Annotated in this window: 47 protein-coding genes, 1 tRNA gene and 1 riboswitch (1 of these 49 only partly in view); of the genes, 18 read left to right on the top strand and 30 right to left on the bottom strand. The window is 62.7% G+C overall.

Annotated elements, in window-relative coordinates; translation table 11 throughout:
- The 6 genes from GGR30_RS12310 to wecB form a co-directional block, all read right to left on the bottom strand.
- Window positions 1-246 carry the start of a hypothetical protein gene (locus GGR30_RS12310; protein ID WP_183486661.1) on the bottom strand. Its footprint begins 291 nt before the window's first position, so the window shows 246 of its 537 coding nt (coding positions 1-246); the start codon lies at window positions 244-246; the stop codon falls past the left edge of the window.
- Between the two features lie 272 nt (window positions 247-518).
- Complete coding sequence (locus GGR30_RS12305; protein ID WP_210288023.1) at window positions 519-1,400, bottom strand: alpha-amylase family protein; 882 nt, start codon at window positions 1,398-1,400, stop codon at window positions 519-521.
- A complete protein-coding gene (locus tag GGR30_RS12300; protein ID WP_183486660.1) occupies window positions 1,397-4,261 on the bottom strand; it encodes an NfrA family protein in 2,865 nt (954 codons plus the stop codon). The genes GGR30_RS12305 and GGR30_RS12300 overlap by 4 nt, the downstream gene beginning before the upstream one ends.
- Window positions 4,258-6,441, bottom strand: coding sequence for a glycosyl transferase family protein (locus GGR30_RS12295; RefSeq protein ID WP_183486659.1), 2,184 nt, complete (start codon window positions 6,439-6,441; stop codon window positions 4,258-4,260). The genes GGR30_RS12300 and GGR30_RS12295 overlap by 4 nt, the downstream gene beginning before the upstream one ends.
- A 17-nt stretch (window positions 6,442-6,458) precedes the next feature.
- Entirely contained in the window at window positions 6,459-8,705 is a 2,247-nt protein-coding gene (locus tag GGR30_RS12290; RefSeq protein ID WP_183486658.1) for a hypothetical protein, read from the bottom strand.
- Window positions 8,706-8,744: 39 nt separating this feature from the next.
- Complete coding sequence (gene wecB, locus GGR30_RS12285; RefSeq protein WP_183486657.1) at window positions 8,745-9,890, bottom strand: non-hydrolyzing UDP-N-acetylglucosamine 2-epimerase; 1,146 nt, start codon at window positions 9,888-9,890, stop codon at window positions 8,745-8,747.
- A 389-nt stretch (window positions 9,891-10,279) separates the two neighbouring features.
- On the opposite strand from wecB, the gene GGR30_RS12280 reads away from it, so the two are divergent.
- From GGR30_RS12280 to GGR30_RS12275, 3 genes are all read left to right on the top strand, one after another.
- The gene (locus GGR30_RS12280; protein ID WP_183486656.1) at window positions 10,280-11,059 is read left to right on the top strand and encodes a phosphatase PAP2 family protein; all 780 of its coding nucleotides are present in this window, start codon (window positions 10,280-10,282) and stop codon (window positions 11,057-11,059) included.
- Between the two features lie 26 nt (window positions 11,060-11,085).
- Window positions 11,086-11,208 carry a hypothetical protein gene (locus tag GGR30_RS23580; RefSeq protein WP_281378121.1) on the top strand — a complete coding sequence of 41 codons (123 nt, stop codon included), beginning with the start codon at window positions 11,086-11,088 and terminating at the stop codon, window positions 11,206-11,208.
- 116 nt (window positions 11,209-11,324) lie between these two features.
- Window positions 11,325-12,356: an aspartate-semialdehyde dehydrogenase gene (locus tag GGR30_RS12275; protein ID WP_183486654.1), complete on the top strand. Its 1,032-nt coding sequence runs from the start codon at window positions 11,325-11,327 to the stop codon at window positions 12,354-12,356.
- A 75-nt stretch (window positions 12,357-12,431) separates the two neighbouring features.
- Here the strand turns inward: GGR30_RS12275 and GGR30_RS12270 are convergent, their stop codons facing one another.
- The 5 genes from GGR30_RS12270 to GGR30_RS12250 all read right to left on the bottom strand — a co-directional run bounded on the left by GGR30_RS12270 (window position 12,432) and on the right by GGR30_RS12250 (window position 17,207).
- The gene (locus tag GGR30_RS12270; RefSeq protein ID WP_183486644.1) at window positions 12,432-13,466 is read right to left on the bottom strand and encodes an Ldh family oxidoreductase; all 1,035 of its coding nucleotides are present in this window, start codon (window positions 13,464-13,466) and stop codon (window positions 12,432-12,434) included.
- 39 nt (window positions 13,467-13,505) lie between these two features.
- Window positions 13,506-14,501, bottom strand: a complete 996-nt coding sequence (locus GGR30_RS12265) for a 4-hydroxyproline epimerase (RefSeq protein WP_183486642.1) — start codon at window positions 14,499-14,501, stop codon at window positions 13,506-13,508.
- Window positions 14,502-14,539: 38 nt separating this feature from the next.
- Entirely contained in the window at window positions 14,540-15,451 is a 912-nt protein-coding gene (locus GGR30_RS12260; protein WP_183486640.1) for a dihydrodipicolinate synthase family protein, read from the bottom strand.
- Between the two features lie 83 nt (window positions 15,452-15,534).
- Window positions 15,535-16,785 carry an NAD(P)/FAD-dependent oxidoreductase gene (locus GGR30_RS12255; protein WP_183486638.1) on the bottom strand — a complete coding sequence of 417 codons (1,251 nt, stop codon included), beginning with the start codon at window positions 16,783-16,785 and terminating at the stop codon, window positions 15,535-15,537.
- Entirely contained in the window at window positions 16,782-17,207 is a 426-nt protein-coding gene (locus tag GGR30_RS12250) for a hypothetical protein (protein ID WP_183486636.1), read from the bottom strand. The genes GGR30_RS12255 and GGR30_RS12250 overlap by 4 nt, the downstream gene beginning before the upstream one ends.
- A 32-nt stretch (window positions 17,208-17,239) precedes the next feature.
- On the opposite strand from GGR30_RS12250, the gene GGR30_RS12245 reads away from it, so the two are divergent.
- Window positions 17,240-17,767 (top strand): RNHCP domain-containing protein, encoded by a 528-nt coding sequence (locus GGR30_RS12245; protein WP_183486634.1) that lies wholly within the window; start codon window positions 17,240-17,242, stop codon window positions 17,765-17,767.
- 125 nt (window positions 17,768-17,892) lie between these two features.
- On the opposite strand, the gene GGR30_RS12240 is transcribed toward GGR30_RS12245, so the two are convergent.
- Window positions 17,893-17,969, bottom strand: a tRNA-Met gene (locus GGR30_RS12240).
- Between the two features lie 341 nt (window positions 17,970-18,310).
- Between GGR30_RS12240 and GGR30_RS12235 the strand changes: the two genes are divergently transcribed.
- A complete protein-coding gene (locus tag GGR30_RS12235; protein WP_183486632.1) occupies window positions 18,311-18,751 on the top strand; it encodes a metallopeptidase family protein in 441 nt (146 codons plus the stop codon).
- Window positions 18,752-18,835: 84 nt separating this feature from the next.
- Here GGR30_RS12235 and GGR30_RS12230 read toward each other — a convergent pair whose 3' ends face one another.
- Together GGR30_RS12230 and pdxY are read right to left on the bottom strand one after the other, a co-directional pair.
- Window positions 18,836-19,474 carry a carbonic anhydrase gene (locus tag GGR30_RS12230; RefSeq protein ID WP_183486630.1) on the bottom strand — a complete coding sequence of 213 codons (639 nt, stop codon included), beginning with the start codon at window positions 19,472-19,474 and terminating at the stop codon, window positions 18,836-18,838.
- Between the two features lie 37 nt (window positions 19,475-19,511).
- Window positions 19,512-20,387, bottom strand: a complete 876-nt coding sequence (pdxY, locus tag GGR30_RS12225) for a pyridoxal kinase PdxY (RefSeq protein WP_183486628.1) — start codon at window positions 20,385-20,387, stop codon at window positions 19,512-19,514.
- A gap of 212 nt (window positions 20,388-20,599) precedes the next feature.
- Between pdxY and GGR30_RS12220 the strand changes: the two genes are divergently transcribed.
- Entirely contained in the window at window positions 20,600-25,387 is a 4,788-nt protein-coding gene (locus tag GGR30_RS12220) for an NAD-glutamate dehydrogenase (RefSeq protein ID WP_183486626.1), read from the top strand.
- Between the two features lie 117 nt (window positions 25,388-25,504).
- Window positions 25,505-26,857 carry an MFS transporter gene (locus GGR30_RS12215; RefSeq protein WP_183486706.1) on the top strand — a complete coding sequence of 451 codons (1,353 nt, stop codon included), beginning with the start codon at window positions 25,505-25,507 and terminating at the stop codon, window positions 26,855-26,857.
- 28 nt (window positions 26,858-26,885) lie between these two features.
- On the opposite strand, the gene purH is transcribed toward GGR30_RS12215, so the two are convergent.
- The 4 genes from purH to htpX form a co-directional block, all read right to left on the bottom strand.
- Window positions 26,886-28,502 (bottom strand): bifunctional phosphoribosylaminoimidazolecarboxamide formyltransferase/IMP cyclohydrolase, encoded by a 1,617-nt coding sequence (purH, locus tag GGR30_RS12210; RefSeq protein WP_183486624.1) that lies wholly within the window; start codon window positions 28,500-28,502, stop codon window positions 26,886-26,888.
- 130 nt (window positions 28,503-28,632) lie between these two features.
- Entirely contained in the window at window positions 28,633-30,324 is a 1,692-nt protein-coding gene (locus tag GGR30_RS12205; RefSeq protein ID WP_183486621.1) for a heparinase II/III family protein, read from the bottom strand.
- Between the two features lie 168 nt (window positions 30,325-30,492).
- Window positions 30,493-31,869 carry an RsmB/NOP family class I SAM-dependent RNA methyltransferase gene (locus GGR30_RS12200; RefSeq protein WP_183486619.1) on the bottom strand — a complete coding sequence of 459 codons (1,377 nt, stop codon included), beginning with the start codon at window positions 31,867-31,869 and terminating at the stop codon, window positions 30,493-30,495.
- On the bottom strand, window positions 31,866-32,825 hold the full coding sequence (gene htpX / locus GGR30_RS12195; protein ID WP_183486617.1) for a zinc metalloprotease HtpX: 960 nt from the start codon (window positions 32,823-32,825) through the stop codon (window positions 31,866-31,868). Before htpX ends, GGR30_RS12200 begins: the two co-directional genes overlap by 4 nt.
- A 242-nt stretch (window positions 32,826-33,067) precedes the next feature.
- On the opposite strand from htpX, the gene GGR30_RS12190 reads away from it, so the two are divergent.
- The 3 genes from GGR30_RS12190 to GGR30_RS12180 all read left to right on the top strand — a co-directional run bounded on the left by GGR30_RS12190 (window position 33,068) and on the right by GGR30_RS12180 (window position 34,538).
- On the top strand, window positions 33,068-33,280 hold the full coding sequence (locus tag GGR30_RS12190) for a DUF1674 domain-containing protein (protein WP_246413812.1): 213 nt from the start codon (window positions 33,068-33,070) through the stop codon (window positions 33,278-33,280).
- A 115-nt stretch (window positions 33,281-33,395) separates the two neighbouring features.
- Window positions 33,396-33,854 carry a thermonuclease family protein gene (locus GGR30_RS12185; protein ID WP_183486613.1) on the top strand — a complete coding sequence of 153 codons (459 nt, stop codon included), beginning with the start codon at window positions 33,396-33,398 and terminating at the stop codon, window positions 33,852-33,854.
- A gap of 48 nt (window positions 33,855-33,902) precedes the next feature.
- Window positions 33,903-34,538, top strand: coding sequence for a phosphoribosyltransferase family protein (locus tag GGR30_RS12180; RefSeq protein ID WP_183486611.1), 636 nt, complete (start codon window positions 33,903-33,905; stop codon window positions 34,536-34,538).
- A 61-nt stretch (window positions 34,539-34,599) separates the two neighbouring features.
- Here GGR30_RS12180 and GGR30_RS12175 read toward each other — a convergent pair whose 3' ends face one another.
- The 4 genes from GGR30_RS12175 to GGR30_RS12160 all read right to left on the bottom strand — a co-directional run bounded on the left by GGR30_RS12175 (window position 34,600) and on the right by GGR30_RS12160 (window position 38,310).
- Window positions 34,600-35,883: a TRAP transporter large permease gene (locus tag GGR30_RS12175; RefSeq protein ID WP_183486609.1), complete on the bottom strand. Its 1,284-nt coding sequence runs from the start codon at window positions 35,881-35,883 to the stop codon at window positions 34,600-34,602.
- Between the two features lie 5 nt (window positions 35,884-35,888).
- Window positions 35,889-36,416 (bottom strand): TRAP transporter small permease, encoded by a 528-nt coding sequence (locus GGR30_RS12170; protein WP_183486607.1) that lies wholly within the window; start codon window positions 36,414-36,416, stop codon window positions 35,889-35,891.
- A 179-nt stretch (window positions 36,417-36,595) separates the two neighbouring features.
- Window positions 36,596-37,579: a C4-dicarboxylate TRAP transporter substrate-binding protein gene (locus GGR30_RS12165; RefSeq protein WP_183486605.1), complete on the bottom strand. Its 984-nt coding sequence runs from the start codon at window positions 37,577-37,579 to the stop codon at window positions 36,596-36,598.
- 35 nt (window positions 37,580-37,614) lie between these two features.
- Window positions 37,615-38,310 carry a GntR family transcriptional regulator gene (locus tag GGR30_RS12160; protein WP_183486603.1) on the bottom strand — a complete coding sequence of 232 codons (696 nt, stop codon included), beginning with the start codon at window positions 38,308-38,310 and terminating at the stop codon, window positions 37,615-37,617.
- Window positions 38,311-38,454: 144 nt separating this feature from the next.
- On the opposite strand from GGR30_RS12160, the gene uxuA reads away from it, so the two are divergent.
- The gene (uxuA, locus tag GGR30_RS12155; RefSeq protein WP_183486601.1) at window positions 38,455-39,651 is read left to right on the top strand and encodes a mannonate dehydratase; all 1,197 of its coding nucleotides are present in this window, start codon (window positions 38,455-38,457) and stop codon (window positions 39,649-39,651) included.
- Here the strand turns inward: uxuA and GGR30_RS12150 are convergent.
- Window positions 39,641-40,120 carry a MarR family winged helix-turn-helix transcriptional regulator gene (locus GGR30_RS12150; protein WP_210288022.1) on the bottom strand — a complete coding sequence of 160 codons (480 nt, stop codon included), beginning with the start codon at window positions 40,118-40,120 and terminating at the stop codon, window positions 39,641-39,643. The genes uxuA and GGR30_RS12150 overlap by 11 nt on opposite strands.
- A 64-nt stretch (window positions 40,121-40,184) precedes the next feature.
- Between GGR30_RS12150 and GGR30_RS12145 the strand changes: the two genes are divergently transcribed.
- The 4 genes from GGR30_RS12145 to ribH all read left to right on the top strand — a co-directional run bounded on the left by GGR30_RS12145 (window position 40,185) and on the right by ribH (window position 43,610).
- Window positions 40,185-40,559 (top strand): DUF1428 domain-containing protein, encoded by a 375-nt coding sequence (locus tag GGR30_RS12145; RefSeq protein WP_183486597.1) that lies wholly within the window; start codon window positions 40,185-40,187, stop codon window positions 40,557-40,559.
- A gap of 79 nt (window positions 40,560-40,638) precedes the next feature.
- Window positions 40,639-40,802, top strand: a riboswitch (FMN riboswitch).
- 103 nt (window positions 40,803-40,905) lie between these two features.
- The gene (ribD, locus tag GGR30_RS12140; protein WP_183486595.1) at window positions 40,906-41,937 is read left to right on the top strand and encodes a bifunctional diaminohydroxyphosphoribosylaminopyrimidine deaminase/5-amino-6-(5-phosphoribosylamino)uracil reductase RibD; all 1,032 of its coding nucleotides are present in this window, start codon (window positions 40,906-40,908) and stop codon (window positions 41,935-41,937) included.
- Complete coding sequence (gene ribB, locus GGR30_RS12135) at window positions 41,934-43,151, top strand: 3,4-dihydroxy-2-butanone-4-phosphate synthase (protein WP_246413798.1); 1,218 nt, start codon at window positions 41,934-41,936, stop codon at window positions 43,149-43,151. The genes ribD and ribB overlap by 4 nt, the downstream gene beginning before the upstream one ends.
- A gap of 27 nt (window positions 43,152-43,178) precedes the next feature.
- Window positions 43,179-43,610, top strand: coding sequence for a 6,7-dimethyl-8-ribityllumazine synthase (gene ribH, locus GGR30_RS12130; protein WP_183486593.1), 432 nt, complete (start codon window positions 43,179-43,181; stop codon window positions 43,608-43,610).
- A 75-nt stretch (window positions 43,611-43,685) separates the two neighbouring features.
- On the opposite strand, the gene GGR30_RS12125 is transcribed toward ribH, so the two are convergent.
- From GGR30_RS12125 to GGR30_RS12110, 4 genes are all read right to left on the bottom strand, one after another.
- Window positions 43,686-45,920, bottom strand: coding sequence for a putative bifunctional diguanylate cyclase/phosphodiesterase (locus GGR30_RS12125; protein ID WP_183486591.1), 2,235 nt, complete (start codon window positions 45,918-45,920; stop codon window positions 43,686-43,688).
- Between the two features lie 233 nt (window positions 45,921-46,153).
- On the bottom strand, window positions 46,154-49,477 hold the full coding sequence (locus tag GGR30_RS12120) for an error-prone DNA polymerase (protein WP_183486589.1): 3,324 nt from the start codon (window positions 49,475-49,477) through the stop codon (window positions 46,154-46,156).
- 9 nt (window positions 49,478-49,486) lie between these two features.
- Window positions 49,487-50,956, bottom strand: a complete 1,470-nt coding sequence (locus GGR30_RS12115) for a Y-family DNA polymerase (protein WP_183486587.1) — start codon at window positions 50,954-50,956, stop codon at window positions 49,487-49,489.
- On the bottom strand, window positions 50,883-51,464 hold the full coding sequence (locus GGR30_RS12110) for an ImuA family protein (protein ID WP_183486585.1): 582 nt from the start codon (window positions 51,462-51,464) through the stop codon (window positions 50,883-50,885). The genes GGR30_RS12115 and GGR30_RS12110 overlap by 74 nt, the downstream gene beginning before the upstream one ends.
- A gap of 181 nt (window positions 51,465-51,645) precedes the next feature.
- Between GGR30_RS12110 and GGR30_RS12105 the strand changes: the two genes are divergently transcribed.
- Window positions 51,646-52,206: a bifunctional transcriptional activator/DNA repair enzyme AdaA gene (locus GGR30_RS12105; protein ID WP_183486583.1), complete on the top strand. Its 561-nt coding sequence runs from the start codon at window positions 51,646-51,648 to the stop codon at window positions 52,204-52,206.
- Window positions 52,203-52,718 carry a methylated-DNA--[protein]-cysteine S-methyltransferase gene (locus GGR30_RS12100; protein ID WP_183486581.1) on the top strand — a complete coding sequence of 172 codons (516 nt, stop codon included), beginning with the start codon at window positions 52,203-52,205 and terminating at the stop codon, window positions 52,716-52,718. Before GGR30_RS12105 ends, GGR30_RS12100 begins: the two co-directional genes overlap by 4 nt.
- Here the strand turns inward: GGR30_RS12100 and GGR30_RS12095 are convergent.
- The gene (locus tag GGR30_RS12095; protein ID WP_246413796.1) at window positions 52,694-53,734 is read right to left on the bottom strand and encodes a helix-turn-helix domain-containing protein; all 1,041 of its coding nucleotides are present in this window, start codon (window positions 53,732-53,734) and stop codon (window positions 52,694-52,696) included. The two genes, GGR30_RS12100 and GGR30_RS12095, sit on opposite strands and share 25 nt — an antisense overlap.
- Before the next feature lie 131 nt (window positions 53,735-53,865).
- On the opposite strand from GGR30_RS12095, the gene GGR30_RS12090 reads away from it, so the two are divergent.
- Window positions 53,866-54,885, top strand: coding sequence for an alpha/beta hydrolase family protein (locus GGR30_RS12090; protein WP_183486577.1), 1,020 nt, complete (start codon window positions 53,866-53,868; stop codon window positions 54,883-54,885).
- 30 nt (window positions 54,886-54,915) lie between these two features.
- On the opposite strand, the gene GGR30_RS12085 is transcribed toward GGR30_RS12090, so the two are convergent.
- Together GGR30_RS12085 and GGR30_RS12080 are read right to left on the bottom strand one after the other, a co-directional pair.
- Window positions 54,916-55,743 carry an ABC transporter permease gene (locus GGR30_RS12085; protein WP_183486575.1) on the bottom strand — a complete coding sequence of 276 codons (828 nt, stop codon included), beginning with the start codon at window positions 55,741-55,743 and terminating at the stop codon, window positions 54,916-54,918.
- Window positions 55,740-56,450 carry an ABC transporter permease gene (locus GGR30_RS12080; RefSeq protein ID WP_183486573.1) on the bottom strand — a complete coding sequence of 237 codons (711 nt, stop codon included), beginning with the start codon at window positions 56,448-56,450 and terminating at the stop codon, window positions 55,740-55,742. Before GGR30_RS12080 ends, GGR30_RS12085 begins: the two co-directional genes overlap by 4 nt.
- Window positions 56,451-56,706: the final 256 nt, after the last annotated feature.

Here is a 56,706-nt window from a genome sequence, read left to right as displayed (position 1 = left end):
AAAGCCGAACTTCGTCTGTTCATACGGGTTAGCGGCCAGCAACTCGTAGCGAGCCGGCGATGACGAGATCTGTTCGCGCGTAACCTTGCCATCAGGTATGTAGAGCGCCAACTCGGGATTGTCCGCAACGCCCATGACAATGAAGGCAACGGTCTCCTCGGCGGTTGGCAGTTGTGCGGAAAGACTTGTGCTGCTGCCGAGTGCGAATGTCATTGCCGTTGCCAGGACGCTGAATGCAAACCTCATCAAATCCCCCTTTGCTTCACGTGATTCTGCATGAAATAAGAGCTTTGTTCAGGGGAGAATGCAATGGTTCTGTTGAATTTCGCTGTTATTGCTCGCTGCTTGGCATGAAACTACTAAGAGTTGTTTCAGATTTTTTCAAGGCGAACATCCGCGGGCCTGCGAAAAATTGCAGGTCATCACGCAATTGAAGAACCGGACTTCAGTTAATTCTGTGCGCTTGTGCGGTTTACTTGAAGCGGAGGGCTCTTTGCCTGGAAGAAACGTCTTTCAGCTCACTCCTCTTCCGCAAAGCTTCTGGAGAGTGCCTTCACGAGTGCGTCGTTGAGGTAGTGCGGCCCGTCGAAGAGATAGATGTCGTAGCCTCGCAGAGCACGGATCTGCGGCTCGATCTCCGCTGCCGTGGCCGCCCGGAAACCGCCGCCTTTGAGGGGGCGGAAGGCTTCCGTGATGACACGCAGGCGGTCCTTGCCGAAACGGGCGGCAAGCGCGTCGGCATAATCGCGCGCCGTCTGCGCCGACCGTGCATCCACGCCGACGCCATCCTGAAAGAAGATGCCGACATCCTCCGGCAGCCAGGTCGAAAGCCAGTCGGCAAGCGCCGCGCCACCCATATCGCTGTTGTCGTAGACGCTGATCCAGAGGGGGCGCGGAAGAAGGGAAAGAGCCTCCGGCATCACCTTTGCCGCCTCCTGCCAGGTCGGGTCCACTTCAACCGGAAAATAATAGCCCTCGATGTCAAGCGGCAGTTGCTTCCCGGCGATCGCGGCCGATGCCCTGGCAAGTTGCAGGACATCGGCCCGGGCCTTCTTCTCCGCAAAATCACCGGCAAGGCCGAGGGTGACGTGCCGGGCCCATGGTTCGGCGCCGATGCGCTGCCAGTCCGGCAAGCGCGTGGGCCGTTTCTTGCCCAGGCCTCGCGCAAAGCCGATGTCATCGACCACGATCCACTGGATGAGTAGGTGGTCAGCGCCGAGGCGTTGCCAGTTGCCTTCAGGACGCGCCGTCGCGTCATCGACCTGCCAGACAATGCCTGTGACAGGGCCTTCGGCGGGCACCTCGCTATTGTCGGGCGGCAGGACGAGAAAACGGCCGAGAAGCCCTGCGGCGACCAATAGCACGATCGCCGGCAGAACCATGAGAAAGCGGCGGATCATATCATCAGGTTGAGGGAAGCGAACCATCCGCGTGCCCTGTCATCGCCGCCGAGCCGCGCCCGGTACTGGCCGTTGAAATCAAGATGTGACATCGGCGCTTCATATTTCGTTTCGCGGAACCAGTATCGCAGGTTGATCCCGGGCCCCGCGCCCAGCGCGAATTCCGTCGCGTAGGTATTGTTGTAGTCCGCCGAAATGCCGATGAACGGGGTGACGATGAAATTCCCGTCATCGCCCAGGCTGAAGCTGCGGCCGAGGCTCGCATTCACCAGGGCGAAATCCTCGTCGCTCTCGACATAGCGACCCGCCTCGCCAAAATACTGGCCTGTCCACCATGCGCTGGACCCGGGCATCAGATCGGTATTGAACCCGTCCGAGATCGCCGCCCTGAGAAGATAGTCGTCCCGGCTGTAGCGTCCGATCTTGAAGTATCGCGCGGCTTCCAGCGTGAGGTTGAGATTGGTGAACGGCTTGAGGCGCAGGCCGGCGGCCCCTTGCGTGGTCGGCGCGCCGACCGGGCCGCCGAGCGAATCATAGACCGTGGTAAACTGGCGGGCAAAGAGATCGACCGTACGCCCGTCGCGGTAGCCGATGACAGGCGGGCGCCAGTAAGCTTCCGCGCCGAGCTGCATGCTGCGCCCGGCAGAAGCCGGCGGCGTTATGTAGGCGTCGGAAATGCCGCTGCTGCCGTAGAAGAGGCCGATATTGGCGCCCCAGCGCCGTGAAATATCGGATACCTCGCGCCGCAGGCCGAAAAGCCCTTCAGGCGAAAGGGAGAGCCTGCCTGCATCCACCTCGTCGATAGCGCGTTTCAGCCAGAACAGGGCATCGTCATTGTGAATGTCCCGCCGGGCGGCATAGGCTGCGTCGATAAGCTGGCTGCCTTCGAGCTCGCCAGCAGCATAGGCCTCGCTGAAGGCGTCATAGGCAAGTGCGCGGTCGCCAAGGCGTGCGGCGAGATAGGCCATTTCCGTTGCGCCGAGAGGCGCAAGAACGCCGTCTTCGGCGGCAATGCGCAAGGCGGAACGGGCGCGACGTCCGTCGCCTTCTGCCATGATGAGGTCCAACCCGGCAATAGCGATATCCGCCCGTTGCCGCTCGCTTGTCGCAAGCATCTCCGCCTGCTCAAGGGCGGTTGCGGCGGCAGTGAGGCTTTCCATGGCCGTCAGCGCCTTTGCCCGCGCCAGCCATACGGCTGTATCATTGCTGTCTCCCAGCGGAACCAGCGCCTGATAGGCGGTCTCGGGCGCGTCCGTTGCCATTGCCGCGGCTGCAAGATTGAGTCTGAGCGCGGTTTCCTCCTCGGCCGGGCCGGGCAGCGCGAGCGCCGCCTCGAAATCTGCCACCGCGCCTGCCTGGTCGCCCATTGCCTGTCTGATGACGCCGCGTTGGGCGAGCAGGGTGCGGTCCGCGCCGAACCGGGCGATCGCCTCGTCGGCGACGCGAAACGCTTCCTCGCGCATCGCATTGCGGTTGAGAACGTCGACCAGCAGAACCTGATAGGCACGGTTGCCGGGCGCATTGCGCGCCGCCTGCCAGGCATCGCGCAGCGCGGCTTCCGGATCATTGCGTCTCAGCGCTGCATAGGCCTCCTCGGCTGCCCTTGCGGCGGGCGGGGCGGCGGCTGTTCTGGCATTGGCCTGCGCAAGCGCCGTTTCGACGTTTTCGAGAAGCGCGCGATAATCGCTATTGGCCGGGGCAAGCCGGACGGCTTCGCCGGCATCGGAAACCGCTTTCTCATAGTCACCGCGCTCGTAAGCGCGATAGGCTGCATCGGCGGCTTTGTAGGCCGGGTCCTCGGTCGCGGGAACGGGCGCTGCCGGGGTCTCCAGGGCTTCTGTCACGGCGACGTCTTCACCTTCAGTGCCGGCGTTGCGTTCCTCTCTTATTTCAGCTGCTCTTTCGGAAAGCCGCCGAATGGCTCCGGCGTCCAAACCGCTCTCCGTCGCAGGCTCGGAGGGGCTGGTTGCGGCCTCCTCCTCCGCCTTCACGGCGGTGGACCGCTGCTTCGCCTCGGCAAGAGCGGTCCGGGCATTGTCGAGGAGTTTCTGATAGTCGGCATGGCCCGGCGCAAGCTTGACGGCCTCCTCCGCTCTGGAGGCCGCATCTGCATAGTCGCCACGCTCATAGGCGCGATAGGCCGCATCGGCGGCCTTGTAGGCGGGATCATCGGTGGAAAGGGGCGCGGCGCCCGCGGCATCTTCGGGACCTGCCGCGATATCGGCGGCCGTCTCGGCTTCCTGAGCTTGCGCGCGTTCTTGCCTGATGGCAGCGGCCCGCTCGGAAAGCCGGCGAATGGCTTCGGCATCGATAGCGGGTTCGCCCGGCGGCAGGGGGGGTGTCTCGCCGCCATTATCCGCCGCCCCGGCTGCTGTGGCCGGCTTGTCTTTCGCTTTCGGCTGCATCGCCGGCATCTTCCCGGGACTTGCAGGACCCTCGACGGTTTTCCTTTTTGCGACGGCTTCGTTTTCCTCAGCGCCTATAGCAGCGGCCTGAGCCGCAAGCTGACGGCGGGCGACAGCGTCAAGGCGCAGGTCTTCAGCGGCCGAAAGCGCAGCCTGGCGGGCCTCATCGCCGCGCCCGGCCGCCTGAAGCGCCGTCACGAGCGCTGTTCTGAGCTCGCCGGAATCCGGCCTCTGCCGGATCGCCTCGTCAAGATTGTCGATCGCCCTTTGCGGGTTGCCGTCGGCAAGCGCCCGCTTGGCGTTTCGGAAAAGGAGAAGCGGCGGGCCGGACAGCGGAAGATATTCAATCCGGACAGCGGTAGCATCGCCCGTCATATCAACGGCTGCGGCTGGCGTCACGGCGTGCAGCAAAATCGCTGTAGCGGCAAGCAGGGTTCCGCGGCGGAAAGACCTCATGTGGGGTCCTCCTGCCCTGCCGGTGCAGGGGCCGGCTTGTCATTCTGTCTTTCGCGGGCCCTTGCAGTGCGCGCGCGCTGTTCTTCAAGCGCGCTTTCGATCGCCTCCTTGAAGACGATGTCACGATCGACGAGATAGGCGCCGATCAAGCCATCACGCTCGGGCTGGTAATCGACAAGCGCCTTCTGCAGCGCCTCGTTGGAGATCGCCCCGTTTTCGACCAGGATTTCACCAAGAAGCGGAATATTGGCCTCAAACCCGTCTGGTCCGAATGGCTCCGCCTCGTGTCCTTTTGCGGCAAGCAGGCGCAGGCCGCTGGAAAGCACCCGGTCACGCACGACAAAGCAGCGCGGCTCGTAGCCGAGTCGTCTGGCGATTGCAGCCAGTGCGTCTTCGGCAAGCGGAAAGGACGCGGCGAGCGCCAGCCTGTCGCTCTCCTCGTCGACCACCGGCAGAACCCGGTAGGCAAACAGGAAATCCGGCCTGAACCGGTCGCGTGCGGCGACCAGCTCCTCTTCCGTCACGGTGATCAGGTCAAGGCCGGACTGGAAGGCGACGGCCTCGGCCAGCACGTCCTCCTCGAGCCAGCCCTCGTCCAGCAGGATGCGGCCAAGCGGCACGCGCCTGGCCTTCTGCGCCGCAAGCGATGTCTCCAGCTGTGTGGCATTGATGGCGTGCCAGGAGACCAGAAGGTCGCCGAGTTTCGTCTTCCGGTCCATCAGCCCGTCGCCGGTCGGAAAGTCGTGCATGGTCTTGTCCCAGACCAGGCGTTTGCCGGTGAAAAGATGGTTGAGATACTGGTTCCACGCCCGCGCCATCGCCATGAAGTTCACGAAATTGCCGACGATGATGCGCGGGATGGACAGGAGGCCGTGTTCCCAGCCGAATGTGCGCGCGGTGAAATAGAAGCGCTGCGAGATGCGCAGGAAGAGGGCCACGGCGTTCAGGATCAGGACGACGCCGACCCAGCCCTCGACGGCGAGAAGCGGCGGATAGCCGCCCGGAAGAAGCCCGAAGGTGAACCCGAGCTGGAACAGGATATATTGAAGCGCGAGAACATAGGCGAAAACGGTCACGAAGGTGGTGACCATGCCCTTGCGGTCGCGCAGCATGAAATAGCGGTCGATGAGCGAACCGTGCCAGCCGAAATAGGCCCAACCCTGAAAGCATATGCCGAGCGACCAGCGCGCCTTCTGGCGGTATGAGGTGCGGAAGGTGTTGGGAAAATATTCCTGAACGCACAGCGCCATCCGCACGGTCATGTCCTTTTCGGGACCGAAGCCGAACCAGGTCCTGCGCTTGACCTGGTAGTCGACCGGAAAGCGGGCGAGGATCGAGCGCATGCCGTGTTCGGCAAGGCGCATGCCAATGTCGTAATCCTCGGTCAGCGTCTGGGTGTTGAAGGTCTGGTTGCTGTCTTCGGCCGCAAGCGTCAGCAACGCCTTGCGCGAAAAACAGGTGCCGACGCCGGCCGAGGGCACCATGCCGGAAAGCGCCTCGCGCACGACGATGTCCTTGCCGTGCCACTCGGCGAATTCATCCATGTAGACGCCGGCGACGAGATCGGCCCAGTGGCGCTCCAGCGAGTTGACCGGGATCTGGATGAGGTCGATGCGCGGCAGGAGATAGTTGAAGAATCGCAGCTCGAGCGGGTGCAGCACATCCTCGCTGTCATGCAGGATGACGCCGGCAAACGAGATGTTGTGCCGTTCCTCATGGGCAAAGATCGCCTGCACCACCCAGTTCAGGCAGTCGGCCTTGCAGGTCGGCCCGTCATGCGGCACCTCCACGCGCACGAGTTGGCGATAGCGCCGCCGCATGCGCTCGACCTCGTTGATGGTCGCCGCATCATTGCGATAGGTGCCGACGAAAACCGTGTAGTGGCGGTAGTCGAGCGTGCCGACCATGCCCTCGATCATCGCCGCGATCACGTCGCTTTCGAGCCATGCCGGCACCATGATGGCGATATGCTGTTCGGGACGGCCGTAAAGCTGGTCCGGCGTCAGCGGCTTGTAGCGGCGCTCGACGGTCAGACGACGTTTGATGGCACGCAGGTAGAAGACGGCGTCGATGAACAGATCATCAAGGCAGGAGACGAGAATGATAACGGCGACGGCAGCCGTCAGATATTCCAGCACCCGGTAATAGTCGGCGATCAGATAGGGCCAGTAGAGCTCCATGCTTCCTCCCGGCCCGGTCAGCTCTTGTCGTCTCGCTTGCGCCGCTTGGCCAGGCGGGCAAGCAGCATGAGCAGGACGAAGCCGCCGAGAATGAGTGCCGTCATCAGCACCGGCACCTGACGGAACCAGAAATCGGTATCGGTGAGCAGACGCCAGGAAAAGCTGAACGGCTTTTTGGTCAGGCGATCGGGCTCGGTATTGCTCGGCAGCGGCCGGCCGCTGGTTCTGACCTCGGCGAGAACGCCTTCGCGGCCGATGACTGCGACATCCCCATGTCTGAGGTTGAGCGGGTTTTCGATGAGCGGTCCGGTGCCGTCCGCCGCATAGGTGAGGCCCGGCTCGGCGCCGCCAGTCTCCGCCTGAAGGATCGCGACGTCGGATAGTCCGGAGGCGTCGAAAAGCGTGGTTCCTTTCGCCGTCGTGATCACGACATTGTCGCCCACCACGCTCGCGCGTTTGCTCACCCCCTCCACGGCCACATCGAAGAACAGGAAAGGCTTGTCGGGTTCGGGGTAGGTGGCCCTGTCGGCCACGTTGAAACCGGCGCGATCAGGAGAAATACCGCTGGCATCGGCAAGTGCGATGACGTTGGGCAGCGTCGAAAGCGCATTCTGAAGCCAGCTATTGTTCACGACGACAAGGCTTTCGCCGGAAAGCCTGGCTGAAACTCCCGCGAAATCAACCGCAGTCGGGGCGGGAGCGAGTTGCAGGTAGCTGTCCGGGAGGATCGACACGGGAAAGCCCTGCGGAAGTTCCTCGCATTCGCCCGGTGCCGGCTGTCGCTGAACGCGTACGACAATGGTGTTGCGCGGCAGCAGCGTATAGGCGGGGACAGAGGCGGATATGGTCTCGGGCATCCCGTCGGCCTCTAGCTGTTTTGCGCCGAGCAGCATGTCGTTGAGGAAAACCGAGGCCACCGGCCGGGTGGCGGTCGCGCCGGGCGCGGCCGAAACGACGACATGAATATCCGACGGCACCTTGCCGGGCGGAATGTCGCCGCCGAGATCGGCCGTGGTCGACCATTCGCCAAGCCCCACGACACTGAAATTGCTGTCGGAACCGCTCGGCGGAAGTAGGGCCATTGCGTCTCCGTCGGCCATCGGCAGTCTGGCCGCACGCACGACCATATCGCCGGAGATCGCGGTGCTGCGCCACCACCTACTGAAGAGACCGGCCGCCTCTTTGGCGCCATCCGGCTGAACCGCGAGAACCGGCTCGCCGCCGACCAGGCGGATGCTGTAGGCGCCGTCCTCGAGCGGACGCGACAGTGTCTGATCTGCCGCAACGAGCGCCTGAACTGCTTGTTGCGCATCCGGATCGGCAGCGACGAGCTGCGCGGTGACGGCCTTCAGCGCGGTTTCGATATCCGCCGAAAGGCTGTCGGCGGCAACGGCGATGTCCGCGCGCGTTTCGGCAGCGCCAAGGAGCAGCAGCGCGCCGGTTTGCGCGGGGTCTTCGAGTTCGACGGAGCCGCCCTTCGCAAATGCCGCAAAGCCGGGGATTTTCTCAAGCGCCGCGGGCACGGTGATGGCCGAGGCGTCGATTGTGTCTCCCTTTGCCGGCAGCGCCTTGAGCTGGACGGTCTTGCCTGCCCGTTCCAGCGCCACACCAAGCCGCCAGGCGGCGTCGTAACTCTTGCCGTCGAGCACGTCGCCTGAAACCAGAAGCGTTACGGTCTGCTTGAGCGCAGACAAGGCGCCGGCGACGGTATCGAGGTCGGCGGCCTTGTAGCTGTATTCGAGATAGGTATCCGGGTAAACGAGCAGTCGGTTGTTGTTCGGGCCGGTGCCGTAGCAGTAAAACTGCCCGATCAGCGGTTGCCATGCGATGCCGAGACGCACAAACCCGTCGTCGCGCGCGGCGCCATCGACACCGATATCGAAACTGGTCGTTCCCCTTTCGCCTTCAGGCGAACGCGCGGCAACGGCATAGCCGTCGAGCGAGATTGTATAGGTCGTCTTGCCGCCATCGCCTCTCAGATAGGTCCCGTCGAAGTAAAGGCTCGGCTTGATCAGCGGAACGCCGGCGGGCACCGGAATAAAGATTTCCCGGTTGACCCTGTTGGCGGAGAAGGCGAGCGGCGTCGTGATGCCGAGGTCGGTCAGAGAAACCTTGCGGGTGACGACATCGTTTTCTGCAAGCGCACGGATCGCATCAGCCACGTCACCGGCTTCGGCCGCCTGATGAGCCGAGAACAGGACGAGGCCGCCAATTGCGACGCACAATGTGGTTTTCCTGCCGGCATGGACTTTCTGAGATTTCATATCATCAGCTCCCATCTGCGCTCTCGGCACATCGAGTCGTCATTGAAGAGCCCCCGGATCAAACGGTGAGACCGGCCGTCCCGTCAGCGCATCAGCGATGCGCGCGGCCGCATGTCCGTCGCCATAGGGATTGATGACGCGGGCGAAGCCCGCGTAGTGCGCTTCGTCGTCCAGCAGCTTTTCCGTTTCTGCGACGATCCGGTCCGGGCTGGTTCCCACGAGGCTGACTGCGCCGGCGGCTACTGCCTCAGGCCGCTCGGTCACGTCGCGCATCACCAGGACCGGCTTGCCGAGCGAGGGCGCCTCCTCCTGCACGCCGCCGGAATCCGTCAGGATGACGTCGGCCCGCGCCATCAGATAGACGAAATCGAGATAGGCGAGCGGATCGATGAGGTGAACATTGTCGAGCTTGCCGAGCAGTTCATGCACCGGGCCGAATACATTCGGATTGAGATGGACCGGATAGACGATTTCCAGATCGTCGCGTTCGGCAAGCCGTGCCAGCGCTTTGCAGATATTGACGAAGCCGCCCCCGAAACTCTCGCGTCGGTGGCCCGTCACCAGAACCAGCCGGCGGGAGGGTTTGATGAAGGAAAACCGGCCATCAAGCGCGGCTCGCAGTTTCCGGTCATCGTGGATATGCCCGACGGTTTCCTTCAAGGCGTCGATGACCGTATTGCCGGTGACGACGATGCGTGCGCCGAGATGCTCGGCCTTGAGGTTGTCTGCGCTTGATGCCGTTGGCGCGAATGCGAGCGTGGAAACCACATCGATGACCCGCCGGTTCATTTCTTCCGGCCAGGGTCTGGAAAGGTCATAGGTCCGAAGTCCCGCCTCCACATGGCCGATCTTGATGCCCCGGTGGAAAGCGGCAAGGCTCGCCGCCATGGCCGAAGTCGTATCGCCGTGAACCAGCACGCAATCCGGCCGGACCTCTTCGAAAACCTCGTCAAGCCCGGTGATAACCCTGCACGACAGGCTGTTTAGCGTCTGGTTCGGCGCCATCACCGAGAGATCGTGGTCGGGAACGATGCCAAAGAGTTCGAGCACCTGATCGAGCATCGCGCGATGCTGGCCGGTGACGCATGTATAGGCGGTGATGGCTTTCTCGCGCGCGATGGCGTTGACAACCGGAGCCATCTTGATCGCCTCTGGTCTGGTTCCAAATACGGAAAGAACTCTCAAAACACATCTTCCTCACACGCCATACCCGCCAGGAACGGCGTTCCGCTGCATAAATGCCGGACCCGTCCGACAATGCAGGCCGGGTCCACGCGAAACTGAAAAACTGTTCCTATTTCAGTCACGATTCATAGAAGGACATGGTTAATTATCGGTTACAGAAAGAAATACACGGGCTGTACTTGCCGCTTCTGGAGTTCTCTCGCAGGCGCCGGGCGGCCAGAGAGACTGATGTGTGAACAGAGCCGTGGAACCTCTTCGTGCCTGCGTTGAGTTCGATGCGTTTTTCGGCTAGGCTTTATTCGGCGTGGACCCGGACGCTTGTCCGGGCCAGGGGGACATGCGGGGATGCGATGACAGTGCCTTATCGCTGGTTCAGCCAGCGGCGGAAAATGAAAGACCGGAAGTGGCCGTGCAATCACTGGCGCGGCTTTATTGTCGGGACAGCGGGGCTGATCTTCGTTTCCTTTGCGATCCTCGACTATCCCGTCGGCGTCATGAGCAGGCAGCTCGACCCGATCCTGCATCACTACGGCAGTCTGCTGACCGATTTCGGCAAGTCGGACTGGATACTGATCGTCAGTTTCCTGGCGATCATTGTCGGTCTCGGCGCTGCAGGCACAGGTGACAGGCGCATCCGTGCCAAGGGCGTGTTTCTTGCCCAGGCCTCGAGTTTCGTTTTCGCCGCCATTGCGTTTTCCGGCATTGCCGTTGCGCTGGTCAAGAACATGATCGGCCGTGCGCGCCCGAACATGCTTTACCAGGATCTCGGGCCGTTTTCCTTCAGCCCGATGCAGTTCGACGCCGATTTTGCCAGCTTCCCTTCCGGTCACTCGACGACGATCGCCGCGATCTTCACCTGTGCGGCCTTCTTCAACCCGCGACACCGCGTTCTGTTCTTCAGCCTCGCCGTGGTGATTGCCATGTGTCGCACCATTGTCGGCGCGCATTATCCGAGCGATGTGATTGCCGGGCTCGCCTTCGGGACGTGGTGCACCTATCTGGTCGCGATCTTCTTCTCGCGCTATCGCATGGTTTTCCGCATTGACGAGAGTGGCTGGCCGTTGCCGCGCAACAGTATCAGGGCGCTCAAACCGGAGTTCCTGCGACACCACCATCCTACCCCTCCAAAGCAAACAGACCTTGACTTGCGGCCGCAAAAAGGCCATTAGCCTTCGCGGTTAAAGGACAGGAAACCATGCTGCAGATGATGCGTCACATTTCTGGCGATATCACCCTGGCGCTTCGCGCCGGCGGCGTGAACTCCGCGTCCGCTATTCTCACCAAAACGGCCAAGAAAACGACGACGAAAACCGTCTGACGTCTCTGGCCCTGCCGCTCTCTCCCCGGTCTGGCCGGGGACGGGAAGGCGCCTGTAAGGCCGCTCTTCCGCTCCCGACCACCAAGAGGAGAGTAACGAAAGAGAGCTAAATCATCATGGGTTTCAAGATTGCAGTCGCCGGCGCTACCGGCAATGTCGGGCGCGAAATGCTTTCCATCCTCGCAGAGCGCGGTTTCCCGGCCGATGAGGTCGTAGCACTTGCCTCCAGCCGCTCCGTCGGCAAGGAAGTCTCCTTCGGCGACAAGACGCTGAAGGTGAAGAATCTGGAGAACTACGATTTCTCCGACACCGATATCTGCCTGATGTCGGCGGGCGGATCGATTTCGCAGAAGTGGTCGCCGAAGATCGGCGCGCAGGGTTGCGTCGTCATCGACAACTCCTCGGCCTGGCGCTACGATTCCGAAGTTCCGCTGATCGTGCCGGAGGTCAATCCGGATGCCATCGAGGGCTTTACCAAGCGCAACATCATCGCCAATCCGAACTGCTCGACGGCCCAGCTCGTCGTCGCGCTGAAGCCGCTGCATGATGCCGCGACCATCAAGCGCGTCGTGGTTTCCACCTACCAGTCGGTTTCAGGCGCCGGCAAGGATGGCATGGACGAATTGTTCAACCAGACCCGCGCCGTCTTCGTCGCCGATCCGATCGAGACCAAGAAGTTCACCAAGCGCATCGCCTTCAACGTCATTCCCCATATCGACGTCTTCATGGAGGACGGTTACACCAAGGAGGAGTGGAAGGTCCTGGCCGAAACCAAGAAGATGCTGGACCCGAAGATCAAGGTCACCTGCACGGCCGTGCGCGTGCCGGTCTTCATCGGCCATGGCGAGGCGGTGAACCTCGAATTTGAAAAGGAAATCACCGCGGAAGAAGCCCGCGAGATCCTGCGCGAGGCTCCGGGCTGCCTGGTCGTCGACAAGCATGAGGATGGCGGATACGTCACCCCGGTCGAATGCGCGGGCGAGGACGTTACCTATATTTCCCGCATTCGCGAGGACGCGACCGTGGAAAACGGCCTGGCGATGTGGGTCGTCTCCGACAATCTGCGCAAGGGCGCTGCGCTGAACGCGGTGCAGATCGCCGAACTTCTGGTCGAGCGCAATCTGCTCAAGTCACGCGCGACGGCCTGATCAAGGGGCGCATTGTCAAGATCTGAGAACGGCGGCGGGAAACCGTCGCCGTTTTTTATTCTTTCGCGTTGCGCGCTATTGGGGCTGTCGCAGTCGTTCGGCCAGCGCTTCAATATCGGCAAGCACGGCGCGGCGGACGGGCATATCACGGTCCGCATTGCGGCGGCGGGCGGCGTAACGCCGCGATGAGGGCAGGCGCGCGCCCGAACGGGTGATCGCCGTCAAAAGCGCCTCGGCGCCGGACGTGTCGGCTGATATCGCGCCGCCCAGGAATGAGGCCGGATCGAGCGCCAGGATCAGTTCGCCATGCATCGGGATCACGCCTGCGCCATCATCATGGGCAAGCGATTGAGCACTTGTCATGTCGCCGATAAGCGGGCCGGCGAGTAGCTCGATCATCGTCGAAAGCGCGGAACCCTTGTGTCCGCCAAAGGTCAGCATGGCGCCGTTGACCGCTTCAAGCGGGTCCGTGGTCGGGTTGCCGGCCGCATCCACGGCCACGCCTTCGGGCAGTGGCGTGTCGGACCGGCGATGCAGCTCCAGATCGCCGCGCGCGATCGCCGAGGTGGCGAAATCGAAGACGAACGGGTTCTTTCCCGGGCGCGGCCAGCCGAAGGCGAGGGGATTGGTGCCGAAGACCGGCTCCGCGCCGCCGGCAGGCGCCACCCAGGCATGGCTGACCGTCATGGCGAGCGCCACCAGACCCTGGTCCGTGATCGCCTCGATCTCCGGCCAGAGCGCGGAGAAATGATAGCAATTGTTGATCGCCAGCGCCGCGAGTCCCGCTGTCTTCGCCTTTTCGACGAGGAGCGGCAGGCCGGCCGCAAAAGCCGTCAGCGAAACGCCGCGACAGGCATCGACCTTCACGATCGCGGGCGCGCGATCGTCGATGAGCGGCGTCGCTTCAGGGTCGACCTTGCCCTTCTCGGCAAGTTCGGCGCAAGAGAGCAACCGGTAGAGCCCGTGGGAATGGCATTCGTCTCCTTGCGCGCGCACCACCGAAGCGGTGATCGCGCGGGCATGATCCGGGGCGAAGCCCGCAAGGCGCATCACCTCCTCGCCAAGCGCTGTTGCCGCCGCGCGTGAAATCGTCGTCTGGTCGTCGGACATTCGGTCTTCCTTTTGCAGTCTGCCCCGCGCGTTCCCGTCTCAGCGCACCTGAAAACCCTGCCGGAACGGGTCCTCGTCATCGATGAAGATGGTGTTGAAGCCCGTGGCGATGGCTGAGCCTTCGATTGTCGGAATGATCGCCTCGCTGTCGCCGAGCGTGGTTGGGGCCTCCACGCGCCCGGTGAAGGCACTGCCGATATAGCTTTCGTGAACAAAACGCGCGCCGGGCCTGAGGCGCCCCCTTGCCGCAAGCTGGGCCATCCGGGCAGACGTTCCTGTGCCGCAGGGCGAACCGTCGATGGCCTTGTCGCCGTAGAAGACCGCATTGCGGGCATCGCCGCCATGCTTCGGAATATCCGTCCACATCACATGGCTGACGCCGGCAATCGTCGGGTCCAGAGGATGAACGGGCGTGATCTTTTCCCGCACCAGAGACCTGACGATATTGGAGAGTTCGACAATCCGGCCCGCGCCGAGCATATCAAGTCCCCTATAGGGGCCCTGCGGCTCGATGATGGCGTAGAAATTGCCGCCATAGGCGATATCGAGGGTAAGGTCTCCGAAATCCGGTACGGTGATGGGGATATCCCGGGCCGCGAGATAGGACGGCACGTTGGTGATTGTCACCGAGGTTACCCTCTGGCCTTCCTCGCGATAATCGATGCCGATCAGGCCGGCGGGCACCTCAAGCTTCAGATGGCCCGGCGTTTTCGGCCGGATCAGTCCGTTCTCGAGCGCAAAGGTGACGATGCCGATCGTGCCGTGGCCGCACATCGGCAGGCAGCCGCTGGTCTCGATATAGAGGATGCCGGCATCGGTATCGCCGCGTGCCGGCGGATAGAGAAACCCGCCCGACATCATGTCATGGCCGCGCGGCTCGAAGCAGAGCCCGGTGCGGATCCAGTCGAAGCGGGCAAGGAAATCCTGCCGTCGCTCGGACATGGAGGCGCCTGCAAGAAGCGGCGCGCCGCCGGCGACAAGACGGACGGGATTGCCGGCCGTATGGCCGTCGATACAGAAGAATGTGCTGCGCATCTGTTGCGTTCGGCCTCCGGGCCCCAAGAAATACGAATTTAGGCGGCCTTTCGTTTGCCGCAGGGGCGCGTTGCGGCGGCCGTTTCGACCATGGCGATGATCTCCGCCCGGCGCTCCCCTTCAAGCGCCATGCGCGGCATGCGCACCCGCTCGCTGCCGCGCCCCATGATCTGTTCTGCGAGCTTGATCGTCTGCACAAGGTCGTGTTCGGCATCGAGATGCAGGAGCGGCATGAACCAGCGATAGATACGGCGCGCCTCTTCGAAATCGCCATTTTCGAAGGCTGCAACGAGCGCGATGGATTCTTCCGGAAAGGCGCTGGCAAGACCGGAGACCCAGCCCTTTGCGCCCATCATCAGCCCTTCGAGCGCCACATCGTCCAGTCCGGCGAAGAGTTCGAAACGAGCGCCGAAGGCGTTCAGCAGATCGGTGAAGCGGCGCGAATCCGGCGCGCTCTCCTTGACCGCCTTGATATTTTCGACGTCAGCCAAAGCCTCCAGCACGCCGATGTCGATGTTGACGCGGTAGGCGGGGGGATTGTTGTAGAGCATGATCGGCAGGTGCGTGGCGTCCGCGACGGTCCTGAAATGGGCGACGAGTTCGGCAGGTTTAGGGACATAGACCATGGCCGGCAGCACCATCAGCCCGTGGGCGCCGATTTCCTCCGCGTCCCTTGCATAGGTTGATGCCCGGCGGGTGTCGAATTCGGAAACGCCGGTGATGACCGGCACCCGGCCTTTTGCGACCTCGACTGCGCCGGCGAGCACCTTGCGCTTTTCGTCAGCGTCAAGGGAGTTGTTCTCCCCGCACGTGCCGAGCACGATCAGTCCGTTGACGCCATCATAGATCAGGGCGTTCTGGACGCGCTGCGTGGCGTCGTAGTCGATCGACAGATCATCCTTGAACTGGGTCGTGACGGCGGGAAAGACACCGTGCCATCCGGTGCTCATGATTTAAACTCCTTTGTCGCATGTGCGGCCAGTCTAGGCAGGCTGGTTGCGGCCCGCAAGCCGATGGGAAACCGGCCGGGCGCTCAGAACCGGTCGGCCCGCAGCGGCTGAAGGTCGATCGAAGGGGGCCTGTTTTCCGCAAGCTCGGCAACCAGGCGTCCCGTCGCCGCCGACTGGGTGAGGCCGAGATGGCCATGGCCGAAGGCATAGATCACGCCCGGCGCGGCATTCGAACGCGCAATTACGGGCAGGCAATCCGGCGTCGAGGGGCGAAAGCCCATCCATTGCGTGCCGCCTTCGGTTTCAAGCGCGGGCAGGAAGCCCTTGGCCCGGGTCAGCAGCGCGTCCGCGCGGCGATAGTCCGGCGGCAGGTTCAACCCGCCGAACTCGACCGCGCCGCCGACGCGGATGCCATCGGCAAGCGGCGTGACGACGAAGCCATGATCGTTGAAATAAAGCTGGCGCCTGAGCGGGAAGGCGGTTTTCGGCAATGTCGTGTTGTAGCCGCGCTCGGTGTCGAGCGGAATGGCCTCGCCGAGGCTTGCGGCAAGCCGCCTCGACCAGGCCCCGCAGGCGACCACCGCGTTCTGCGCCGCCAGGGTGCGCCCGCCGGAAAGCAGCAGGACGACGCCGTCATCTTTGGGCGCTAGGGCCAGGACCTCGGCTCTTTCCAAAACCGCGCCCTCGCCAAGCGCCGTTTCGGCAACCGCCCGGGTGAACCCGGCCGGATCGGCGATCTGCAGACCATCGTCGGAGAAGAACGCATGGGCGAATTGCGGCGCAAGGCCGGGCTGCAGTTCCTCGATCTCTGCCCGCCCGACGCGGCGGAAACGCGCTCCGGCCTCGGCCTTGTGTTCCCATTCGGGCATGGCCGCAGCAATGGTCGTCGCGCTGTCGTAAAGGTCAAGCGTGCCGGTTTTCACGATGAAGGAGGCAAGCGTTTCATCGTCGCGAAGCTTCTCATATTCGCAAGCCGTCAACCGCATCAGTGCGGTATGAACGCCGATGGCGTGGTGAAAATGGCGCTGGTTGCTGGCCTTGAGAAAACGCCAGAACCAGGGCGCCAGCCGTGCGGCATAGGCCGGGCGAATGGCGAGCGGGCCAAGCGGATCGAGAAGCCATCGCGGCGCTTTCCAGATCACGCCGGGGGCGGCGATGGGAATGATTTCGGGAAAGGCCAGGATGCCGGCATTGCCCGCGCTTGCGCCGGCCGCCACGTGATCGCGCTCGATGATGGTTATCCTGCGGCCTGCGGCCAGAAGATGGCGCGCGGCCATGGCGCCGATGATCCCGCCGCCGATGACGACTGCGTCCAGCCGCTTTTCGGATTTCATTGTCTGTTCCCGTTATTCCTGGTCATTCGCCCGCGCTTTTTTGATCGGTGCGGACTTACCTGTAGTGAGCCGCATTTTTCCGGCCTTGGCAATGGCTGTCGAGGCGCGAAACTGCAATCGCGAAGCATGGGCGGCGGCCATATCCTTCGTCGTTCGACGATGAGGAAACTTGCTTGCCTTTTACCCGCCATAGGCGTAGAAGACGCCCGTCGAAACACATATACAGGTTGTTTTTTGTCAAGCTGCCTAAGCATGGAGATTGTAGCCAGCGCCGCATCGGCCTTCCAGATGGAGCCCTTGCGGAACGGTCGTCCTGTGCGCTGAACAGCCGCTTTTGAAAAAAACGTGCCGCTGTCAGCACCGGCCGATCTTGCTGGCAGCGAAATCTCTTCAAGACCGAAACCGAGATTTTGTCCTGCCATGTCTTCTCCCGGAAGATCTACGGCAAGACCAAATGCGTTACGACGACGACTATGACGGGCGGAATTCCTTCCGCACCGGCCACAAACGCGACAAGCACAAGAACAATCGATGGCATGCGGCCGACAGCGCGTTCCGCTGTGCCCATTGCAGACAGATGGTGTTTCCGACGCCCGAAATGGGCACGGTTCACCGCAACCACTGTCCGCATTGCCTCCATTCGCTCCATGTCGACACGAAACCCGGCAACCGCGCCTCCGACTGCCATGCCCGCATGGCGCCGGTCGGCCTGACCTGGAAAAAGAACGGCTTCGACAAATATGGGAGGGAGCGCCTCGGCGATGTGATGCTGGTCCATACCTGCCTTGGGTGCGGTATGGTCAACATCAACCGCATCGCCGCCGATGATGACTGCGACGAGATCCTCGCGATCTTCGAACGGTCTCTGGCGATGGATGGGAAGCGCTGGAAGTGCATCGAGGCTACCGGCATCGACCTCTTGACGGCCGAAGATGCCGGCTTGTTACATCGCTCCCTGTTCGGAATGGAATTGTCCCGGTGACACATGAAAGCCCGGTGGACGAGAGTCTGCCGGGCCTTTCCGGGATGGCCGCCAACGCGGATCTAAACCAGGCAAAAGTCTTTTCTTTGATGGAAGGTCTATCAGGAACCTGATCAAGGAGGAGTTGGTAGCGGGAGAGGGACTTGAACCCCCGACACGCGGATTATGATTCCGCTGCTCTAACCACCTGAGCTACCCCGCCAACCCGGACCTTCATTTCAAGTCTGCCGCTTGCGGCAGAGTGAAGGACGCTGTTCCCGGGCGGTTGATCGCCGCGCGGGACGGGGCGTTCTTAGGGCCTTCGCCAATGTGTGTCAAGCAGGTTTGGCGCAATTTTGCAGCCGGGGCGAAAGGGCGGGCTGACCCCTGAAATCATGGCGGACCGGCCGCGTGATCGGCTCGAGGCGGGGCGGTGCGCCTGCTGCCGGCAGAGGCCTGCTGCGCCAGTGCCTCTTTCCCGGCACGGGCGGGCGGCGAGGCTTCGTATTCTTTTCTCGAAATGCGCGTCAAAAAGGCCTATATGGGCCGGACGAAGGAGCAGAAATGGCGCGTATGAACAAAAGCGAAGACTGGCAGGGGCGCCACGCCCCGAGCCTTGAGGCAATCGAATCCCTGGCAATCGAGGCCTACGCCAAATTGCCCGAGCCTTTTCGCGCGCTGACTGGTGATCTCGTCGTCGAAATCGCTGACTTCCCGAGCGATGATGTGTTCGAGGACATGGCGCTCGAAACGCCCTTCGACCTTCTCGGCCTGTTCGAGGGGCGCGGCATTTCCGAGCGCTTCACCATGGAAACCGGAGAAATGGTCAACCGCATCACGCTCTATCGCCGCCCGATCCTCGATTACTGGGCGGAGAACGAAGAGACGCTCGGCGATATCGTCACCCACGTCCTGATCCACGAGATCGGCCATCATTTCGGGCTCTCGGATGACGATATGGAACGGATCGAGGAGAGCGCTGACGAGGATGACGTCAGGCGCTGAGCCGGCCGCCCGGTATTCCGAAATTATCCGGTGGCGCGATCCCCGGCTCGGGGCCGGGGTTGAGGCAAGCGGGTTGTCCTGGCTTCAGTCTGGACGGGTGAAGTCGCCGGTTTTGTTGTCCATCACCCACAATTCCCCGGAGGAAATGTCGAACCAGGCGCCGCAGAGCTTCAGCTTGCCCTGTTTTTCCGCCGCCGCGATATTGGGGAAGGAGCGCAGATTGGCAAGCGAATTGCGGATCGAGATGCGTTCCAGCGCCGTCTGCCGTTCGCCGGCGGTCATGTTGGAATTGGAATTGATCTGCTCGGCGGCGGGCTTCAGCAGCGTCGTCCACTTGCCGATGAAGTCACCGGGTGAAAGAGGTTCGGCATCCGGAGAAAGTGCCGCGTGAATGCCGCCGCAGCGGCCATGGCCGAGCACCACGATATTCTTGACCTTCAGCCCTTCGACCGCGAATTCAAGCGCCGCCGATGTGCCGTGGTGCTGGCCATCCGGCTCATAGGGCGGCACCATGTTGGCGACGTTGCGCACCACGAAGAGCTCGCCCGGCCGGGCATTGAAGATCGTCTCGGGTGCCGCGCGGGAATCGCAGCAGGCAATCACGAGTGTCTGCGGTTTCTGCCCCTCTTCGGCAAGCGTCCTGTAGCGCGCGCGCTCTTCGACATAGCGCCCGGACATGAAATTCTTGTAGCCGTCGAGAAGGGATTTGGGGAACGCATCCATCTGTCTTCATCCTCATGCTTTCGCGCATCGCCGCGCATCATTTTCTTCTACGTCGCCGGGCCGGATGCATCAATTGACGGATGCCAACTTTTGCGAACGGGGCCGCGAAACTGGTCGTATTGCGTTCAAGCTGCAGCTCGTCGGCACCCTCCCGCACGGCGCGCGCCAGAACCTCGTAGACCGAAGCGGTCGCTTTCTCCAGTGCTTCGCTCGGAGGAAGCGCAGCAAGCCTTTGCGCAAGATAGAGCGCGGAGAACAGGTCGCCAAGTCCGTTGGGCGGGTTTTCAAGCCGTCCGTGCTCGGCTAGCACCGCCTGCCTTTCATCCACGTAAAGCGCTGCCACCCCGTCGCGGATCAGGGCCTGTGCGGAGGTGACCACCACCTCGCGGGGGCCGAGCGCAAGGGCGGCATCCACGGCCGCGCTGTTGTCGGAGATGGCGCGTCCGGTCAGCCAAGAGAGTTCGAACCGGTTCGGCGTGGCGATATCGGCGAGCGGCAGAAGTTGGTCGCGAATGGCGGCGGCGGTCTCCTCCGGCACGTAGAGCCCGTTCTCGTCGCCGCTCACCGGATCGCAGAGATAGGTGATCTCGGGATTGTCCGCCTTCAGGTTCCTGACCAGCGATGCGATGGTCTCTGCCTGTCGCGGGCCGGCGATATAGCCGCTGATGACGGCAGAAACCTCGCCGCGCCATCGGCTTGCGCTGAGCTGCCCGAGCGCGGAAGAGAAGCCGTCCTCATCAAAGCTCAGCCGGGTGGACACTCCATGGCCCGGATGATAGGGCAGGACGACGGTGGGGACCGACCAGCAGGCGCGCCCGAGCGTTTCAAGGGCGAAGACGATGGCGCGATTGCCCACGGCGCCGCGCATGACGTGGCTGGAGATGGCGATAACCGCGCCGGTTTGTGCTGTCATTTCAGGTCCTCGGTCGGGATGTGCAACCAATGCGATCAAAAAAGCGGAAATGTTTTGCCATTTGCCTCATTTACGCTCTAAATCGCCTATTGGAGGGCGCTGTCAAGCCAGTGTCATGACGGCGACGTTAAAGGTCGGAGCGTTCCGGGACAAGAAGGCGGCTGCGAATGCTGCCCCAGGTGCCTGACAAACAAGAACACGCTGGAGGAAACATGGAAAACAAAGCCGATCAGATGCGCAAGGGCCTGATGGCCGCCGCAGAAAAGGCCGCTCTTGCCGCCGACGAGCCTTTCATCAACCCCTTTTCCATGTTCGAACGGGCAAGTCCCGAGGACCTGGCGCGCTACGACGCGGCCATGCTGGCCGAGGCGGCGGTGCACGCCGCGCGCGAGGTCGGCGCGTTCGAGGGCGGCAGGGCGCGCGTCAGCGTCGGCCCGGTCTCCGGCATCGCACCGTCGGGCATCGCGACAGACGTGATCGCGGTGACCGACCGGAACATGCCGTTCATCTACGATTCCGTGATGGCCGAGATCGGCGAATTCACCAGCGATATTCTGCTTGCCGTGCATCCGATCCTGATCGCGTCCCCCGGCAGCACGGTTACGGCCTTTTCGCCCGAGATCGCGCATACGCCCGAAGACCGCATCAGCCATGTGCAGGTGCATGTGGCAGCGCTTTCGCCGGAGGCGCGCGCTCAACTGAAGGAGCGTCTCGATTATGTCATGGCCCATGTGCGGCTTGCGGTGAACGGCTGGCCGGCCATGCTCGAAAAGCTCGAAACGGCGATGAAAGAGATCGAGACGCGCGCGCCCGAAGGCATGAAGGCGTCCGGCGAAGAAACCAGGCACTTTCTGGAGTGGCTGCGCGACGGCAACTTCACCTTCCTCGGCATGCGAGAGCTGGTCTACACGGAAGAGGACGGCTCCGGCCGGGTCGAACATGTGGCGGGTTCGAGCATCGGCATTCTCTCCGATCCCGAAATGCGGGTCCTCCGGCGTGGCGCAAACCCGGTTGTCTCCACGCCGGAAATCCTCGCCTTCCTCGAAGGTCCGGAACTGCTTCTGGTCACCAAGGCCAATACCACCTCGATCGTCCACCGCCGCACCTATATGGATTACATCGGCGTCAAGCGCTTCGGCGAGGATGGCCGGGTCGTGGGCGAATTGCGCATCGTCGGCCTCTTCACCTTCACCGCCTACACCCAGTCGGCGGCGCGCATCCCGCTCTTGAGGGCAAAGCTTGCTGAGGTCTCGCGCCATTTCGGCTTCGAGCCGAAGAGCCATGCCGGGCGCATGCTGCAGAACATTCTTGAATCCTATCCGCGCGACGAGTTGTTCCAGGTGCCGGTCCCTCAGCTTACCGAGTTCGCCGAGCAGATCATGGATGTGGCCGAACGGCCGCGCATCCGGGTCTTGAGCCGGATTGACGGTTTCGACCGCTTCGTCTCCGTGCTCGTCTATATTCCGCGCAATCTTTATGATGCGCGCCTCAGGGAGAAGGTCGGCGAATATCTCGCCGAGGTCTATCAGGGCCATGTCTCGGCCTATTACCCCTCGTTTCCGGAAGGCCGCTCGGCCCGCGTCCAGTTCATCATCGGCCGCCACAGCGAGGAGAAGACGCCCGAGGTGCCGCAGGCCGACCTGGAAGCCGCCGTTCGCAAGCTCGCCGCCGACTGGTCGGAGCATTTCCGCTCGCTCGCCGGTCCCGGAGCGCCGGCTTTCGACGCCAACGAAGCCTATCACGAGGCCTTTTCCCCGGAGGCGGCCGTTGCCGACCTGCCGCTGATTTCATCGGCAGCGGAAAGCGGCATTCGCATCGCCTTCTATCGGCCCGTCAATGATGACGGCGAGGAGGAGCTGCGGCTGAAGATCTTTCATGCCGGCGGTCATCTCGCCCTGTCACGGCGCGTGCCGCTTCTGGAAAATCTCGGCTTTACCGTGATCTCCGAACGCACCTTCGATCTGGCGCTCAGACAGGGCGATGACGAACCCGTCGAGGTGATCCTTCATGACATGGAACTTCTGGTCGACGGTTCGGTCGTCTTTGACCTGGAGGCTGACAGCACGCGCCTGGAGGAAGCCTTTGCCGCCGCCTTTACCGGCAGCGTCGACAATGACAGTTTCAACCGGCTGGTCCTGCTGGCGGGTCTCGACGTTCGCCAGGTCAACGTGCTGCGCGCCTATGCACATTATCTGCGCCAGGCCGGCGTCAATTTCACGGCTGACTATGTTGCGCAGTCGCTTTGCCTTTATCCGGTGATCGCGCGCGCGCTGTTCCTGATGTTCCGTACCGCCTTCGAGCCCGCACTTTCCGACAGGGAACGCGCCGTGGGGCTGGAAAGCGCGCGCGGCACCATCAGCGAAGGACTTCAGGGCGTGCCGAACCTTGACGACGACAGAATCCTCAGGCTGTTCGTCAAGCTCGTTGACGCGACCCTGCGCACCAATTATTTCCAGACTGACGAGAATGGCGGGCCCCGTCCTAATCTCGCCTTCAAGTTCGCTTCGCGCGCGCTCGCGATCCTGCCAGAGCCGCGTCCGTTCCGCGAGATATTCCTTTACGGCCCCGAGGTCGAGGGTGTCCACCTGCGCTTCGGCAAGGTGGCTCGCGGCGGGTTGCGCTGGTCGGATCGCGGACAGGACTACCGCACGGAAGTGCTTGGCCTGGTCAAGGCCCAGCAGGTCAAGAATGCGGTGATCGTGCCCGTCGGCGCGAAGGGCGGCTTCTACCCGAAGAGACTGCCGGCCGGCGGCAGCCGCGAGGACGTCTTCAACGCGGGGCGCGAGGCCTACAAGAGCTATATCCGCACCCTGCTTTCGATTACCGACAATATCGAGGATGGCGTCGTCATTCCGCCCGCGGATACGGTGCGCTGCGACGATGACGATCCCTATTTCGTAGTTGCCGCCGACAAGGGAACCGCGACCTTCTCCGATACCGCCAACGCGCTCGCCCAGGAAGCCGATTTCTGGCTGGACGACGCCTTTGCCTCGGGCGGATCGGCGGGCTATGACCATAAGAAGATGGGCATCACGGCGCGCGGTGCCTGGGAGGCAGTGAAGCGGCATTTCCGCGAGATGAACATCGATATCCAGAAGACGCCGTTTACCGTCGTCGGCGTTGGCGACATGTCAGGCGACGTCTTCGGCAACGGCATGCTTCTGTCGGAGCAGATCCGGCTTGTGGGAGCCTTCGACCACCGCGATATCTTTATCGATCCCGACCCCGATCCGGCCAGGAGCTTTGCCGAACGCAAGCGGCTTTTCGATTTGCCGCGCTCAAGCTGGCAGGACTATGACCGGAGCCTCATGTCCGAAGGCGGCATGATCATCTCACGACGCGAAAAGGCGGTGAAGCTGACGCCGCAGGCAGCTTCGGCGATCGGTCTTGCGGAAGGGGAGTATCCCCCCTTCGACATCATCTCCGCGATCCTGAAGGCCAAGGCCGACCTGCTCTGGTTCGGCGGCATCGGCACCTATGTCAAGGCGCGCGGCGAGGCCAATGCCGAGGTCGGCGACCGCGGCAATGACCCGATCCGCATCAATGCCGAGGACCTTCGTGTACAGGTGATCGGCGAGGGCGCCAATCTTGGCGTCACCCAGAAGGGACGCATCGCCTTCGGCCTGAAGGGCGGACGCTGCAATTCCGACGCAATCGACAATTCCGCCGGCGTCAATTGCTCGGACGTCGAGGTCAACATCAAGATCGCTCTCGCTTCCGCCATGCGAGCGGGCCGGCTTTCGCGCGAGGATCGCGATGTTCTGCTTGCCGAAATGACCGAGGCCGTGGCTGGCATCGTCCTGGAGAACAACTATCTGCAGACGTTGGCGATCTCGCTCAGCAATGAGGCGGGGCTCACGAGCATGCTGTCGCTGTCGCGGATGATGGAGGTCCTGGAAAAGGATGGTCATCTCGACCGTACCGTCGAGACCCTGCCCGATGACGAGGCATTGCGCGCCCGCCGCCAGTCCGACAGGGGGCTTACCCGCGCGGAAATCGGCGTGCTGCTCTCCTATGGCAAGATCGTTCTGTTCGACCAGTTGCTCGAGAGCGATCTGCCCGACGACCCCTATATGGAACCGATGCTCTACGGCTATTTCCCCGCGCGCATGCGCGAGACCTATGCCGAGGATATCGGCGCGCATCGGCTGAGGCGAGAGATCATCGCGACGCGGCTTGCCAATGACGTGATCAATCGCGGCGGGCCGGAATTCGTCATCAACGCCTGTGACATGACGGCGGCGACGCCTGCCGAAGTGGTCAAGGCCGCGATCATCGCCCGCGACGGTTTCGGCATGGACAGTCTCTGGGAATCCGTCCACGCGCTGGATGGCAGGATCGACGGGCGGACGCAGAATGCGATCTATACGCAGCTCGGCTATCTGTTCAGCATCCTGACCCATCTTCTGATCAGAAACGGCCTTGCCGAGGGTGACATCGCCGATGCCGTCGAGCGGCTCCAGGGCGCATTCGGCACTTTCGAGGCCGGCATTGCCGATCTCTTGCCGGATGCCAGGGCCGAGTGGCTCGCCGATCAGGAGGAAGGCTGGCGCAAGGCCGGCGTGCCGGACGAACTTGCCGCAAGCCTCGCCCGCCATCTGGCCATGATGTTCGTGCCCGAGGCGCTGCAGATCGCAAGCCGTAGCGGCAGGAGCCTGGAGCGGGCGGCGGACGCCTATTTCAGCGTTACCAAACTCTTCCATGTGTCGCCGCTCTTAAGCGTCGCTGCGCGCATGAAGCCGAGCGACTTCTACGATTCGCTCGCGCTTGCGCGCTCCATGGACCAGATATCGGCAAGCCGGCGCGATCTGGCCGCCAACGCCCTGATCGGCCACGGCGAGGCCGAGAACGCGGTCGTGGCCTGGCGCGAGGCGCATGCCGCGCGCGTCCAGCAGGTTGCCGAGCAACTGGAACGTCTTGCCCGCTCGGGTGAGCCCTCGATCGCCAAGACCACGGTGGCTGCCGGGCTGCTGAATGATCTTGCGCGCGATCTGAGCTGACGGACCGCGAAGGTTTGACAAACGCGAAAGAAGCGGCAATCTCGATCCGTTCACCGAGGATGGATCAGATTGACGCTTCTTGACGAGAATGCTGCGGGCTGCACGCCCCCCGCCGGGATGGCGCCGCGCTCCGGCGTGATGGGCTGGATGCTGTTCGACTGGGCGGCACAGCCCTTCTTCACCGTCATCGTTACCTTCATCTTCGGCCCCTATTTCGTCTCGGAACTGGGAAACAATCCCGTCGCCGGGCAGACGGCGTGGGCCCATGCGGCAACGATCGCGGGGATTATTGTCGCAGTCAGCGCGCCCTTTGCCGGCGGGCTGTCGGATTCGGCCGGGCGCAACAAGCGTTTCATCGGGGCGATGGCCGTCGTTCAGGCGGCAAGCCTCGCCCTCCTGTGGTTCGCAGCTCCCGGGACCGGTTACTTCTGGCCGGCCGCGATGATCATCGCGGCGACGGCGATGGCCGAACTCTCGGTTGTCTTCAACGACGCCATGCTGCCGCATCTGGTCCGGCCCGAGCGCATGAATCGCGTTTCCAACGATGCCTGGGGGCTTGGCTATCTCGGCGGCATGATCTTCCTGATTGCCGTTGTCCTCTTTCTCTCCGCAGATCCCGATACGGGACTGACGATCCTTGGCCAGGCGCCGCTCTTCGGGCTTGATCCTGCAACGGGAGAAGCGGCGCGGCTGACCGGTCCGCTTGCTGCCTGCTGGTATCTCTTCTTCCTCATGCCTTTCTTTCTCTTCACGCCCGACCGTCCGCCGCTGAGACCGGCAGGCAGGGCAATCGCCGCCGGCCTTTCGGATCTGAAGGCGACCCTTGCGGCGCTTTCGGCGCGCCCGGTTCTGATCCGGTTTCTCGTTGCCCGCATGCTCTACATGGATGGCGTCAACGGCATTCTCATTCTCGGCGGGGCCTTTGCCGCGGGCATGTTCGGCTGGTCGACCATGGAGATCGGCATTTTCGGCATCATCCTGAATGTCGCCGCGATCTTCGGCTGTTTTCTGGCTTCACGGTTCGGCCGCTGCGCCAACGCGGGAACGGTGGTCCTGATCGCTCTGGTGATTCTGGTCGCCGCCACGCTCGGCATCGTTTCGACCACGAAGGAGGCGACGCTCTTCGGTCTTGCATCCTTTGGCGCGGTTTCCGGGAACGGGCTTTTCGCGGCAGGCGCGGAAAAGGCGTTTCTGGCCTATGGCGTGTTGATCGGCCTTGCCTTCGGGCCTGTTCAGGCGGGTTCTCGCGCCTTTCTGGCAACGCGCATTTCGCCGGCGGAGGCGGGGCGTTTCTTCGGCCTGTTTTCGCTTACCGGCCGGATGACCAGTTTTCTGGCAACAGGCGCCTTCGCGGTTCTGACGGGCTGGACCGGCTCGCCAAATCTCGGGATGGCAAGCCTGCTTGTCTTTCTCGTCGCGGGCCTCGTCCTGTTCGTACCCGCGATGGGAAGCGGTAAGCGGCGGCATTGATTGCCGCCGCTTACGAGGCCAGGAAAGCCTAGTGGCGGAAAGTGCGGGTGCCGGTAAACACCATGGCGACGCCATTGGCATTGGCCGCGTCGATGACTTCCTGGTCGCGGATCGAGCCGCCGGGCTGGATCACGGCGGTGGCCCCTGCGGCAACGGCGGACAGAAGGCCATCAGCGAAGGGGAAGAAGGCTTCGGAGGCGACCGCCGAACCGCGCGTCATCGGTTCCGGCCAGCCGGCAGCCTTCGCCGCGTCCTCGGCCTTCAGTGCTGCGATGCGGGCACTGTCGATGCGGCTCATCTGGCCGGCGCCGATGCCGGCCGTCTGGCCGTCCTTGACGTAGACGATCGCGTTCGACTTTACATGCTTGGCAATGGCGAAGGCCATCTTCAGGTCTTCCAGTTCCCGATCGCTCGGAGCGCGCTCGGTGACGACCTTGAGTTCGATCTCGTCGATCATCGCGGTGTCGCGGCCCTGCACCAGGAAGCCGCCGGCAACGGTCTTGAAGTTCAGGCCCTTTGCGCGCGGATCGGGCAGTCCGCCGGTGGTGAGCAGGCGCAGGTTCTTCTTGGCGGCGATGATCGCCTTGGCCTCATCATCGGCGTCGGGCGCGATGATGACTTCGGTGAAGAGCTTGACGATTTCGCTCGCCGTCTGGCTGTCGAGGGGCTGGTTCAGCGCGACGATGCCGCCGAAGGCCGACTGGTTGTCACAGGCAAGCGCGCGGCGATAGGCTTCGAGCAGCGTTTCCGCGCGGGCAACGCCGCAGGGATTGGCATGCTTGATGATGGCGCAGGCCGGGGAAATGGCCGGTGAGAATTCCGCGACCAGCTCGAAGGCGGCATCCGTATCGTTGATGTTGTTGTAGGAAAGCTGCTTGCCCTGGTGCTGGACCGCATTGGCAACGCCCGGCCGCTTGTCGCCGGTCACGTAGAAGGCGGCGGACTGATGCGGGTTCTCACCATAGCGCATTTCCTGGCGCAGCGTGCCGCCGAGCGTCAGGTGACGCGGATTTTCGATGGCAAGCGCCTCAGCGAACCAGCCAGAGATCGCCGCGTCATAGGCGGCCGTGCGGGCATAGGCGCGGGCGGCAAGCTGCTGGCGCAGCGCATAGGGCAGGGTGCCGTTGCCGGTCTCCAGCGCCTCGGTGATCGCGCCGTAATCTTCCGGGTCGGTGGCGACGGCGACATAGGCATGGTTCTTGGCCGCTGCGCGGATCATCGCCGGGCCGCCGATATCGATGTTCTCGACCGTGGTCGGATAATCGCCGCCGGCCGCGCGGACTTCCTCGAAGGGGTAGAGGTTGATGACGGCAAGGTCGATGCCGTCAATGCCGTGCTCGCGCATGGCCGCCTGATGGTCCTCATCGTCGCGAATGGCCAGAAGCCCGCCGTGAACCTTCGGATGAAGCGTCTTTACCCGTCCGTCCATGATCTCCGGAAAGCCGGTAACGGCCGAGACATCGGTGACCTGAAGTCCGGCCTCGGCCAGCGCCTTGTGGGTGCCGCCGGTCGAAAGCAGGCGCACGCCGCGCGCGGCAAGGGCGCCGGCGAATTCGACAATGCCGCTCTTGTCGGAGACGGAAAGCAGCGCGGTTCTGATTTCGACGAGATCGGGAGCGGGAATTTTCTTCGAGGCGACGGCCATGGCAAGGTCCTTCAGGCAAACGCGTTTTCAGCCGGCAAGAAGCCGCGGCTGCAAGCGCAAGGCAACAACTCATCTGCAAGGTTGGTTGCGGATGGCCCGCTCTAGCACGCCTTCGGAAAATGTGAAACCGTCAGCTGAGCCGGTTGAGCCGCCATCGGATATCGGGCCGATCGCCGATGGTCCAGGCAATCACGATCTGTCGGGACGCGGTCTTTCCAGCACTTGCCGCGAAGAATACGCCGTCCTCCAGAACCGGCGCGCAGCCGGGTGCCGAAAACAGCCAGCTCTCATTGTCCGGCGCGGTCATGAAGATCGTGTCGTCGTCTTCCTGCATCGTCCAGATAGCAGGGTGAAGATGGAAGCGGGCGATGGCGACGGTCTTGTCGCCCTCCGCCGGCATTGCGCCGTTCTTGCCGCGAAAGCCGTCGATCCCGGTGATTTCGGTGCCATCCGGCGAAAGCGCCAGCCTGCGCTCCAGCATGAGGCCATAGCGTGCCAGATAGCCGTCATGGCGCATGGTCAGGCGGTCATGGCCGTTCTCGTCCGTATCGCGCTCATGCGTCACGCGCCTGATGCCGCCAAAGGCGACTGGTCCGAGAAAGTCCGAGCGGGAAAAGCGCATGGCGGAATGGTCGTCGACAGACACGGCGGAATGGGCGGCGGTTATGCGCGCCATGCGGATCGTTCTCTCGTCGGCCGCAAGCGGCACGCCGGCATTGACGATAAACCGGTTCTGCCCGGCCGACATCTCGAAGGCGAGCGCGCCTGCATGGGCAGTCTTTGACAGATGCACCGAAAGCGGCCTGCCGGTATCGGCGATCAGCGTCGTCCGACCCGCCTGGAGCCGGTCGAAGCCTGAATGGGGCAATGCCCTGAATACCGCGCCGCCGGTCTCGTCATAGCGCAGCAGCGCCGAAAGCGCGGTGCCCGGCACCAGGCCGGTACCGTTGAAAAGGGCAAGATCGCCGTCGCGGTGCCGGAAGAAATTAAGTGCGGCATAGGCGCGGTCAATGCTGGCCACCAGCCGCTTCGGCAAGGTCTGGTCGAGATTGATATAGGTCTGGCGCAAAGGCAGGAGGCGCAGAAGCAGGATCACCAGGGCATCGGGACTGCGGGAGATATGACCGCCATCGGGCAGGATCTGTTTCTCCAGCTCGTCATCGAGCCTGCGCGCCGCCTCACGTTTCCGGTGGTCCGAAAGGTCAAGGCTGATGGCCGTCATCGCAAGAGCGATCGCGGCCTGGAGACGCACCGCGTCGCGTGGCAGACCTGCATAGCGCCGTCTGAGGATGCGCTCGTGGCGTGCGATCTGGTCGATGAAACGCCGGTAGAAAGCCGCATCGGCGCCTTTGAGGATGACGGTTGAATGACAAAGCCAGGCATTGAGCCGCCGCACAGCGATCTCAGTCTGCCAACTCGGTCCTCTTGCAGTCCGGTGACGGCGCATGTAACTCAGGACGGCCGCGCGGGCGAAGATATTGGCGTCCTCGCCGCGGCGCGTGCGCAGGTGCCTGAGCCAGGAAAAACCCGCCAGCTCCTGCTCGAAGGCAAGGCTTGGCATGTCAAACGAGAAGGGCGGACGGCCACCGGTCTCAAGAACATCGCCGGCGAGCGTGAAACGTCCCTCCAGCAGGTCCTCGCCTTCCAGAGGGTCGGCGATCCTGAGATCGGTCGGGGCGACGAGCAGCCGGGTAGCGCGCCGGCCCGACAGGAGGCGCGGCAGCGGCGGCCGCGCCGTGCGCAGCAGGCCAACGGCGCGTACAGTCGCTTCCCGACAGAATAGGAACGCGTAGCGCCAGATTTCCGGAACCGGAAGGCTCAAAGGTGCACCCTGCCCGTTGTTTCGTTGCGCGTCGATGCATTTCCAGCCAAAATACCGGTCTAGCCGGATAGGTTGAATGCTTTGTTAACGCGTGAAGACATTGTTTTTCTTACGAGTCGGAATGCACGATTTTGGCGTCTAGTTCAAGAACTTGGCACGAAATTGGTGTCAGCGTCTCGTCAGCGCCGCAGCATAGAACCCGTCGAGGCCCGTGGCGCCGTCAAGCCTGTCGGCCGGCGTGGTGCGGATGGCGCCTTTGTCGTCGAGGAGGTGGGCAAGCGGGCCGATGGCTTCCGGCGGAAAGGCCGTCCGCTTCACATCCTGCCTCTCGGCGAGCAGCCGGGCGACATTCGCCTCGCCTTCGAGCGGATCGAGAGAGCAGTTGGAGAAGATCACGACGCCGCCCGGGCGCACCATGGAAAGGGTGCGCACCAGCATCGCATATTGCACCTCCGCCAGCTTCTCGATGTCGGTGAAATCCTTGGTCCACAACACGTCCGGGTGTCGCCGCACCGTGCCGGTTGAAGAACAGGGCGCATCGAGAAGGGCCGCGTCGAACAGGCCCTCGGGTTCGTATTCCATCATGTCGGCGCAGATGGTCTCGGCCGAAAGCTTCAGCCGCGCAAGGTTCTGCTCGAGCCGTTTCAGCCGGCTTTTCGAGCGTTCCAGCGCCGTCACCTCGGCGCCCTGGCAGATGAGTTGCGCCGTCTTGCCGCCGGGCGCGGCGCAAAGGTCGATCACGCGCTTTCCCGAAAGATTGCCGAAGAGGCGTGCCGGAATGGCGGCGGCGGCATCCTGCACCCACCATTCGCCGTCATCGAAGCCATCCATCGCCGTCACCGCGCCGGAAGGCTTGTCGAGGCGGATCGTCCCGGTTGACAGCACCGTGCCGCCAAGCTTCTCGGCCCAGCCCTTCGGGTCCGACTTCACCGAGATGTCGATGCTCGGCGGCGAAAGCTGCGCGCGTCCGATGGCGAATGCCTTCTCCGCGCCATAGATATCGACCAGGCGCTCGCGGAACCAGTCGGGGATCGGCGAGACGGTTTCCAGTTCGCCGAGCGTCTTGTCCTTGCGCCGCGAAAGCCGTCTGAGCACTGCGTTGACAAGGCCGGCGAAGCGCTTGTTGCGAGGATCGGCATTGGCCTGTTCGACGGCGATGTCGACGGCGGAATGGTCGGGAATGTCGAGATAGAGGATCTGGGCCGCGGCGATCGTCAGGACATGGGCGAGCGCGCGGGCGCCCGACGGCAGGGGCCGCTCCAGAAGGCGCGTGATCGCGGCATCGAGCATGGGCTTGTGGCGCAGCGACGTCAGCACCAGTGCGCGGCAGAGCGACTGGTCGGCGGATGAAAGGCTGCGGTAGGCGCCATTGCCGTGCTCATTGTCGAGCATGCCATCCAGCGGCGTCTTGCGGTCGACAACGGCGGCGAGGATTTTCGAGGCTGCGGCGCGCGGCGCGTAGCCCTGCTTCTTTTCCGGCGCGGGGGAGGCGACGTCTTTCGGTCGGGCCTTGTTCCGGCCCGGCCGTTTCACTTCATCATTCAATTCCAGGGACCTTTTTGGGGCGGCTCGCCGCCATTGCTGCGGCCGGTTTCGGGCACCGAGCGCGATCTGCGGGTCGCCTTAGCAGGCTCAGGCGCTGCCGTCGAGGTCCGGCCCATGCGGGCGGCCTGTTCGCGAAGGGCGGCGATGCGGTTTTCCGTGTTCGGGTGGGTGGAGAACAGGTTGTCCATGTTCTGGCCCGAGAGCGGATTGATGATGAACATATGCGCGGTTGCCGGATTGCGCTCGGCCCGTTCATTGTGGATCACCGCGTTGCCGTGGGCGATCTTCTTCAGCGCCGAGGCGAGCCAGAGCGGATTGCCGCAGACCTCGCCGCCGCGCTTGTCGGCGGAATATTCCCGCGTGCGGCTGACAGCCATCTGCACGAGCGCTGCTGCCATCGGCGCGACGATCATGGCAACGAGCACGCCGACAAAACCAAACGGGTTATTGTTGTCGCGGGAGCCGCCGAAGAAGAAGGCGAAATTGCCGAGCATGGAGATCGCGCCGGCGAGCGTCGCCGTAATCGTCATGGTCAGCGTATCGCGGTGCTGCACATGGGCGAGCTCATGGGCCATGACGCCGGCCAGTTCCTCGCGCGAGAGCATCTTGAGGATGCCGGTCGAGGCGGCGACGGCGGCGTTTTGCGGGTTGCGGCCGGTGGCGAAGGCATTGGGCTGCGGATTGTCGTAGAGATAGACCTTGGGCATGGGCAGGCCGGCGCGCTCGGAGAGTTCGCGCACCAGACTGTAGTATTCCGGCGCGGTCGAAGCGTCGACTTCCCGCGCCCCATACATGCGCAGCACCATCTTGTCTGAATTCCAGTAGGAAAACATGTTCATGCCGGCGGCGATCATCAGCGCGATCATCATGCCGCCGCGGCCGCCGATCATGAAGCCGATCGCCATGAACAGCGCCGTCATGAAGGCAATCAGCATGGCAGTGCGAATGAGGTTCATTTCTCTGTCTCCGGGAGCGAAGGGACCTTAAACTTTCCGCAAAGTCCGCTTATATGCAGGACTTGGAACCGGTCTATAATTGGGGCGCAACCGCCCCCATATCAATATTGCGACGGTCGCGTTCCAAGGCATGGCAGAAAGTTTTTGAAATGACAAATGACAACGAGAAACATCGGGCGCCCGAAAACGCACCGCCGGAAGGCCGGACGGATGGCCTGCCATCGGCTGAAGAACTCGCGGCGCTGACTGCGGGTTCGCAACTTCCGGCGGGTGATCCGGAGGAGGAGCGGCGCGCCAATCTGCCTGAGGCAGCCAGGCGCGCTCTCGCCGAAGCGGAGGCGCGGCGCAAGGCCGCCGCCGCCGAACGTCCCGCAAAGGAACTCGGCGGACGCGGCGGTCTCGACCCGGCCCGCTATGGTGACTGGGAAATCAAGGGCCGTGCGATCGACTTCTGAGCGTCCGTTAGGCCGCACGCCTGGTCCTGCGCCTCCGACTGTTCTATTGCCCGTTAAATTTCCTAGGCGATAATTCCTATTGTTTTTCGCAGAAGTGAGGAATAAATTCCTCTTCATGAATCAGTCTGTCTTCACATCGCTGGCGGTGGCCCTTTCCATCGGCATGGTCTCGCTGACCGTTGCCCGCGCCGAGGATATCTATGCCGGCCCGGTACGCGCCGAGATCGTGCGCATCATCGATGGGGACACGATCGTGGTCGAGGCGCGGCCGTGGCCGGGGCAGATCGTGGAAACCTCGGTCAGGATCCGCGGCGTGGACACGCCGGAGCTCAGGTCGTCCTGCGAGGCGGAGCGGCAGGCGGCCTCGATTGCCAAGGATTATGTCGTATCGTTATTGCGCGAGGGGGAAACGGTTCAGTTAAGGCAGATTGCCGGCGACAAGTATTTCGGTCGCGTCGTCGCCGATGTAGGCCTGCCGGATGACCGTGACCTCAGCAGCCTGCTCCTTGAGGGCGGCTTTGCCGTTTCCTATGACGGCGGCCGCAAACAGGCTTTCGTCTGCCCCTCGTCTTGAGGACGATGCTGTCGTAAGACGGAGTTCTCAAACGTCTCCGGAGTTTTCATGACCCAATCCTTTGCCCCTGTCGTCACCGAGCAGACCCACGCCGTTTCTGTGGCGGGCTTCCCTGTCGAGTTGCCGCTCGTCGCGATCAAGCCGGATCTCGCCATCTCGCTGATGATGGTGATCGATCTGGGTGTCCGCTTCGGCGAACATTGCGGCAAGGCCCTCGCGGACCAGCTGTCGCCGATGGAGCCCGAGATCGTCGTGGGCGCGGCTACGCTCGGCATCCCTGTCGCCATCGAGGCAAGCCGGGCGCTTGGCCTGGACCGCTATGTTATCCTGCAAAAATCACCAAAGGTGCATCTGGGCTCCGCGCTTGAACAGAAGATTACCTCGATCACCTCCAAGGGCGAGCAGCGCCTGCTTCTCGATGACCGGGCCGTGCCGTTGCTCAAGGGCAAGCGAGTCGTCGTCGTCGATGATGTCGTGGCCTCAGGTTCCAGCCTGAAAGGCTCGATCGACTTGGTGCGCAAGGCCGGGGGCAACGTCGTCGGGCTCGGCGTGATCCTGACGGAGGCGCGGGAATGGGAAAGTGTGCTGGGACCCGATGCGGCTCTGGTTCAAGGCCTTGCACACATTCCGCAGTTCAGACCGGGCGAAAACGGCCGCTGGGTCGCACGGCCGGAGACCCTTTAGGCCAAAAAAAGGCCGCGCCGTTTCCGGCGCGGCCAGCGGTCTTCCTCAAGGGCGGATGATGCTATCCGCCATACATGAGGTTCGGGAGGAACAGGACGATCCCCGGTACAAACAGCAGCAGGCAGATCAGCGCGAAGACGGCGGCGATGAAGGGCAGCGATTCCTTCACATATTCCTCCACCTTGGTGTCGAGCAGGCTGCACACGGTGAACATCGCCACGCCGACCGGTGGCGTCATCGAACCGAAGGTGACGATGGTCATCATCAGGATGCCGAAATGGACCGGATCGACGCCTGCCTTGACGACGACCGGAACAAGGATCGGCGTAAGCAGCAGCACCAGGATCGTGCTTTCGAAGAACAGCCCGGCAATGAACAGGCCGATGAGGATGACGGCGACGATCAGCACCGGATTGGCGAGGCTCTCCAGCATGAAGCCGGCAACCGACTGTGGCACCTGCAGGAAGATGATGGCAAAGCCGACCATGCCCGACATCAGGATGATCAGCATGATCAGGCCGATATCAGAGATGGCGTGACCGAAAGCGCGCTTGATCGCCTCGAAACTCATGACACGGTGGGCGAAGACGCCGATCAGGATGGCGTAAACCACGGCAAAGGCGCCGACTTCCGACGGGGTGAACAGCCCGCCGCGGATCGAGCCGATCAGGAGCACGGGAAAGAGCAGCGCCCATTTGGCGCCCCAGGCGGCCGAGCCGAGTTCGCGCGCTGTCGGCTTCCTCATGTCCTTCATCACATAGTTGCGCCTGCGGGCAACCAGCCATGCGGCAACCATCAGGAAGGTCATCATCAGGATGCCGGGGATGATGCCGGCCATGAACAGGCGGCCGATCGAGACCTGGCCGACATAGCCGTAGAGAATGAGACCGATCGATGGCGGAATGGTCGAGGTGATCAGCGAGGAGATCGCGATGACGGCGGAGGAATAGCCCTTGGAATAGCCGTTCGAGATCATCTGCGGGCCGAGAACGCGGGCCTCCATCGCCGCATCAGCAACGGCCGAGCCGGACACGCCGCCCATCAGGGTGGAGAGAATGATCGAGACCTGGGCAAGTCCGCCCGCCATCCAACCGACGGCGACCTTGGAGAAGGTGAACAAGCGGTCGGTGATGCCGCTCTCGTTCATCAGGTGTCCGGCCAGCACGAAGAAGGGCACGGCCAGAAGCGGGAAGCTCTGCGAGACCGTGGCGATCTTCTGTACGCCGATCGAGACCGGCATGATGTCGGAGGTCAGAAAGAAGGTGAAGCCGGAGATGCCGATGGCAAAGGCAATGGGCGCGCCGAGCAGCATCAGCGCAAAGAAGACAATACCGATAAGGGCCATGTTGGTTACTCCACCGCGCCGGTTTCAATGGCCGCTTCTTCCTCGGCGGCGGTCCGGGTGAAGACGAGCATTCGGTCGCCCTTTGCGCTCCGCCATGCCTGGACCAGATTGCCGAGGATCGAGATCGTGAGCATGACGCAGCCGGCGGGAACGGCAATCGTGACCCAGGCATAGGAAAGACCTGAATCGCCGAACTGGCGTTCCTTGTTGAGCATGGTCAGATCATAGCCCTCGACCGCCAGAAGCAGCAGAAAGGCGATGAAGAGGGCGGAAAGCGTGGTCTCAAGCGCGAGGCGGTAGCGATAGGGGAAGGGACGGACGAGATAGTCCACGCCGAGATGGCCGCGCTCGCGCATGGCGCGGGTGGCGCCGATGAAGCAAAGCCAGATGAACAGAAGCTGCGCCAGGTCGACCGACCAGATCAGCGGATGGCCGAAGAACCGCATGGTCGCGGCGATGAACACCAGAAATGTGATCACGGCCAGCAGGATCGCGCCGGCGACGAATTCGATTTTTGCGAGGAAACCGGGCATGGTGGCCCCTCCAGTCAGGGTTGGGAGCATTGAGGCCTTGATCCGCCCTGAAATGCTCGCGCGCGGTTGTTTTGCTTGTTTTGCGAGCGCTGCCGTCTTTGCGGCGCGCGCTGGCTTTTTTTGGGTGGACGGACCGCGGCATTCCACGGTCCGTCTTTGTGAAAAAGCTTCGAGGCCTTTTACTGTGCCGCGATCGCCTGAAGCTGGTCGCGCAGGTCGCCATAGCCGAGGTCGTCATAGACGACGGCGGTCGCTTCCTTGAACGGGGTGATGTCGATTTCCTCGACATCGACGCCATTGTCGATCAGCTGCTGCTGCAGGCTCGCCAGCGCGTCCTGCGTGCCGTAGGAGGCGATGTCGCCGGCCTTCAGCGCTTCCTCATGCAGGACCGTCTGCAGGTTCTCCGGCAGCGAATCCACCCAGGCGGCGGACGTGATCAGGCCAGTGATCAGGTTGATGTGGCCGGTGAGCGTGATGTTGGTGATCACCTCGTCCAGCTTGGCGCCGACAACGGCGGGAAGCTGGGCTTCTGCGCCATCAATGACGTTGGAGGAGATCGCCGAATAGACTTCGCCCCAGGGCATCGGCGTCGGGGTTGCGCCCATGGCCTCGATCGTGCCGGTCCAGACCGGCGCGCCGGGGGTGCGCATGCGCACGCCGGAGAGGTCATCCGGTCCGCCGATCGGCTTCTTGGTCAGAAGGTGACGTTCGCCCTGCCACCAGTTGAAGCTCAGGACATCGAGGCCGGCATCATCGTGCAGCTTCTGGGCCCATTCATCGAAGAGGTCCGAGGTGACGACCTTGCGGATGCCGTCATAGCCGTTTGCCAGATAAGGCGCGCCGAGGACGCCGAATTCGTTGACGAAGACGGCGAGGCGGCCGCCATCGACGACGACGGCGACGGGAGCACCGGCGCGGGCCTGTTCGAGCACGTCCTCATCGGGACCAAGCTGCGAGTTCGGGAACAGGCGGACTTCCAGCGCCCCGTCGGAGGCTTCGGCGACATTGTCGCGGAAGGCTTCAAGGCCCTTGTAGAGCGGGTCATTGGTGGCCAGCGCGGTGTTGACGTTCAGCGTGTAATCGGCGGCCAGTGCGGAGCCGGCGAGAAGGCTGGCGGCAAGACCCGCAAGCGCGATGCTGCCAAGTTTGGAAAAATGCGTCATGTCGTCCTCCCAATCAGACGTTCAGGGTTTGGGGCCTAGCGCCCCGATTGTTCGAAAAACTCGGGTTTTTCTGCGAAAATTGCGGGAAGATCGCTCAGGATCTCCCGCAGATGGCCGCGAACGGCAAGTTCGGCGGCTTCCAGATCGCCGGCGCCGATGGCGTCGACAATGGCGGTGTGCTGGGCTGTCAGCTTAACCATGGGAAAGCGCAGAAGGCTCAGATAGCGAACCCTGTCCATCTGCACCTTAAGCCCCTCGATCAAGGCCCAGGCCCTGGCCTTGCCGGCGGCATCGGCGAGGGTCTTGTGAAACAGCTCGTCCAGTTCGATGAACCGGTCGGCGTCGGTGGTCGCCGCCTCGCGCTGCTCGCGTAGCTGCAATCTCAGTTCCTCGATCAGTCCGGAATCGGGCCGGGCCGCGAGAAGCTTGACGATGTCCGCCTCGATCGCCTCGCGGACGAAGCGGGCATCCATGACGGCCGCCTGCGAGATACGGCGCACGAATGTGCCGCGCTGCGGGCGAACCTCGAGCAGGCCTTCTTCCGAGAGTTTGATGAAGGCCTCGCGCACGGGCTGGCGGCTGACGGCGAAGCGGGCGGCCAGTTCCGATTCGGAAAGGCGCGAGCCCGGCGGCAGCTCATTGTGGATGATCAGCTCACGCAGGATGCCGTGCAGTTGCGATCCGACCGGCGCGCCTGGCGCGATGGCGGTGGCGATTGTTTCTGGCAGCATGGCTTTGCCCTCCCGATGTTTTTATCGTGCACCATACTTCCATACTAGTCAACACCCCACTTTGGTGCTAGTGATTTCCCTTGGGTTGGTGAGCCTTTTCACTTAGGTTCGCCCGGAATAACGAATTCGCTCAGGGAGAGAACAATGAGGCAGACTTGGCGCTGGTTCGGGCCTTTGGACCGCGTGTCGATCGACGACATGCTGCAGGCGGGCGTTGAAGGGGTCGTGACCGCGCTTCACCACGTCCCTACAGGGGCGGTCTGGACGCCCGAAGAGATTGCCGGACGTCAGCAGGAATTGTCAGTGATGACCGACGGAAGCGCCTCTGGCCTCAAGTGGGAAGTGGTCGAAAGCCTGCCCGTTTCGGAAGATATCAAGAAGCAGAAGGGTGACTGGCGCTTTCATATCGAAAACTATAAGGTCAGCCTCCAGAACCTTGCTGCTGCCGGAATCGAGACGATCTGCTACAATTTCATGCCGGTGCTCGACTGGACGCGCACCGATCTTTCCTATCGTCTGCCGACGGGCGCGACCTGCATGCGTTTCGACTATGCCGATTTCGCCGCCTTCGACATTCATGTCCTCAAGCGCGATGGCGCGGCGGAGGACTTTCCCGAGGCTGTCCGCGAGGAGGCTGGCCGCCGCTTCGCCGAAATGGATGATGAGCGCCAGCAGGCGCTTGCGAAGAACATCGTCTTCGGCCTGCCGGGCGCTGCCGAGAGCTTTACCCTTGAGGACGTGCGCCATCATCTCAGCGAATATGCCGCGATCTCGCCCGACGGCCTGCGCGGAAATTTCATTGCTTTCCTTGGGGAGGTCGCGCCCGTTGCCGAGAAGCTCGGCCTCAGGCTTTGCTGCCATCCGGACGACCCGCCCTTTGGTCTTCTGGGCCTGCCGCGCGTGATGTCGACGGAAGCCGATTACAAGGCGATGATGGATGCGGTCGACCTGTCGGCAAACGGCATCACGCTCTGTTCCGGTTCGCTCGGCGCGCGGCCCGACAATGACCTGCCGGGCATGATGGAGCGGCTCGGCGACCGGGTGCATTTCCTGCATCTGCGCAATGTTCACCGCGAGACCGGCGACATCAAGGGATCGTTCTACGAATCGGAACATCTCGGCGGCGATACCGATATGGTGGCGCTCGTGGCAGCTGCGCTCTCGGAAGAGAAACGCCGGCGCGATGCCGGCCGGGCCGACTGGAACATTCCCTTCCGCCCCGATCACGGGCTGGACATTCTCGACGATCAGAACCGGAAGGCTCAGCCGGGCTATCCGGCGATCGGCCGCCTGAAGGGGCTCGCTGAACTGCGCGGCATCGTCGCGGCCCTCAGCCGCTGATCTCTTCCTCATCCTCCGGCAATGCGAAGGCAAGCGCCAGCAGGTTTTCGCGCAGCCGGGGCAGGTCGTCGGCGACAACGCCGTCAAGCCGGTCATGGGTCTTGCGCCAGACCGGCACGGCGCGCTCCAGCAGGTCAAGTCCTTCTTCCGTAAGCTTCAGACGACGCACGCGCTTGTCCTCGGGGTCCTGAAAGCTTGTCAGCAGGCCGCGTCGTTCGAGCGGCTTGATGCTGGCCGTCAGCGTGGTGCGATCCATGGCGAGCACCATGGCCACTTCCGCGATCTTCGGCGGCTCCGGCCTGTTCAGGGACATCAGCAGCGAGTATTGTCCGTTCGTCAGTCCGAGCGGACGCAAAACCTCGTCAAAATAACGCCCGACCGCCCGGGCCGCCCGCTGCAGATAGAGACAGAGACAGCGGTCGCGTACCTCCAGGGTGACGGACAGGGGTAGACTCTCGCGCATGTTCATGCCTTTATGTTGATATCAACGTAAAATCCGCATGCATCAAAGTCAAGACACGGGAGAGAAGCGCATGACCTATGTGGACGGATTCCTGGCCCCGGTGCCGGTCGAGAACAGGGAGGCCTATTACGCCTTGTGCCAGAAGGCGGCGGCGAAATTCAAGGCGCATGGCGCGCTTTCCTATGTCGAGTGCTGGGAGGAGGATGTGCCGGATGGCAAGGTTACCTCGTTCAACATGGCACTAAAGAAGAAGGGGGGCGAAGCCGTTGTTTTCAGTTGGGTGGTCTGGCCTTCGAAGGATGCCCGCAACGCTGCCTGGGGCGCGCTGATGAACGACCCGGAGATGAACGAAATGCCGTTCGACGGCGCGCGCATGGTCTATGGCGGGTTTGACCTTCTGTTCGCTGAAAACGGACCGGTCGCCGCAACCGCCGGAAGCGCTTGACAGACCGTCGTCGAAATTGGCGCTTGTCATTTTCAGATCGCTTGCCTAAATTCATGGCGTCGGCCGGAGGTCCGGTTGGCGACGTTCTCAGGGCGGGGTGAAACTCCCCACCGGCGGTAATTGCTCTATGAGCATCAGCCCGCGAGCGCCTCGATCGAAGGGCAGGTCCCGGATGATCGAGGGTCAGCAGATCCGGTGTGATTCCGGAGCCGACGGTTATAGTCCGGATGGAAGAGAACAGCGCGTGGCGACGTGTGATCTGTATCCCGCATTGCGGGCGCAGTCCGCGTTTCGTTTCCCGCTTTTTGCCCTGCATGGCGTCTTGTTTGAGCAATGAGGCGAAGGCATGGGCATCCACCCCGCCAAAGACAGTTTGAATGCGGCCGTTGTCACGGCGGCCTTGGCGCGTGCGCTTGACGGAGCCGGTCGCTTTGCCGGCGCGACGACGCCCAATCCGCCGGTCGGCTGTGTGCTCCTTGATGCCGCCGGCACGGTGATCGCAGAAGGATACCATCGCAAGGCGGGCATGGCGCATGCGGAGGCGGAGGCGATTGCCTCCGCCCGCGCGGCCGGCCTCGTCGAACGCATCGACACCGTCGTCGTCACGCTCGAGCCTTGCAACCATCACGGCCGCACGCCGCCGTGTGCCGATGCCATCCTCGCAACGCCGGCCCGCCGCGTCATCATCGGTGCGCCCGATCCAAACCCCGGCGTGGCGGGCGGCGGGGCTGTCCGGCTTGCCGCAGCCGGGCTTTCGGTCTCCTTTGCCGCCGACCTGCCGGGCGAACGCGCCGGAACGCTCGCGCGCCGCGCATCCCGATTGATCGCCCCCTTTTCGAAACATGTTCTCACGTGCCTGCCCTGGGTGACCGTCAAACAGGCTCTCGACGAAACGGACGACATGGTGCCGCCCGCGGGCGCGAAGACCTTCACCTCGCCCTCGTCCCTGGTTCTGGCCCACCGTCTGCGCCGCCGTGCCGACGCGATCCTTACCGGTTCCGGCACCATCCTTGCCGACAATCCCGAGTTTACCGTCAGGCGGGTGGCCGATTTTGCCGGCAAGTCCCGTATTCTCGCCATACTGGACCGGCGGAGCCGCGTGCCGGACGCTTATGTCGCCGCGGCGGAAGCGCGCGGCTTTCGCGTCATCCGGCCCGAAGCGCTTGAAGCCGCGCTGGAAGAACTGGGCCGCCGAGGCATCATGGAGGTGCTGGTGGAAGCCGGACCGACGCTGACGGCAGCCGTGCTGCAGGGCGGGTTCTGGGATGAACATGTGCTGATCCATAAAGACAATCCCGACCGGGTGCGGGTCTTCCATCGCTCCCTGGAATTTGACGCATCGGATATTGCGGTACTGCCGCACGGAGAAGAAGAATGACCAGAATGGAACGCAATCTGACAGCCTCTTCCGTCGAAAAGGCGATGGAAACTCTGAAAGCCGGCGGCATGGTGCTTCTGGTGGATGACGAGACCCGCGAGAACGAGGGTGATGTCGTCGTCGCTGCCGATTTTGCGACGCCGGAAGCCGTCAATTTCATGGCAAAACATGCCCGCGGCCTGATCTGCCTGACGCTGACGGGCGAGCAGGTTGACCGGCTCGGCCTGCCGCCGATGGTCCCAAATAACCGCGCCCGCCATTCAACTGCCTTTACCGTGTCTATCGAAGCGGCCGAGGGGGTTACCACCGGAATTTCGGCAGCCGAGCGCGCCCGCACGATTGCCGCGGCCGCCAATCCCGAGGCGAAGCCCGCAGACATCGTCTCGCCGGGGCATATGTTTCCGCTGCGGGCTGCCGAAGGCGGCGTGCTGGCGCGCGACGGCCATACCGAAGGCGCGGTCGACCTTGCCCGTCTTGCCGGCCTTAATCCGGCGGCCGTGATCTGCGAGGTCATGCGTGACGACGGCGAGATGGCGCGATGGCCCGATCTCGAGACCTTTGCCCAGGATCACGACATGCCGCTCCTGACAATCAGGGAACTCGCCGAGTACCGCCTGCGCACCGAAATCCTGGTCGAGGAAGTTGCCCGGGCGGCGCTTCCGACCGCAGTTGCCGGCTTTGAAGCGCATGCGTTCAGAAGTCTCGTTGACGGAACGGAGCATCTGGCGCTGGTCAAGGGACCTCTGGATGGCGCTCCGCTGGTACGTGTCCATTCCGAATGCCTGACCGGCGACGTCTTCTCCTCGCTTCGCTGTGACTGCGGCGAGCAGCTTCGTCAGGCGATGACGCTGATCGGCGAGGAGGGAGGCGTGATCGTCTATCTGAAGGGGCAGGAGGGGCGCGGTATCGGCCTTGCCAACAAGATCCGCGCCTATGCGCTCCAGGACAAGGGGCTCGACACCCATGCGGCCAACGTCGCGCTTGGCCTTCCGGCGGATGCCCGCGAATACCATGCGGCGGCGCATATCCTCAAAAGCCTCGGCATCACGCGCCTCAGGCTCCTCTCCAACAATCCCGAAAAGCCTGCCGCGCTCGAAAATGCCGGTCTTCGCATCGAAGGGCGCAGGCCGCTGATCGCCGCCTCAAACCCGTTCAACGAAACCTATCTCTCAACAAAGCGCGAGAAATTCGGCCACCTTCTGCCGTCGTCGTGAAATCTGATCCTGAAAGGAAATCCATCCGTGTCCCACCGTATCGCGATCGTCATCTCCCGTTTCAATGAAAAGGTCACGAGTGGCCTCCTGAACGGCGCGAAGGCCGAACTTGCCGAGCGCGGCGTCACGCTCGCCGAAACCGACATATTTGACGTTCCCGGCGCCTTCGAAACGCCTCTGGTCGCCAGAAAGCTCGCCAAGAGCGGCAGGTATGACGGGATCGTCTGCATCGGCGCGGTGATAAAAGGCGACACGGCTCATTTCGAATATATCTCCGAAGCCGCCGCTCATGGGCTGATGCAGGTCCAGCTTGAAACCGGCGTTCCGGCCTCCTTTGGCATCCTGACCACCTATACCGCGATCCAGGCCTTCGAGCGCTCCGCCGATGACGAGCACAACAAGGGGCGCGAGGCCGCGGCTGCCTGCGTCGAGGCGCTGGAGGCGCTGGCCAGGGCCTGAACGGCCCGGTTGCCTCTCAAGACAGGCGGATGGAACGAGCGGCGCCGTGTTTGCAAGAGAAAAGGCGGCGTCGTTCTAGTCCTTGGCGTCGTCGCCAGGCGCCGTTGCCGCAAGTGTTGCGTCCAGCTTCGCGGTATCGTGTGCTATGCCGAGCTTCCTGTTGATGTCACGTAGCGGCATCGGCTGTGCGTAGAGGAACCCCTGCAGATCGTCGCAGCCCATTCTGGTCAGGGTGTCCCCTTGTTGCGATGTTTCCACGCCCTCTGCGGTGGTCCTGAGCCCCTTGGCATGGGCTATATCGACGATCGCGCGAATGATGGCTTCGTCGTCGGCCTTGCCCTCCAGCCCCTGGACAAAGCTCCTGTCGATCTTGATACGGTCGATATTGAGAGATTGCAGACGTCCCAGCGACGAGAAGCCTGTACCGAAATCGTCGATGGCTATCCGCACGCCGAGATCGCGAAGCGCGATCAGATTGTCGACCGCTGCACTGTCTTCGTCTGTTGCCACGGACTCGGTGATTTCGAGTTCGAGGCGGGATGGCGCAAGGCCGGTCGCAACCAGGACCTTCTCGACCTTGCCGGCATAGGCGGGGTTGGCGAGTTCGACCCCCGAAACATTGACCGCGACCGACAGGCCGTGCCATTTCGCTGCGGCCGCGCATGCTTTGTGCAAGGCAAACTGGCCGATGTCATCGATCAGTCCGGCCTCCTCCGCGATCGGTATGAATAATTCGGGCGAAATCCATCCGATTTCGGGGTGATGCCAGCGGAGCAGGGCCTCGCAGCCGACAATCTGCCGGGTGCGGGCGGACTGGATCGGCTGGAAGTAGACAGAGAGTTGGTTTTCGCCGAGAAGCGCCTGTCTGAGGTCCATTTCCGTTTTTCGACGCAAGCCGAGAGTCTCGTCCATGGCTTCGGAGAAGAAGGAGTAGCGGCCCCGACCGGTGGTCTTGGAATAGTAGAGCGCCACATCCGCCTTGCGCAGCAGGTTGATCCGGTCGTCGCCGTCACGGGGAAAGATGGCGGCGCCGATGCTGACGCCGATAAAAACCGTATTGCCGTCGATCTGGAACGGCTTGCGTGCGGCATCGACTATGCGCTGACAGAGCGCGTTGATCTCCCGTTCGCCGTCGCGGCCGCTCAGCATGACGGTGAATTCGTCTCCGCCGATCCGGGCCACGAGGTCATCTTCGCGAAGGGTTGACCTGAGCCTTCCGGCAAATTCGCTGATCAGCGCGTCGCCTGCCGGATGGCCGAGCGTGTCGTTGACCTGCTTGAAGCGGTCGAGATCAAGATAGAGAAGGGCGAGTGGTTTTTTGACGTTGTCGGCCAGCCGGCGATCGACCCTGTCGTTGAAATACATCCGGTTGGGAAGGTCGGTCAACGGATCGTGCATTGCCAGATAGCGGATGCGCTCCTCGCTTTCCTCAAGCTTCTTCGACCGGTTGTGATGGATGATCAGGAAAATCGCGATCGAAACGAGCGCGATCGCCAGAACGCCGATCAGCACCGGTATAACACTTGCCATCACTGCCGAGCCTGGCCGGTAGGGCTGCCAGACGAAGTAACCGATATTTCTGCCCTCGCTGGTCGTCAGTGGCTGGTTCGAGCCTTCCGGCATCCAGGAAAAGCGGAGGTCTTCGAACATATAGTCGTCCTGAAGTTCCTGGATCAGGCTGCCGTCGAGAAACCGGACGGCGACATGCAGATGCTCCTCGCCCGCTTCCTGCCGGACGAAGTCGGAATGCGGGACGATCGGCTTGACGCTGACGACGGCCGGACGGTCCCTGATCACCGCCAGATCGGAGACACCGGGGGTCAGGACCTGCTCGTTGACCTGGCTGTAGTCGCCGGCGGCCAGCTTGGCCCGAAGCGCTTCGGCAAGGGGCGCGACCTCGCTTTCGATGGCGTCATAGGCGTATTGGCTCGCCATGGCTCCATCCGTGAAAGCGTAAAGCGCCCGGTCGGACGGATCGAGGATGTAGACGCCGTCAAAGCCGAAATAGTCGTGCATCCAGGTGCCGAGATTGTCGTCGATCCAGGCGAAATTGCCGGCGCGAACCTCGACGACCGCGTCGTCCCAGACCGTGGAGCTTTCCTGGTCATGCGCCACTTCGGTCTGCAGCTGGGAAATCACGAGCCGGACGAGCCGCGCCTGGCGTTCGTGCGATGCTTCGTCCGTCTCCTTGCCTGCCCAGACCAGCAGGGCGACAACGCCAATGCCGATCAGCAGCGCAAGCGTCAGTGCGGGAACTGCGCGTGTCAGGAGAAACCGAAAGCGGCCTTTGACCTGTGTTTTTTTATTCATTGTCGAAGCCGATCAACCAATTCGGGGCGGAGACTATGGGCAATGGCGCATCGTGGCGCAAGACGAACATGCTCTATTGTATGAACTTAAGTGTCTTTACGTCTTCGGAAGTGTTTCAGATGACACAGGGGGTCGTTTTGTCAGGACGTGGAAGCCGGTTTGAAGATCGTACTGTTGTTTCCGGCATCATGCCGGAGGCGGTCCGGCTGCTCTTTTTGACAGCCGTTAATGCCTCAATGAAAATCCCGGCTTGGAAACAGTTTCTTCGCCTGTTCGCGCGGATGATGCGCGCGGGGCTGGAGCCTGGGCCTTCGCGGCGTGTCATCGGCTTTAGGGTCGGTGACGCCGATGGCATCGTCCATCGGGTGGCCGAGTTCTGAGAGGCGCCAGGAGCAATCCTCGATGGTTTCGGCGATCACATGGACGACCACGCCCTCGCGCTGCAGCTTGCCGGTGACCTTCAGCAGGCGTCCGCCCATCACCGTGCGGCGGAAGCGCTCATAGACCTTGTTCCAGACGACGACGTTGGAAACGCCGGTCTCATCCTCCAGCGTCAGGAAGATGACGCCCGAGGCCGTTCCGGGGCGCTGGCGGGTGATGACCAACCCTGAGACGCTGACGCGCCGTTGCGGTGTTGTCGCCAACGCTGAATGGAGAGTCAGGCCTGGCATTTTCGGACGAAGGAGCTCCATCGGGTGGGCTCTGAGGCTCATGCGGGTGGCGACGTAATCCTCCACCACCTGCTCGCCGAGATTCATCACCGGCAGGAGAACATCCGGTTCAAGAATATGCTCGCCAACGATCGGGTCGTTGAAAAGCGGAAGCGGCTTTGGCGCGCGGATCGCCTTGACGCGCCACAGCGCATCGCGGCGGGAAAGTCCCGCATCGGCAAAGGCATCAGCCTCGGCGAGGCGCTCGAGCACCGCCGGCATCAGACCGGCCCTGAGCCACACGTCTTCCGGTGTCTGATAGCCGTTGCCCCGGGCCTTCTCCAGCCAGGTCGCGTCCTCCTGTTTCAGCCCCTTGATCTGGCGGAAGCCGAGCCGCAGGGCATAGGCGCCATCGGCGCGGCGTTCCAGCGTGCAGTCCCAGGCACTGTGATTGACCGAGATGGGGCGGACTTCCACCTGATGCTCGCGGGCATCGCGGACGATCTGGGCGGGGGCGTAAAAACCCATCGGCTGCGAGTTTAAAAGCGCGCAGGCGAAGGCCGCCGGATAGTGGCATTTCAGCCAGGCCGAGACATAGGTGAGCATGGCAAACGCCGCCGCATGGCTTTCGGGGAAGCCGTAATCGGCAAAGCCCCGGATCTGGGCAAAGCAGCGTTCGGCGAAATCGCGTTCATAGCCATTCTTGAGCATGCCATTGACGAACTGCGCCTCGAATTCGCCGATCGTGCCCATCTGGCGGAAGCTTGCCAGCGAACGGCGCAGCCGGTCGGCATCCTCGGCCGAAAAGCCGGCGGCGACCACGGCGATCAGCATGGCCTGTTCCTGGAACAGCGGCACGCCGAGCGTCTTCTTCAACACATCCTCAAGTTCCGGCGAGGGGTATTCTATCTTTGCCTTTCTCTGACGGCGCTGGATATAGGGCTGCACCATGCCGCCCTGGATCGGGCCGGGGCGCACGATCGCCACCTCGATGACGAGGTCGTAGAATTTGCGTGGCTGCATGCGCGGCAAAAAGTTCATCTGTGCCCGGCTTTCCACCTGAAACACGCCGACGGCATCGGCGGCGCAGAGCATGTCATAGGTTGCCGCGTCGCCCTGCGGCACCTCGGCGATGGTGAGCGGGCGGTTATAGTGGCGGGACAGGAGGTCGAAGCTTTTCTGCAGGCAGGTCAGCATGCCGAGGCTCAGGACATCCACCTTCAGGATCTGCAGTGCATCGATATCGTCCTTGTCCCATTCGATCACGGTGCGGTCTTCCATCGCGGCGTTTTCGATGGGACAGAGTTCGTCCAGCCGGTCGTGGGTGATGACGAAGCCGCCGACATGCTGCGACAGATGCCGGGGGAAGCCGATGATTTCACCGATGATGCGTACCGTCTGGGTGAGCCTCCGGTCGGAAAGATCAAGCCCGACTTCCTTCAACCGTTCGGGATCGGCGCCCTTGCTGGAAATGCCCCAGATCTGGCCGGAAAGGGCGGCGGTGACATCGTTCGACAGGCCCATCACCTTGCCGACCTCGCGGATCGCCGCACGCGAGCGGAAATGGATGACGGTGGCGCAAAGCCCGGCATGGTCCCGGCCATATTTGTCATAGATATGCTGGATCACCTCTTCGCGCCGCTCATGCTCGAAATCGACGTCGATATCGGGCGGCTCGCCGCGATGGCGGGAGACGAAACGCTCGAACACCATGCCGATCATGTCGGGACTGACATCGGTGATCCGCAGCGCATAGCAGAGGATGGAGTTGGCCGCCGAGCCGCGGCCCTGACACAGAATACCCTTGCTGCGGGCAAAGACGATGATGTCATGCACGGTGAGGAAATAGGCGGCGAAGCCGAGTTCGTCGACCAGTGCCAGTTCCTTTTCGGCAAGCTCGCGGTGGCGCGCCGGTATGCCTTCAGGGTTGCGCCACTTCAGTCCTTCCCAGGTGAGCCGCGCGAGCCGGGCTTGCGGCGCCTCGCCATGAGCGACTTCGGCAGGATAATTGTAGGAGAGCTCTGTCAGGTCGAAGGTGAGGCGCGCGGCAATCTCCAGCGTGCGGCGGATGGCGGCGGGGTGGTCGCGGAAGATATGCGCCATCTCGTCAGCCGGCTTCAGCCGCCGCTCGGCATTCGGCAGCGCAAGGCGGCCGATCTCGTCGATGGTGATGTGGTGGCGCATGCAGGTCAGCACATCGGCAAGCTGGCGGCGGCTGGCGTGATGCATCAGCACGTCGCCGACGGCGACCATGGGTGCGCCGGTGGTATGCGAAAGCGCCGTCAGGGTTTTGAACCAGGCGGCGTCGGAACCGTCATAGCGGGGGGCGGCGCCGGTGAAGACGTGGCCGGGAAAGCGGCGGAGCGCCTGGGTGATATGCCCTGTCACCTCCGCCTTTTTCTTCATCTCCTGAGGCAGGGCAATGAGGATCGAACCGTCGGCCCAGTCCAGCATGTCGCTCAGATAAAGCAGGCATTCGCCCTTTTGCGTGCGCTGTTTGCCGAGGCTTAGGAGCCGCGCGAGTTTCTGATAGGCGGATTTGTCCTTCGGCAGGGCCACGAAATCGACCGGACTGTCGGAAAGCACCAGACGGCAGCCGACGATCAGGCGTGGCAGGCGGCGGATCCGCGGTAGCGGGATGGTTTTTGCTCCACCGACGGACTGGCGCGATGAAGGGTCGATATTCTCCGCAAGCCTGATGCATTGCTCCTCCGTTTCCTTTTCCAGCTTGCGTCGCGTTTCCTTCAGTGCCCTGAACGCACGGACCACACCGGCGAGCGAATTGCGGTCGGTAATCGCAATGGCGTCGAGGTCCAGCTCGGCGGCGCGGACCACCATCTCCTCCGGGTGTGAGGCGCCGGTGAGGAAGGTGAAATTGGAGGTGACGCATAATTCGGCATAATCCATCGGGCGATCTCACGCGAAGAGGCCATGCACGAACCAGCCGGGCGCTTGCGGAGTGTGGAACATCCACAGCCTCAGCCCCTGCCGGGTTTCCACCCGCCAGTAATCGCGAAGCCCGGAGCGCCAGGCCTCGTCCGGCCGCCACCACTCCGGCGCGATCCGTTCCGGTCCGCTGCTTGAAGCTGTCTCCAGCCGCATGCGCCGCCAGGAAAAGCGCGACGGCGGGCGACGGGCGGCGTCACTCGTCACCGGCTCGGGGGCGAACATGCGCAAGGGGCGGGGATGGTCCATGCGCCATTCGGCATCCACCCTTCCATATGATCCGGGAATATCGGTGAAACCACGTTCGGGAATATGGCTGGCGACGGGCTGGAAGCGGACGATGTTATCAAGCCCGATGCGCGCGCCGAGCCGGGTTACGAGATCGTCCAGTGCTTCGCCCTCAACGAGCCCGCCTTCGCCGATTTGCTCGGCGGGCAGACCTTCCACCTCGCTCGCCTCAAGTCTGATCCGCTCTATGCCGAAACCGGCGTCAATCTCGCCCACGGACCGCTCGAAAAGCTTCAGAATGCGGGTCGTATCGCGCATCGGTCGGGCGAGGCGAAGGGTAACGTTCTGACGGGTCTGGTCAACGCGCTCGACGGAAAGCGTGATGGCGCGGGCACCGGCTTCCCGGCTCTTCAGCCTTAGGCAAAGCGTTTCCAGGAGGCGGGAAAGGGCGGCCATCACATCATCGACAAGGCCGATCGGTTCGGGAAAGCTCATCCGCACACCATAATGCGGCGGCTCGGAAAGCGGCGACACGGCCTCGCCGCGTGTCCCGAGCGCCTGTTCGAGCCGCTCGATCAGCGCCATGTCGAAACGGCGGGCAAGGGTAGCGCGCGGCAGGGCGGCAATATCTTCAATGGTGTTGAGGCCGAGGCGCTTCAATGCGGTGGCGGTCTTCTCGCTTATGCGCAGTGCAGAAACCGAAACCGGGCCAAGTGTAGCGCCTGTCTTGCCTTCAGGCGCAATGCCGGGAGCGAAATGGGCAAGCGCCCAGGCAGCGCCGCGCGTATCGGCAATGCCGATTCTTGCGGAAAGCCGGCTGCGCAAAAGCCGGGCCTTCATGTCTTCAAGCATCGTCGCTTCGCCATCGAAGAGGTGGGCGGCGCCGGTGATGTCGAGCACCAGCCCGTCCTCGTCATCGAGCCCGGCATGGGGCGTATAGCGCGTCGCCCAGCGGGCGAGCATTCCGAGGAAGCGCCGATCGGCGTCGAGATCGGCGGGGCGGGTGATGAGATCCGGCACATAGGCGCGGGCGTCGGCAAGCCCCATGCCGCGCTCCAGCCCCTGGCGTTCGGCCTCCCGGTTCAGGCAGTAAAGCCGGTCGTGATTGCCTTCCGTCAGGGTGACGGCAAACGGTCCATCAACCGGGTGGGTCCTGAGAAGCCGCTCGCTCGGCAGTCTTTGAAACCATATGGATACGACGCGCCGTTTCATCCCAACGCACTGCCCAACTGTTATTTGTTCCTGTTTTGTTCTTTATAATCGACCACTCCTGCAGAGTCGAGTCGGAAGCGGAAAACAGCGGTTTGCAGAACCAGCGCGTCGTGGCCGCCTGGTTGCCGGCGCCTTCCGGATGAAGCGAAAGGCCGATGCTGCGGCCGCTTTCGGCAGCAAGCTGCAACCGGCGGCCGGGGGTGAGTTCGACAGGCTTGTCCACTTCCATGACAACGAGACCGACGGCGCCGGAGCGCAGGCCCTCTTCCGCCGCGGCCAGCGTTTCCGTCTGGTCGGCGGTGCGTGCAAGGATGATGTCGCGCGGGTCGAAAAAGGCCGAAAGCGCCACCGGATTGATCTCCTCGAAAAACCAGGCCGGCTTGATCCACAGCACCGTGCCGCGCGTCATGCCGGAAAGAGCTGCTGCAAAGAACGTCGCACCGGGGCCGGAGGCATCATGCACCCGGCCGCGCTGGAGTGGGAATATGGTCGAAAATTCATCCTGCATGGCCGCATGATATAGCGGATGGGAAGAGAATGAAAAGGGAACAAATTTGTGAGAATAGATGGTTTCAAATGACATCTGCGACGGGGTGAGGGTGTCTGCCGATCGAGATGGAACCGCCATTTCCGGACCTCATTCTTACGACGTGCTCGTATCCGGGCGGAGAGGCTGGTAAACTTTTCCCATGTTGGATTTTGACACATGCAATGATGCGCGACTGAGGCGCGACCCGGCATTTGACGGCGTGTTCTTCACCGCCGTCAGGACAACGATGATCTATTGCCGGCCAGTTTGTCCGGTAAAGCCGCCTCTGACGAAGAATGTCAACTTCTACTCGAGCGCTGCGGCGGCCGAGCGGGCCGGGTATCGTCCGTGCCTGCGCTGCCGGCCGGAAACAGCACCTTTTTCGCCGGCCTGGAACGGTTCGCGCAGTACGGTGGAACGTGCGCTGAAACTGATCGCCGATGGCGCGCTGGATGAGGCGGGCGTTGACGCGCTGGCCGAGCGACTCGGTATCGGAAGCCGGCACCTGACACGCCTTTTTGCCAGACATGTCGGCGCTTCGCCGCTTCAGACGGCCCAGACGATGCGGATCGGCAGGGCGAAACGCCTGCTGGATGAAACTTCGCTGCCGATGACGGACGTCGCGGCAAAAGCCGGTTTCGGCAGCGTGCGGCGCTTCAATGCCGTCTTTTCAAGGCTGTACGGGCGTCCGCCATCCTCTCTGCGCAGGCCGGCGCCATGACGCTGCTCTATACCCATATGGAAAGCCCGGTCGGCCCTCTGCTTCTGGCCGGTGATGGTCAGGCACTCCATGTTATGAGTTTTTCGACCGGTGCAAGGCCGAGAAAGCCAGAGCCTGAGTGGCGCCGGGATGATGCGCCGTTCAAAGAGGCAAAGCGCCAGCTCGATGCCTATTTCGCAGGAGACCTGCGCTGTTTCGATTTGCCATATCATCTCTCCGGCAGCGATTTTCAGGTCCGGGTCTGGCGTTATCTCGCAGAAATCCCCTTCGGCGAGACCCGCAGCTATGGCGCGGTGGCTTCAGCCCTCGGCGATGCCGGTGCCAGCCGCGCTGTCGGGGCGGCAAACGGAAAGAACCGGCTGGCAATCATCCTGCCATGCCACCGGGTGATTGGCGCGAACGGCGCGCTTGTCGGTTTCGGCGGCGGGCTTGAGACCAAGACATATCTTCTGCGGCACGAAGGCGCGCTTCCCGCGACGGAGGATCGTCAGTTCGATCTGTTCGACATCTGAGGCGGACGAACGTTTTCTTCTGCCTCTGTCTTCAGCCACAAGGTCGGGCTTTTTCCGGTGACACGGGCAAATTCGCGATTGAAATTGGACTTGGTGTTGAAGCCGCTGGAAAGCATGGCGGTGGTGATGTTGTCTCCAAGCTTCAGCCGGTCGCAGGCATGGTTTATGCGGAAACGGTTGATGTGACGGGAGACATTGTCGCCGGTGACCCGGTTGACCGCGGTGGACAGCGTCTTGGCGGGCAATTTGAGACGGCGCGCGAGCCTTGCGAGTGTGAGCGCCGGGTCGAGATAAAGCGTTTCTGCAGCCAATAGCGCATCAAGCCGCGCAACAATCTCTGCGTCTGCCTCTGTTGCTTCGGGCTGTTCCGGGCGAGGGAACTCCTTCACATCACCTTCGCCGAAAGCGTTCGGCGAAAGGCCGAGAAGGCCGGCCGCAAGAAGCGCTGCCGACGTGAAAATGCTAACGATCAAAGGTTTCAACGATGGAGCGCCTGCGAAAATGACATAGGCAATCAGCGAGTCGCTGAGCGCTGAGAGAATGAGGCTTGTCGCAATGCCCGCCCAGAGCCATTGCGGCTGGCGTCCCGCTTCAAGCCGGGCCAGCGGCAGCGTATCGCCGCCGGTCTTCAGCGCCATCAATATCCGCACCCCATAGGCCAGAAACAGCAGCGGGATGATGGCATCCACCGTAATGGGTGCGAACAGCACGCAAAACAGGGTGAAGGCGGGGGCGGCCAGATGGATGAAATCCCGCCCTGGCCGCAGTGGTTCAATGAAGGAGGAACGAAAGGCGAGCCACGCGCAGACCGGAACGGTGCTCGCTGTCACCGGCTGTACCGGCTGCAGGGAGGTGACGCTGTAATACTGCACCAGCGCAACAATCAGCCCCTGGAGCGCGCAGGCCGAGAGAAAGACAGCGATCGCGAATGGCCGCCTGTCGCCGGCAAGCATCCGCAAAACCATGAAACCCAGCACCAGCGCGGTGACCATCGGAACCGGAAGAACCAGCATCATTTCATTCCTCGATTGAGCCCCCGCATAGTGCAAAATCCGGTTTCCGGCGACCACAAACCGGAAAAAGGACGCTGCCATCGCCCAAAAAACCGCAAGGACAGGCCTTCTCCAATCGATGAAAGGTGTTCACGATGAAACGGCTTGTGCTTTCCCTTCTTTCCGCATTTGCCCTCGCCGCTCCGGCTTTGGCAACGGACAATCTCCCCGCCTATGAGCGCCTGACGGTGACGAGTGCGCAACGACCGGCTCCGCTTGCGGCAACGCTGTGGTATCCGGCAAAGACCAGAAGCTATCGTGGCATTGTCGGCGATAATGCGGTCTTTCGAGGTGCATCCGGCCAGATGGGCGCGCGAATTGCCGATGGCACATTTCCGTTGTTTCTGTTTTCCCACGGCTCCGGCGGCAATATGGATAACAGCGCGTGGCTGATGGCGGCGCTGGCTGAACGCGGTGCCATGGTGCTGGCGGTCAATCATCCTGGCAGTACGACGGGCGATTCTTCTCCGCGCGCCTCGGTCTATCTGGACCGGCGCGCCGGCGACCTTTCCGCGGCACTCGATATGCTTCTTGATGATCCGGTTTTAGGTCCACATGTCGATCGCTCGGTCATTACCGCGATCGGCTTCTCGCTGGGGGGCGGCACGGCGCTCAATCTTGCCGGCCTGCGGTTCGACGGCGCCGATTTTGCCGACTATTGCCGGGCAGATCCGCAACAGCTCGACTGCATCTTCATGTCCAAGGGCAATCTCGATCTTGACCGTCTGCCTGACGGGTTTTCGGCCGACGCCAGCGATGACCGGGTCGGTCGCGCCATCGCCATCGATCCCGGTTTCACCTATGCGGCAACGCAGGACACTATTCATTCTGTCGAGCGTCCCGTTCTGGTGATCAATCTCGGCGAGGAAAACCTCATGCGGGCCGCGGATGTCTCCGAAGCCGGCAGCAATCTTGTCGCGCGCCTGCCGGACGCCAAGCGGGTCGTTGTGGCGCCGGCGCATCACTTCACCTTTCTGGCCGAATGCAAGCCTGCCGGTGCCGCCCTGCTGGCAGAAGAGCAGGATGATCCGGTTTGCGATGATCCTGAAGGGGCCGACCGGGCGGACGTCCATGAGCGCATCATCGATGTCGTGGCACGGTTTGCCGGATTGTGACGCATGCGGGCCGCCTCATGCGGCCCGTCATCACATGCCGCGTGTCGGGATCTTGTTTTCGAAGTGGCGGAAGGTCGTCACCAGAATCCCTGTCAGGCAGAGATAGAGAAAGGCGAGAAAGAGCAGCGGCTCATAGGTGAGGTAGGTCGATTGGCGGATATCACCGACGACGGCATAAAGGTCGATCACGGTGATGGTCGCGACCAGCGGCGTCGATTTGAGCTGTACCACGGTTTCGCCCGCAAGCGTGGGGAGCGCCCGGTGCACCGCGCGCGGCAGCCAGATGCGTGTCAGCACCTTCCAGCGGCCCATGCCATAGGCGCGGGCGGCTTCGAGTTCGCCATGCGGTACGCCGGCAAAGGCCCCGCGCATGACCTCGCCTTCATAGCCCGCATAAGAAAGCGTCAGCGCCAGAAGCCCGTAGGGCCAGGCCTCGCGCAGATAGGGCCACAGAAAGGATTGGCGGATCTCGGGGATGCCGGGAAAGAGCGAGCCGAGGCCGTAATAAAGCAGCCAGAGCTGCAGAAGCAGCGGCGTGCCGCGAATGATGGTGCAGAACACTCGTGCCGGCCAGGCGAGTATTTTGGGTCCCGTGACCTGAACAAGACCGAGTGGCACGGCCATCAGAAAGCCGAGCACGGTGGAGGCCGCCAGAAGGACAATCGTGATCCACAATCCGGCAAGCAGCATGCCGGCATATTCCGGCAGCCAGTCCCAGCGCATCTTGACCGCCATCAGAATGAGCAGGCCAAGCGCTACGGCCATGATGGCAAGCCTGTGCGGGCGCATCAATGCGGAGAGTTTGGGCAAGGGCGGCGGGGTTTCGATTTCGGCCAGATCGTCGGGCTGCGTGCTCATGTCCGCCTCCTCACCATGCCGCGGCTGGCGCGACGCTCGAGGAGCTGAAGCAGAACGTTGGAAACCAGCGTGACGGCGAGATAGAGAACACCGGCAGCCGAGAAGAACAGGAAATATTCATGTGTCACGCCGGCGGCCTGTCTTGTGGCGAGTGTTAGCTCGGTAAAGCCGACCACGGCAAGGAGGGCCGTGTCCTTGGTGGTGACCAGCCAGAGATTGGCAAGGCCGGGAATGGCATGCGGCAGCATGGCCGGCAGCGTGATCCGCCGCATCACCATGGCGGGCGGCATGCCATAAGCGCGGGCGGCTTCGATCTGGCCCGGCGGAATGGCAAGGATTGCCCCGCGCAGAACCTCGGTGGAATAGGCGCCCTGCACCAGGCCGATGACGAGAATACCGGCCAGCATGCCGGAAATGTCGACGGAGGAGAAACCGAGCGTGCCCATCAGGTTGTTGAGCGCTGCTGTGCCGGCATAATAAAGCAGCACGATCAGCACCAGTTCGGGAATGGCGCGCACCACGGTGGTGTAGATTTCCAGGAGATCCTTGATCACTGGACCGCCATAGAGCTTGCCGGCTGAGCCGAGAATGCCGATCACCTGACCGAGCGCGAAACCGCCGGCGGCCACCTGTAGCGAGGTGACAAGGCCGCGAAGCAGCGCGCCGCCCCATCCGGGCGGTGACAAGGCGAGCAATTCCCAGTTCATCTTCTTTCCCTGTCTGGCCCGTTCAATGCGCCATCCTGCTTGGTAATGCCATAGCCTCGCGGCCAATCTCCCCCTTTGAGGGGGAGATGCCCGGCAGGGCAGAGGGGGGTTGAATTTCAGCCTGACGCTCTCAGTCCGTAGTGAGGGGTCACCCCTCTCTGTCGCTTCGCGACATCTCTCCCTCAAGGGGAGGGATGGACTGTGCCGCGGGCTCAGACATCAAAGGAGGGCCGACACCTGTCGCGGCACTCCTTCA

It is taken from the genome of Martelella radicis (assembly GCF_014196625.1).
GTDB classification, from domain to species: Bacteria; Pseudomonadota; Alphaproteobacteria; order Rhizobiales; family Rhizobiaceae; genus Martelella; species Martelella radicis.
Note: the sequence above shows the minus strand (reverse complement) of the source record. Positions and strands in the feature narration are given on the sequence as shown.

Excerpts from the sequence above, each read along its gene's own strand:
- htpX (WP_183486617.1), bottom strand. The coding sequence starts at position 32,825 with ATGAACCTCATTCGCACTGCCATGCTGATTGCCTTCATGACGGCGCTG.
- ribD (WP_183486595.1), top strand. The coding sequence starts at position 40,906 with ATGGGCATCCACCCCGCCAAAGACAGTTTGAATGCGGCCGTTGTCACG.
- GGR30_RS12265 (WP_183486642.1), bottom strand. The coding sequence starts at position 14,501 with ATGCGCAGCACATTCTTCTGTATCGACGGCCATACGGCCGGCAATCCC.
- GGR30_RS12305 (WP_210288023.1), bottom strand. The coding sequence starts at position 1,400 with ATGATCCGCCGCTTTCTCATGGTTCTGCCGGCGATCGTGCTATTGGTC.
- GGR30_RS12235 (WP_183486632.1), top strand. The coding sequence starts at position 18,311 with ATGGCGCGTATGAACAAAAGCGAAGACTGGCAGGGGCGCCACGCCCCG.
- GGR30_RS12180 (WP_183486611.1), top strand. The coding sequence starts at position 33,903 with ATGACCCAATCCTTTGCCCCTGTCGTCACCGAGCAGACCCACGCCGTT.
- GGR30_RS12280 (WP_183486656.1), top strand. The coding sequence starts at position 10,280 with ATGAAAGACCGGAAGTGGCCGTGCAATCACTGGCGCGGCTTTATTGTC.
- GGR30_RS12260 (WP_183486640.1), bottom strand. The coding sequence starts at position 15,451 with ATGAGCACCGGATGGCACGGTGTCTTTCCCGCCGTCACGACCCAGTTC.
- GGR30_RS12085 (WP_183486575.1), bottom strand. The coding sequence starts at position 55,743 with ATGAGCACGCAGCCCGACGATCTGGCCGAAATCGAAACCCCGCCGCCC.
- GGR30_RS12160 (WP_183486603.1), bottom strand. The coding sequence starts at position 38,310 with ATGCTGCCAGAAACAATCGCCACCGCCATCGCGCCAGGCGCGCCGGTC.
- GGR30_RS12120 (WP_183486589.1), bottom strand. The coding sequence starts at position 49,477 with ATGGATTATGCCGAATTATGCGTCACCTCCAATTTCACCTTCCTCACC.
- GGR30_RS12150 (WP_210288022.1), bottom strand. The coding sequence starts at position 40,120 with ATGAACATGCGCGAGAGTCTACCCCTGTCCGTCACCCTGGAGGTACGC.
- GGR30_RS12250 (WP_183486636.1), bottom strand. The coding sequence starts at position 17,207 with ATGGCAGGACAAAATCTCGGTTTCGGTCTTGAAGAGATTTCGCTGCCA.
- GGR30_RS12290 (WP_183486658.1), bottom strand. The coding sequence starts at position 8,705 with ATGAAATCTCAGAAAGTCCATGCCGGCAGGAAAACCACATTGTGCGTC.
- GGR30_RS12185 (WP_183486613.1), top strand. The coding sequence starts at position 33,396 with ATGAATCAGTCTGTCTTCACATCGCTGGCGGTGGCCCTTTCCATCGGC.
- GGR30_RS12170 (WP_183486607.1), bottom strand. The coding sequence starts at position 36,416 with ATGCCCGGTTTCCTCGCAAAAATCGAATTCGTCGCCGGCGCGATCCTG.
- GGR30_RS12245 (WP_183486634.1), top strand. The coding sequence starts at position 17,240 with ATGCGTTACGACGACGACTATGACGGGCGGAATTCCTTCCGCACCGGC.
- GGR30_RS12165 (WP_183486605.1), bottom strand. The coding sequence starts at position 37,579 with ATGACGCATTTTTCCAAACTTGGCAGCATCGCGCTTGCGGGTCTTGCC.
- GGR30_RS12095 (WP_246413796.1), bottom strand. The coding sequence starts at position 53,734 with ATGATGCTGGTTCTTCCGGTTCCGATGGTCACCGCGCTGGTGCTGGGT.
- GGR30_RS12175 (WP_183486609.1), bottom strand. The coding sequence starts at position 35,883 with ATGGCCCTTATCGGTATTGTCTTCTTTGCGCTGATGCTGCTCGGCGCG.
- GGR30_RS23580 (WP_281378121.1), top strand. The coding sequence starts at position 11,086 with ATGCTGCAGATGATGCGTCACATTTCTGGCGATATCACCCTGGCGCTT.
- purH (WP_183486624.1), bottom strand. The coding sequence starts at position 28,502 with ATGGCCGTCGCCTCGAAGAAAATTCCCGCTCCCGATCTCGTCGAAATC.
- GGR30_RS12145 (WP_183486597.1), top strand. The coding sequence starts at position 40,185 with ATGACCTATGTGGACGGATTCCTGGCCCCGGTGCCGGTCGAGAACAGG.
- GGR30_RS12115 (WP_183486587.1), bottom strand. The coding sequence starts at position 50,956 with ATGAAACGGCGCGTCGTATCCATATGGTTTCAAAGACTGCCGAGCGAG.
- ribB (WP_246413798.1), top strand. The coding sequence starts at position 41,934 with ATGACCAGAATGGAACGCAATCTGACAGCCTCTTCCGTCGAAAAGGCG.
- GGR30_RS12110 (WP_183486585.1), bottom strand. The coding sequence starts at position 51,464 with ATGCAGGATGAATTTTCGACCATATTCCCACTCCAGCGCGGCCGGGTG.
- GGR30_RS12105 (WP_183486583.1), top strand. The coding sequence starts at position 51,646 with ATGTTGGATTTTGACACATGCAATGATGCGCGACTGAGGCGCGACCCG.
- GGR30_RS12255 (WP_183486638.1), bottom strand. The coding sequence starts at position 16,785 with ATGAAATCCGAAAAGCGGCTGGACGCAGTCGTCATCGGCGGCGGGATC.
- pdxY (WP_183486628.1), bottom strand. The coding sequence starts at position 20,387 with ATGACAGCACAAACCGGCGCGGTTATCGCCATCTCCAGCCACGTCATG.
- GGR30_RS12125 (WP_183486591.1), bottom strand. The coding sequence starts at position 45,920 with ATGAATAAAAAAACACAGGTCAAAGGCCGCTTTCGGTTTCTCCTGACA.
- GGR30_RS12295 (WP_183486659.1), bottom strand. The coding sequence starts at position 6,441 with ATGGAGCTCTACTGGCCCTATCTGATCGCCGACTATTACCGGGTGCTG.
- GGR30_RS12275 (WP_183486654.1), top strand. The coding sequence starts at position 11,325 with ATGGGTTTCAAGATTGCAGTCGCCGGCGCTACCGGCAATGTCGGGCGC.
- GGR30_RS12220 (WP_183486626.1), top strand. The coding sequence starts at position 20,600 with ATGGAAAACAAAGCCGATCAGATGCGCAAGGGCCTGATGGCCGCCGCA.
- GGR30_RS12270 (WP_183486644.1), bottom strand. The coding sequence starts at position 13,466 with ATGTCCGACGACCAGACGACGATTTCACGCGCGGCGGCAACAGCGCTT.
- GGR30_RS12090 (WP_183486577.1), top strand. The coding sequence starts at position 53,866 with ATGAAACGGCTTGTGCTTTCCCTTCTTTCCGCATTTGCCCTCGCCGCT.
- GGR30_RS12230 (WP_183486630.1), bottom strand. The coding sequence starts at position 19,474 with ATGGATGCGTTCCCCAAATCCCTTCTCGACGGCTACAAGAATTTCATG.
- GGR30_RS12300 (WP_183486660.1), bottom strand. The coding sequence starts at position 4,261 with ATGAGGTCTTTCCGCCGCGGAACCCTGCTTGCCGCTACAGCGATTTTG.
- GGR30_RS12215 (WP_183486706.1), top strand. The coding sequence starts at position 25,505 with ATGGCGCCGCGCTCCGGCGTGATGGGCTGGATGCTGTTCGACTGGGCG.
- uxuA (WP_183486601.1), top strand. The coding sequence starts at position 38,455 with ATGAGGCAGACTTGGCGCTGGTTCGGGCCTTTGGACCGCGTGTCGATC.
- GGR30_RS12080 (WP_183486573.1), bottom strand. The coding sequence starts at position 56,450 with ATGAACTGGGAATTGCTCGCCTTGTCACCGCCCGGATGGGGCGGCGCG.
- GGR30_RS12100 (WP_183486581.1), top strand. The coding sequence starts at position 52,203 with ATGACGCTGCTCTATACCCATATGGAAAGCCCGGTCGGCCCTCTGCTT.